General features: G+C 65.9%; 57 protein-coding genes (2 of these 57 cut by a window edge). 26 read left to right on the top strand and 31 right to left on the bottom strand.

The genetic code is table 11. The features are described from left to right. Positions 1 to 168, top strand: partial view of a cell division protein ZapA gene (locus BCY78_RS02655; RefSeq protein ID WP_068297408.1) — the 3' portion only. Its footprint begins 213 nt before the window's first position; only the last 168 of its 381 coding nucleotides appear in the window; the start codon falls outside the window, past its left edge; the stop codon is at positions 166 to 168. Between the two features lie 63 nt (positions 169 to 231). Here BCY78_RS02655 and BCY78_RS02650 read toward each other — a convergent pair whose 3' ends face one another. From BCY78_RS02650 to BCY78_RS02615, 8 genes are all read right to left on the bottom strand, one after another. After that, positions 232 to 936 (bottom strand): hypothetical protein, encoded by a 705-nt coding sequence (locus tag BCY78_RS02650; protein WP_068297406.1) that lies wholly within the window; start codon positions 934 to 936, stop codon positions 232 to 234. Positions 937 to 1,019: 83 nt separating this feature from the next. Continuing rightward, positions 1,020 to 1,175: a hypothetical protein gene (locus BCY78_RS25505; protein ID WP_158515889.1), complete on the bottom strand. Its 156-nt coding sequence runs from the start codon at positions 1,173 to 1,175 to the stop codon at positions 1,020 to 1,022. 129 nt (positions 1,176 to 1,304) lie between these two features. After that, positions 1,305 to 1,664 carry a Grx4 family monothiol glutaredoxin gene (grxD, locus tag BCY78_RS02640; RefSeq protein WP_068297400.1) on the bottom strand — a complete coding sequence of 120 codons (360 nt, stop codon included), beginning with the start codon at positions 1,662 to 1,664 and terminating at the stop codon, positions 1,305 to 1,307. A gap of 49 nt (positions 1,665 to 1,713) precedes the next feature. Continuing rightward, positions 1,714 to 2,010 carry a hypothetical protein gene (locus BCY78_RS02635; protein ID WP_068297397.1) on the bottom strand — a complete coding sequence of 99 codons (297 nt, stop codon included), beginning with the start codon at positions 2,008 to 2,010 and terminating at the stop codon, positions 1,714 to 1,716. A gap of 26 nt (positions 2,011 to 2,036) precedes the next feature. Further along, positions 2,037 to 2,279 (bottom strand): BolA/IbaG family iron-sulfur metabolism protein, encoded by a 243-nt coding sequence (locus tag BCY78_RS02630; protein ID WP_068297396.1) that lies wholly within the window; start codon positions 2,277 to 2,279, stop codon positions 2,037 to 2,039. Positions 2,280 to 2,354: 75 nt separating this feature from the next. Beyond that, a complete protein-coding gene (locus tag BCY78_RS02625; protein ID WP_068297393.1) occupies positions 2,355 to 2,861 on the bottom strand; it encodes a hypothetical protein in 507 nt (168 codons plus the stop codon). A 60-nt stretch (positions 2,862 to 2,921) separates the two neighbouring features. Further along, positions 2,922 to 5,081: a phosphoribosylformylglycinamidine synthase subunit PurL gene (gene purL / locus BCY78_RS02620; RefSeq protein ID WP_068297390.1), complete on the bottom strand. Its 2,160-nt coding sequence runs from the start codon at positions 5,079 to 5,081 to the stop codon at positions 2,922 to 2,924. Positions 5,082 to 5,472: 391 nt separating this feature from the next. Beyond that, a complete protein-coding gene (locus BCY78_RS02615) occupies positions 5,473 to 6,378 on the bottom strand; it encodes a LysR family transcriptional regulator (RefSeq protein WP_068297387.1) in 906 nt (301 codons plus the stop codon). A 178-nt stretch (positions 6,379 to 6,556) separates the two neighbouring features. Between BCY78_RS02615 and BCY78_RS02610 the strand changes: the two genes are divergently transcribed. The 11 genes from BCY78_RS02610 (at position 6,557) to clpX (ending at position 19,119) form a co-directional block, all read left to right on the top strand. Continuing rightward, complete coding sequence (locus BCY78_RS02610; RefSeq protein WP_068297384.1) at positions 6,557 to 9,970, top strand: indolepyruvate ferredoxin oxidoreductase family protein; 3,414 nt, start codon at positions 6,557 to 6,559, stop codon at positions 9,968 to 9,970. Positions 9,971 to 10,053: 83 nt separating this feature from the next. Further along, positions 10,054 to 10,980, top strand: coding sequence for a lysophospholipid acyltransferase family protein (locus BCY78_RS02605; protein ID WP_068297381.1), 927 nt, complete (start codon positions 10,054 to 10,056; stop codon positions 10,978 to 10,980). An 8-nt stretch (positions 10,981 to 10,988) separates the two neighbouring features. Then, the gene (locus BCY78_RS02600; RefSeq protein ID WP_068297378.1) at positions 10,989 to 11,801 is read left to right on the top strand and encodes a glutamate racemase; all 813 of its coding nucleotides are present in this window, start codon (positions 10,989 to 10,991) and stop codon (positions 11,799 to 11,801) included. 82 nt (positions 11,802 to 11,883) lie between these two features. Next, on the top strand, positions 11,884 to 12,375 hold the full coding sequence (ccmE, locus tag BCY78_RS02595; RefSeq protein ID WP_068297679.1) for a cytochrome c maturation protein CcmE: 492 nt from the start codon (positions 11,884 to 11,886) through the stop codon (positions 12,373 to 12,375). Positions 12,376 to 12,470: 95 nt separating this feature from the next. Further along, positions 12,471 to 13,082: a holin-associated N-acetylmuramidase gene (locus BCY78_RS02590; RefSeq protein ID WP_068297375.1), complete on the top strand. Its 612-nt coding sequence runs from the start codon at positions 12,471 to 12,473 to the stop codon at positions 13,080 to 13,082. Beyond that, positions 13,073 to 13,456, top strand: a complete 384-nt coding sequence (locus BCY78_RS02585; protein WP_068297372.1) for a 3TM-type holin — start codon at positions 13,073 to 13,075, stop codon at positions 13,454 to 13,456. Before BCY78_RS02590 ends, BCY78_RS02585 begins: the two co-directional genes overlap by 10 nt. A gap of 156 nt (positions 13,457 to 13,612) precedes the next feature. Then, positions 13,613 to 15,586, top strand: coding sequence for a heme lyase CcmF/NrfE family subunit (locus BCY78_RS02580; RefSeq protein WP_068297369.1), 1,974 nt, complete (start codon positions 13,613 to 13,615; stop codon positions 15,584 to 15,586). A 4-nt stretch (positions 15,587 to 15,590) separates the two neighbouring features. Then, complete coding sequence (locus BCY78_RS02575) at positions 15,591 to 16,034, top strand: cytochrome c-type biogenesis protein (RefSeq protein WP_068297365.1); 444 nt, start codon at positions 15,591 to 15,593, stop codon at positions 16,032 to 16,034. Between the two features lie 73 nt (positions 16,035 to 16,107). Next, positions 16,108 to 16,884 carry an enoyl-CoA hydratase-related protein gene (locus BCY78_RS02570; RefSeq protein ID WP_068297362.1) on the top strand — a complete coding sequence of 259 codons (777 nt, stop codon included), beginning with the start codon at positions 16,108 to 16,110 and terminating at the stop codon, positions 16,882 to 16,884. Between the two features lie 216 nt (positions 16,885 to 17,100). Then, positions 17,101 to 17,727, top strand: a complete 627-nt coding sequence (locus tag BCY78_RS02565; RefSeq protein WP_068297359.1) for an ATP-dependent Clp protease proteolytic subunit — start codon at positions 17,101 to 17,103, stop codon at positions 17,725 to 17,727. A 114-nt stretch (positions 17,728 to 17,841) separates the two neighbouring features. Further along, a complete protein-coding gene (gene clpX / locus BCY78_RS02560; RefSeq protein ID WP_068297356.1) occupies positions 17,842 to 19,119 on the top strand; it encodes an ATP-dependent Clp protease ATP-binding subunit ClpX in 1,278 nt (425 codons plus the stop codon). 110 nt (positions 19,120 to 19,229) lie between these two features. Here clpX and BCY78_RS02555 read toward each other — a convergent pair whose 3' ends face one another. The 4 genes from BCY78_RS02555 to BCY78_RS02540 are packed head-to-tail and all read right to left on the bottom strand — an operon-like array spanning position 19,230 to position 23,452. Continuing rightward, a complete protein-coding gene (locus BCY78_RS02555) occupies positions 19,230 to 20,783 on the bottom strand; it encodes a 5-guanidino-2-oxopentanoate decarboxylase (protein WP_068297354.1) in 1,554 nt (517 codons plus the stop codon). After that, a complete protein-coding gene (locus BCY78_RS02550; RefSeq protein WP_068297352.1) occupies positions 20,780 to 21,958 on the bottom strand; it encodes a pyridoxal phosphate-dependent aminotransferase in 1,179 nt (392 codons plus the stop codon). Before BCY78_RS02550 ends, BCY78_RS02555 begins: the two co-directional genes overlap by 4 nt. A 1-nt stretch (position 21,959) precedes the next feature. Further along, positions 21,960 to 22,586: a TetR/AcrR family transcriptional regulator gene (locus BCY78_RS02545; RefSeq protein ID WP_068297349.1), complete on the bottom strand. Its 627-nt coding sequence runs from the start codon at positions 22,584 to 22,586 to the stop codon at positions 21,960 to 21,962. After that, a complete protein-coding gene (locus BCY78_RS02540; RefSeq protein ID WP_068297347.1) occupies positions 22,583 to 23,452 on the bottom strand; it encodes a dimethylarginine dimethylaminohydrolase family protein in 870 nt (289 codons plus the stop codon). The genes BCY78_RS02545 and BCY78_RS02540 overlap by 4 nt, the downstream gene beginning before the upstream one ends. A 125-nt stretch (positions 23,453 to 23,577) precedes the next feature. Between BCY78_RS02540 and BCY78_RS02535 the strand changes: the two genes are divergently transcribed. From BCY78_RS02535 to BCY78_RS02525, 3 genes are read left to right on the top strand one after another with little or no spacing between them, the layout of a single operon-like run. Next, a complete protein-coding gene (locus BCY78_RS02535; protein ID WP_068297345.1) occupies positions 23,578 to 24,342 on the top strand; it encodes a transporter substrate-binding domain-containing protein in 765 nt (254 codons plus the stop codon). A gap of 3 nt (positions 24,343 to 24,345) precedes the next feature. Next, positions 24,346 to 25,095, top strand: coding sequence for an ABC transporter permease (locus BCY78_RS02530; protein WP_369808686.1), 750 nt, complete (start codon positions 24,346 to 24,348; stop codon positions 25,093 to 25,095). 10 nt (positions 25,096 to 25,105) lie between these two features. After that, positions 25,106 to 25,915, top strand: a complete 810-nt coding sequence (locus BCY78_RS02525; RefSeq protein ID WP_068297342.1) for an ABC transporter permease — start codon at positions 25,106 to 25,108, stop codon at positions 25,913 to 25,915. Between the two features lie 79 nt (positions 25,916 to 25,994). On the opposite strand, the gene BCY78_RS02520 is transcribed toward BCY78_RS02525, so the two are convergent. From BCY78_RS02520 to BCY78_RS02480, 9 genes are all read right to left on the bottom strand, one after another. After that, positions 25,995 to 27,101 (bottom strand): c-type cytochrome, encoded by a 1,107-nt coding sequence (locus BCY78_RS02520; RefSeq protein WP_068297339.1) that lies wholly within the window; start codon positions 27,099 to 27,101, stop codon positions 25,995 to 25,997. Next, a complete protein-coding gene (gene soxC, locus BCY78_RS02515) occupies positions 27,082 to 28,371 on the bottom strand; it encodes a sulfite dehydrogenase (RefSeq protein ID WP_068297334.1) in 1,290 nt (429 codons plus the stop codon). Before soxC ends, BCY78_RS02520 begins: the two co-directional genes overlap by 20 nt. A gap of 17 nt (positions 28,372 to 28,388) precedes the next feature. Then, positions 28,389 to 30,086: a thiosulfohydrolase SoxB gene (gene soxB / locus BCY78_RS02510; RefSeq protein WP_068297332.1), complete on the bottom strand. Its 1,698-nt coding sequence runs from the start codon at positions 30,084 to 30,086 to the stop codon at positions 28,389 to 28,391. Between the two features lie 165 nt (positions 30,087 to 30,251). Further along, positions 30,252 to 31,118 (bottom strand): sulfur oxidation c-type cytochrome SoxA, encoded by an 867-nt coding sequence (gene soxA / locus BCY78_RS02505; RefSeq protein WP_068297329.1) that lies wholly within the window; start codon positions 31,116 to 31,118, stop codon positions 30,252 to 30,254. Positions 31,119 to 31,153: 35 nt separating this feature from the next. Beyond that, positions 31,154 to 31,483 (bottom strand): thiosulfate oxidation carrier complex protein SoxZ, encoded by a 330-nt coding sequence (soxZ, locus tag BCY78_RS02500; RefSeq protein WP_068297325.1) that lies wholly within the window; start codon positions 31,481 to 31,483, stop codon positions 31,154 to 31,156. A gap of 42 nt (positions 31,484 to 31,525) precedes the next feature. After that, positions 31,526 to 31,942: a thiosulfate oxidation carrier protein SoxY gene (soxY, locus tag BCY78_RS02495; protein ID WP_068297322.1), complete on the bottom strand. Its 417-nt coding sequence runs from the start codon at positions 31,940 to 31,942 to the stop codon at positions 31,526 to 31,528. Between the two features lie 37 nt (positions 31,943 to 31,979). Then, positions 31,980 to 32,462: a sulfur oxidation c-type cytochrome SoxX gene (gene soxX / locus BCY78_RS02490; RefSeq protein ID WP_068297317.1), complete on the bottom strand. Its 483-nt coding sequence runs from the start codon at positions 32,460 to 32,462 to the stop codon at positions 31,980 to 31,982. A gap of 210 nt (positions 32,463 to 32,672) precedes the next feature. After that, positions 32,673 to 33,269, bottom strand: a complete 597-nt coding sequence (locus tag BCY78_RS02485) for a thioredoxin family protein (RefSeq protein ID WP_068297312.1) — start codon at positions 33,267 to 33,269, stop codon at positions 32,673 to 32,675. An 11-nt stretch (positions 33,270 to 33,280) separates the two neighbouring features. Then, complete coding sequence (locus BCY78_RS02480) at positions 33,281 to 34,018, bottom strand: cytochrome c biogenesis CcdA family protein (RefSeq protein ID WP_068297310.1); 738 nt, start codon at positions 34,016 to 34,018, stop codon at positions 33,281 to 33,283. 190 nt (positions 34,019 to 34,208) lie between these two features. Between BCY78_RS02480 and BCY78_RS02475 the strand changes: the two genes are divergently transcribed. From BCY78_RS02475 to BCY78_RS02465, 3 genes are all read left to right on the top strand, one after another. Next, on the top strand, positions 34,209 to 34,607 hold the full coding sequence (locus BCY78_RS02475) for a hypothetical protein (protein ID WP_068297307.1): 399 nt from the start codon (positions 34,209 to 34,211) through the stop codon (positions 34,605 to 34,607). A 102-nt stretch (positions 34,608 to 34,709) separates the two neighbouring features. Next, the gene (locus tag BCY78_RS02470) at positions 34,710 to 35,132 is read left to right on the top strand and encodes a helix-turn-helix transcriptional regulator (RefSeq protein ID WP_233499330.1); all 423 of its coding nucleotides are present in this window, start codon (positions 34,710 to 34,712) and stop codon (positions 35,130 to 35,132) included. A 94-nt stretch (positions 35,133 to 35,226) separates the two neighbouring features. After that, on the top strand, positions 35,227 to 36,294 hold the full coding sequence (locus BCY78_RS02465) for a YeeE/YedE family protein (protein WP_068297305.1): 1,068 nt from the start codon (positions 35,227 to 35,229) through the stop codon (positions 36,292 to 36,294). An 80-nt stretch (positions 36,295 to 36,374) separates the two neighbouring features. Here the strand turns inward: BCY78_RS02465 and BCY78_RS02460 are convergent, their stop codons facing one another. Further along, a complete protein-coding gene (locus BCY78_RS02460) occupies positions 36,375 to 37,277 on the bottom strand; it encodes an MBL fold metallo-hydrolase (protein ID WP_068297299.1) in 903 nt (300 codons plus the stop codon). A gap of 233 nt (positions 37,278 to 37,510) precedes the next feature. Between BCY78_RS02460 and BCY78_RS02455 the strand changes: the two genes are divergently transcribed. After that, on the top strand, positions 37,511 to 38,554 hold the full coding sequence (locus tag BCY78_RS02455) for a YeeE/YedE family protein (RefSeq protein ID WP_068297296.1): 1,044 nt from the start codon (positions 37,511 to 37,513) through the stop codon (positions 38,552 to 38,554). 55 nt (positions 38,555 to 38,609) lie between these two features. Here BCY78_RS02455 and hutH read toward each other — a convergent pair whose 3' ends face one another. The 3 genes from hutH to hemB form a co-directional block, all read right to left on the bottom strand. Next, on the bottom strand, positions 38,610 to 40,253 hold the full coding sequence (hutH, locus tag BCY78_RS02450; RefSeq protein WP_068297293.1) for a histidine ammonia-lyase: 1,644 nt from the start codon (positions 40,251 to 40,253) through the stop codon (positions 38,610 to 38,612). A 172-nt stretch (positions 40,254 to 40,425) separates the two neighbouring features. Further along, the gene (locus BCY78_RS02445) at positions 40,426 to 41,028 is read right to left on the bottom strand and encodes a YSC84-related protein (RefSeq protein ID WP_068297290.1); all 603 of its coding nucleotides are present in this window, start codon (positions 41,026 to 41,028) and stop codon (positions 40,426 to 40,428) included. 133 nt (positions 41,029 to 41,161) lie between these two features. Then, a complete protein-coding gene (gene hemB / locus BCY78_RS02440; protein WP_068297287.1) occupies positions 41,162 to 42,160 on the bottom strand; it encodes a porphobilinogen synthase in 999 nt (332 codons plus the stop codon). 127 nt (positions 42,161 to 42,287) lie between these two features. Here hemB and BCY78_RS02435 point away from each other — a divergent pair, with 127 nt between their 5' ends. The 3 genes from BCY78_RS02435 to BCY78_RS02425 are packed head-to-tail and all read left to right on the top strand — an operon-like array spanning position 42,288 to position 47,008. Further along, complete coding sequence (locus BCY78_RS02435; protein ID WP_068297284.1) at positions 42,288 to 42,815, top strand: hypothetical protein; 528 nt, start codon at positions 42,288 to 42,290, stop codon at positions 42,813 to 42,815. A 10-nt stretch (positions 42,816 to 42,825) separates the two neighbouring features. Further along, complete coding sequence (mfd, locus tag BCY78_RS02430) at positions 42,826 to 46,248, top strand: transcription-repair coupling factor (RefSeq protein ID WP_068297282.1); 3,423 nt, start codon at positions 42,826 to 42,828, stop codon at positions 46,246 to 46,248. A gap of 58 nt (positions 46,249 to 46,306) precedes the next feature. Continuing rightward, a complete protein-coding gene (locus tag BCY78_RS02425; RefSeq protein WP_068297280.1) occupies positions 46,307 to 47,008 on the top strand; it encodes an NYN domain-containing protein in 702 nt (233 codons plus the stop codon). On the opposite strand, the gene BCY78_RS02420 is transcribed toward BCY78_RS02425, so the two are convergent. Then, positions 47,005 to 47,427 carry a PaaI family thioesterase gene (locus BCY78_RS02420; RefSeq protein ID WP_068297277.1) on the bottom strand — a complete coding sequence of 141 codons (423 nt, stop codon included), beginning with the start codon at positions 47,425 to 47,427 and terminating at the stop codon, positions 47,005 to 47,007. The genes BCY78_RS02425 and BCY78_RS02420 overlap by 4 nt on opposite strands. 56 nt (positions 47,428 to 47,483) lie before the next feature. On the opposite strand from BCY78_RS02420, the gene BCY78_RS02415 reads away from it, so the two are divergent. After that, positions 47,484 to 48,272 (top strand): enoyl-CoA hydratase, encoded by a 789-nt coding sequence (locus BCY78_RS02415; RefSeq protein ID WP_068297274.1) that lies wholly within the window; start codon positions 47,484 to 47,486, stop codon positions 48,270 to 48,272. Between the two features lie 90 nt (positions 48,273 to 48,362). Here BCY78_RS02415 and purB read toward each other — a convergent pair whose 3' ends face one another. Further along, complete coding sequence (purB, locus tag BCY78_RS02410; protein ID WP_068297271.1) at positions 48,363 to 49,664, bottom strand: adenylosuccinate lyase; 1,302 nt, start codon at positions 49,662 to 49,664, stop codon at positions 48,363 to 48,365. 91 nt (positions 49,665 to 49,755) lie between these two features. On the opposite strand from purB, the gene BCY78_RS02405 reads away from it, so the two are divergent. Continuing rightward, complete coding sequence (locus tag BCY78_RS02405) at positions 49,756 to 50,772, top strand: FAD-binding oxidoreductase (protein ID WP_068297268.1); 1,017 nt, start codon at positions 49,756 to 49,758, stop codon at positions 50,770 to 50,772. On the opposite strand, the gene BCY78_RS02400 is transcribed toward BCY78_RS02405, so the two are convergent. Continuing rightward, on the bottom strand, positions 50,760 to 51,206 hold the full coding sequence (locus BCY78_RS02400) for a hypothetical protein (RefSeq protein WP_068297265.1): 447 nt from the start codon (positions 51,204 to 51,206) through the stop codon (positions 50,760 to 50,762). The genes BCY78_RS02405 and BCY78_RS02400 overlap by 13 nt on opposite strands. A 102-nt stretch (positions 51,207 to 51,308) precedes the next feature. Between BCY78_RS02400 and moaA the strand changes: the two genes are divergently transcribed. After that, positions 51,309 to 52,319, top strand: a complete 1,011-nt coding sequence (moaA, locus tag BCY78_RS02395) for a GTP 3',8-cyclase MoaA (RefSeq protein WP_068297262.1) — start codon at positions 51,309 to 51,311, stop codon at positions 52,317 to 52,319. A 248-nt stretch (positions 52,320 to 52,567) separates the two neighbouring features. On the opposite strand, the gene BCY78_RS02390 is transcribed toward moaA, so the two are convergent. Further along, entirely contained in the window at positions 52,568 to 52,828 is a 261-nt protein-coding gene (locus BCY78_RS02390) for a YjhX family toxin (RefSeq protein ID WP_068297259.1), read from the bottom strand. A gap of 305 nt (positions 52,829 to 53,133) precedes the next feature. Here BCY78_RS02390 and BCY78_RS02385 point away from each other — a divergent pair, with 305 nt between their 5' ends. Next, on the top strand, positions 53,134 to 53,910 hold the full coding sequence (locus tag BCY78_RS02385; protein ID WP_068297257.1) for a sulfite exporter TauE/SafE family protein: 777 nt from the start codon (positions 53,134 to 53,136) through the stop codon (positions 53,908 to 53,910). A gap of 9 nt (positions 53,911 to 53,919) precedes the next feature. Here the strand turns inward: BCY78_RS02385 and BCY78_RS02380 are convergent, their stop codons facing one another. Together BCY78_RS02380 and BCY78_RS02375 are read right to left on the bottom strand one after the other, a co-directional pair. After that, complete coding sequence (locus tag BCY78_RS02380; RefSeq protein ID WP_083194788.1) at positions 53,920 to 54,903, bottom strand: alpha/beta fold hydrolase; 984 nt, start codon at positions 54,901 to 54,903, stop codon at positions 53,920 to 53,922. 127 nt (positions 54,904 to 55,030) lie between these two features. Next, positions 55,031 to 55,284: the 3' portion of a hypothetical protein gene (locus tag BCY78_RS02375; protein ID WP_068297255.1), read on the bottom strand. Its footprint extends 25 nt past the window's final position; 254 of the gene's 279 nt are visible here — the last part of the coding sequence; its start codon lies beyond the right edge, outside the window; its stop codon occupies positions 55,031 to 55,033.

Genomic DNA, 55,284 nt, shown 5'->3' with positions numbered 1-55,284 from the left:
CAGCTGGAAGGCGAAATGGCCAGCCTGCAGGCCGAGGTCGAACGTCTGAAGGCCCAGCCGAAGACGGTCACCGCCGGCCCCTCGGGCCCTTCCGAAGCGGAGCTGGGGCGGCTCGCCGATCTGGCAATGCAGGCCGAGTATCTGGCCGACCAGATGGAAGCGCGCTAACCGCGACCGATTGTTCGAAGCATAGTCAAAAGGCGCGCCCGTCAGGACGCGCCTTTTGTCGTGTCAGCGTTGCAGTTCGGACCGAAGCATGAGGCCCGCATCGAGAAGTTTCTCGATCTCCTCGGCCTCCAGCAGGTCGCGGCCCATGCGGATGCGCGTTCCGGCCTCGGTCACAAGGATCATCGTCGCGCGGTCGGCGCCACCGCCCTTGGGGGCGGTCTCCAGCGCGCGATGGGCAGCGGCGGGGTCGAACATCGGATCGGGATCGACATTGCCGAGGATCGTCAGCGCGATGCCGTCCGGCGAGGGCTGCTCGGTCATCTGGCCCATGTAGGCGCCGATCTCGTCGCCGAACATCTTGCCGATCAGGAATTTGGCGACCTTGTTGTCGAAGGCGCCCATGAGCGCATTGGCAACGCCGTCGAATTTCTTCGGCATGGCCGGGGCATAGAGGATCAGCGCGCCTTGCAGACGGGGATCCCCCATCCGCAGCTCGGTCGTGCCGCCCTGGATGGACTGGCCCTTGCTGGTCTTGTGGGCCTTGCGACGGACCACGGTGATGGTGAGGTCGCTCTCCTTGTCGGCGAAATGGACCTCGGCGGGGCGGCTCATGCTGGTACGTAGTTCGTAGCTCAGGCCCCGACGCTCGGCCAGCGCGACATAGGCGGCGCGGCGGGCCTGTTCTTTGCGATAGGCGAAGACGAGGGCGGCTATCAGGCCCCCGAACACCAGAACGAAGATCAAAAGGGCGGGGATCGGGATGTCCATAAAGGCTCCTGACAGGATCGGAATAGGTTTGGGGCGAATGGAAAGATCCCAAGGGACCCGGAAAAGGCCGGGATTTCAAGCCCTCAGGGCAGGATTGCGGCGGGCGTGGCGGTGGCGAAATACTCCAAGGCTTCGGCCCGTCGGGCGCGGATCGCGCGTTGGCGCTGCACAAGCTCCAGACAGCCCGACCCGATCGGCAGGAGGAGCAGCGCGGCAGAGGCGAGGAGGAGGAGCGACATGATGAAACCCTTGGTGCAACTGACCATGGGTCGGCCCGCGCGGGCCCGTGGTTCAATCAAACCGCACCATCGGGCATGAAAAAAGCCGGCACCCATGGGGGCCGGCCCTTCTATCTGCGCGGGAACGGATCAGGCGTTCGCTTCGCGGATCTTGTCGGCAGCGTCCTTGTCATAGGCCACGCCCTTGGCTTCGAACAGCTGGTCCAGCTCGCCCGAAAGGGTCATCTCGGTGATGATGTCGCAGCCGCCGACGAATTCGCCCTTGACGTAAAGCTGCGGGATCGTCGGCCAGTCCGAGAAATCCTTGATGCCTTGCCGGATGTCGGCATCGGCCAGAACGTTCACGTCGGAATATTCGACGCCCATGAAGTTCAGCACGCCGGCGACGCGGCTGGAGAAGCCACATTGCGGCATGGTCTTGGTGCCCTTCATGAAGAGCACCACGTCATTGCCTTCGACCGTCTCGCGGATCTGGTCCTGAACGCTCATTGCTGGTCCTTTCGTCGTCACGCCGCTGTGGCGGAGCAGGTTTGCCGTGTCAGATAACACCGAAATCGCGCAGGAGAAGCCCCGTTCCCGCGATTCCGGCGATGAAAAGAAGAAGTCCCGTGGCCCGCCGCCTGTTTTCGCGCCCTTCGGTCACCCGTGACAGGCGCGTCAGGAAGAACAGCACCAAGGCCAGAAGTGCCGCGTGGAAGATCCGGGCCATGGCGGCCTCGGGCGCGGTGAGTCCGATCTCGGGCCCGGTGACGGCGGCGTGGATCGTCAATCCGATCAGGGCCAGCGCGGTGATCAGCGCAAGGCGCCAACCCGTCGGATCGCGGCTGTCACGCATGGCTCGGCCTCGGGCGGGGGAACGGCTTATTCCGGGGCCTTGGTGGTCAGGGCCAGCGCGTGCAGCTCGCCATGGGCGCCGTCCATCTTGCCCTTCAGGGCCGCGTAGACGTCGCGCTGTTGCTGGACGCGGTTCTTGCCCGCGAAGCTGGCGTCGATGATCTCGGCCGCATAATGGTTCCCGTCGCCCGCGAGGTCGGTGATGGTGATCTGGGCTGCGGGAAAGCTCTCACGCAGAAGGGTTTCGAGTTCGGTTGCCGAGATGGCCATAGAGGTCTCCTTGGGTTGAGACAGATGTAAAACCCGGCGGGTCTGCGCGCAAGGGTCGGGGCCGGTCCGATGGCGCTAAACGTGCGGGCGCAAGGCCTTGAGGAAGGCTTGCAGGCGCTTGTCGGGATCCTGTGCCGCAAAGGCGCGCAGCATGGCGAGCGTCCAGTCGGCCTGCGGATGATAGAGCGCCCGCAACTCGGCGCGTTCGCGCGACAGGGGCTCGGGCAGGGACAGGCGCTCGGCCACGCTCAGCAGCTCCAGCCCGGCATGCACGCGCCGCAAGATGGCGAAGGCCTCGCCCATCGGTGCGCGCAGGCTGGCGTCGTGCTGCCAGTCGGCATCGCCGAACACCTCCTCGACCACGCGCTGCCCGGCACCGAGGCAATCGTAGCGCGCACAGCCCGGAAAGCCGCGTTCGCGCAGGCTGTCATGGATGGTGCAGTGATGGTCTGTCAGGTTGGGGCAGGGGTGCAGGGCCGGCTTGTCGAGGGCGAAATCCTCGCCCTTGTCGAACGGCAGGGCCATGCAGCACAGGGCCACGCAACGCGAACACTCGGCCTTCAACTCGGGCAGGCTGCGCATCACCTTGTCTCAAATACTCGAAAAGGAACGGCGGGAAGGTTGCCCCTCCCGCCGGATCTTTCAGCCGATCGCCGCTTCGAAGGACGAGCGGTACAGCGCCGACAGCTCGGCCAAGGGGGCCGAGGAGGCGCCCATCGACACGGCGTCGCCGCCGAACTTGCCCACCGAGGTCACGGTGACACCCGCGGCATTCGCAGCGACCATCAGCGCCTCGGCCTGATCGAACGAGCAGGCCACGAGATAGCGTGCCTGATCCTCGCCGAACAGCTGGCCGATCTCACCGGCGTCGAGCGAGACGCCCAGACCCGCGCCTTCGGCCATCTCGAAAGCGGCCAGCGCCAGACCGCCGTCGGACAGGTCGGCCGCGGCCTTGACCAGCCCACGGTTGGCGCGCAGGAACTCGCCGTTGCGCTTCTCGTCATCGAGATTGACATGCGGCGCGTCGCCGTCTTCGCGGTTGAAGACCTCGGCGAGGATCGCCGACTGGCCCAGATGACCCTCGGTCGCGCCGATCACCAGCGCGAAATCCCCGGCGGCGGGCTGACCAGCGATCAGCTCGTCCAGCGTCTCCAGGAGACCCACGGCGCCGATGGTCGGGGTCGGCAGGATGCCCTGGCCGTCGGTCTCGTTGTAGAGCGAGACGTTGCCCGAGACGATCGGCATGTCCAGCACCGAGCAGGCCGCGCCGATGCCCTTCAGGGCAAGCACGAACTGACCCATGATCTCGGGCTTCTCTGGGTTGCCGAAGTTCAGGTTGTCGGTGGTGGCCAGCGGCTTGGCGCCACAGGCGGTCAGGTTGCGATAGGCTTCGGCCACGGCCTGCTTGCCACCCTCGAACGGGTTGGCCTTGACGTAGCGCGGGGTCACGTCCGAGGTGAAGGCAATGGCCTTCGGCGTGCCATGCACCCGCACGACGCCGGCGCCGAGGCCCGGTGCGCGCACGGTGTCGGCCATAACCATGTGGTCGTATTGCTCGTAGACCCAGGCCTTGTGGGCGTAGCTGGGGCTGGAGATCAGCGCCTTCAGACCGTCGATTGGGTCGATCTGCGCGACCGGGGCGAGGTCTTCGGCGGCCGGGGTCTCGATCCACGGGCGGTCGTATTCCGGGGCTTCCGACGACAACTTCGACAGCGGCAGGTCGGCTTTCACCTCGTTGCCGTGGACGATCAGGAAGCGGTCCTCGGGGATCGTCTCGCCGACGATGGCAAAGTCGAGATCCCATTTCTCGAAGACGGCGCGGGCTTCGGCCTCCTTCTCGGGGTGGAGGACCATCAGCATGCGCTCCTGGCTTTCCGAGAGCATCATCTCATAGGCCGTCATGCCGGTTTCGCGCTGCGGCACGGCGTCGAGCGTCAGCTTGATCCCGAGGCCGCCCTTGTCGCCCATCTCCACGGCCGAGCAGGTCAGACCCGCCGCGCCCATGTCCTGGATCGAGATCACCGCACCGGTCGCCATCAGCTCCAGCGTGGCTTCCATCAGCCGCTTTTCGGTGAAGGGGTCGCCGACCTGAACGGTGGGACGCTTCTCCTCGATGGTGTCGTCGAATTCCGCGGACGCCATGGTCGCGCCGCCGACGCCATCCCGGCCGGTCTTGGCGCCGAGATAGACGACGGGCATGCCGACGCCCGAGGCGGCCGAGTAGAAGATCTTGTCGGCATCCGCGAGGCCCGCCGCGAAGGCGTTCACAAGGCAGTTGCCGTTATAGCTGGCATGGAAGCGAACCTCGCCGCCCACGTTCGGCACGCCGAAGCAATTGCCGTAGCTGCCGATGCCCTCGACCACGCCCTTGACGATATGAGCGGTCTTGGGATGGGACGGCAGGCCGAACGACAGCGCGTTCATCGCGGCGATCGGGCGCGCGCCCATGGTGAAGACGTCGCGCAGGATGCCGCCCACGCCCGTCGCCGCACCCTGATGGGGCTCGATGTAGGACGGGTGGTTGTGGCTCTCCATCTTGAAGATCAGCGCCTGACCGTCGCCGATATCGACCACGCCCGCGTTTTCACCCGGGCCGCAGATCACTTGCGGGCCTTTGGTCGGCAGGGTGCGCAGCCATTTCTTCGACGACTTGTACGAGCAATGCTCGTTCCACATGGCCGAGAAGATGCCGAGTTCGGTGAAGGTCGGTTCGCGCCCGATGATCTCGAGGATACGCGCGTATTCGTCCGGCTTGAGGCCATGCGCGGCGATGAGGTCGGTGGTGATCTCGGGTTCTTGCATTCCATCCCCCATAGCGGCCCCAAAGGCGGCCCGGTGCTTCGCAGATGCGGCGCTTTTAGGCGCAAGGACGCTGCGAGGAAAGGCCGCGAAGCGCCGGAAACACGAAAATTTCGCGATTGCCGGTCGTCAGGACGATCCGGGGCGCTAAGTCGGGGCAGGCAGGGGGAAGATGCCGGATTTTCCGACGCAGGGTCCGGAAAAAAAGGAGGCCGAGCAATCGCTCGGCCCAAGTCCAACAGGGAGGTAAAGATACACGGCTCAGCCATGTATCTCATGTCCCGACATAATCGACACGCTGCATGCGTTCAACAATAAGGTCGCTGCGCATGCAACATAGCCGCGATGCGTTGCACGCATGCCTCACCTAAGGTAAGCGCAACTTGGGGGAGAGTTACTCGGTGCTGGGGCCGGTTCTGTTCCGCCTATAGGCGATCACCCCCTCGAGGACGAAATCGCGGAAAGCCGATACACGCTTGGAATGACGCAATTCTTCCGGATAGGCGAGGAACACGGGAACCTCGGCGCTTTCCACATCGGGCAGAACGCGGACCAGTTGCGGGAAGTCCTCGGTCAGGTAATCAGGCAGCACACCCACGCCGAGATGGTTCACCACCGCCTGCAGCACGCCAAAGTAGTTGTTGACGGTGAAGGTCGTGCGGATCTGCTGAGTCATCAGCTCCCGCACCAGCGCGGCGCCGGCTGACACCTGATGGGCATTGGCGTTCTGGCAGACCAGCCGGTGCTGGGCGATTTCGGCGATGGAATGCGGCGTGCCGTTCTGGCGGAGGTATTCCTGCGACGCATAGAGGCGCATGCGAACGCCCATCAGCCGCTTGCGGATCAGGTCGGCCTGGCTGGGCTCCTTCATGCGGATGGCGACATCGGCCTCCCGCATCGGCAGGTCGAGCACGCGCTCTTCCAGCATCAGGTCGATCTTCAACTCCGGATACTTGGCGTAGAGCGTCGGCAGGCGCGGGGCCAGCCATAGCGTCCCGAAAGCGGTGGTCGAGGTCACGCGCAGCTCGCCATAGACCTCTTCCTCGCTGTCGCGGATCCGGGCCGAGGCGGTTTCCAGCCTTTTGCTCATCGCGCGCGTGGCGTCGAACAGAAGCTCGCCCTGTTCGGTCAGGATCAGCCCGCGGGCGTGGCGGTGGAACAGGGTCGTGCCCAGAGATTCTTCAAGGCCGCGAATCTGACGACTCACGGCAGACTGGCTCAACCCCAGCGTGTCGCCGGCGTGGGTCAGGCTGCCGGCATCGGCAACCGCGTGGAAGATTCTCAGTTTGTCCCAATCCATCGCGGAATTATCTGTTTCCTGCTGCCATCCGTTGCGAAGCCGCTTCTAGGGGATCAGTCTTGAAGCGAAAAGACAAGAAATCGTTGAGGAGGCTTTTAAGGTCAGCATTTGTGACCTATACTGCCTCTGTTGCTGCGGCAATGGCCAGCTAATCGGCAAGCACTGGGGAGGGTGCACGATGGGTAAGCAGACAGTGTCTCTGAACGACCGTTTCGACCTTGAGAAGTCGCCGGTCCTTCTGAACGGAACCCAGGCCCTCGTGCGCCTGATGATCGCCCAGCACGAGCGCGACCGCGCCGCCGGGCTGAACACCGCAGGCTATGTGACCGGCTACCGGGGCTCGCCCCTGGGCGCGGTCGATCTGCAGATGACGAAGGCCAAGCCCTTCCTCGACGCGGCGCAGGTGCGGTTTCAGGAGGGGCTGAACGAAGACCTCGCCGCCACCGCCGTCTGGGGCAGCCAGCAGGCCGAGCTGCGGGGCGAGGGCAAGTACGACGGCGTCTTCGCTTTGTGGTACGGCAAGGGGCCGGGCGTTGACCGCTCGGGCGACCCGATGAAGCATGCCAACATGGCCGGCACGTCGAAGAACGGCGGGGTCATCATGGCGATGGGCGATGATCATACGGGCGAAAGCTCGACCGTGCTGCACCAGTCGGACTGGGCCATGGTCGACGCCTATATGCCGATCGTGTCGCCCGCCGGCGTGCAGGAGATCCTCGATTACGGCCATTATGCCTATGAACTCAGCCGGTTTTCCGGGCTCTGGGTCGGGCTGAAGACGATGAAGGACACCATCGAGGCCACCGCCGTCGTCGATGGCAATCCGCACCGGATGCAATTCGTGCGCCCCGAGTTCCAGATGCCCGAGGGTGGGCTCAACATCCGCCTGCAAGACACGCCCGTCGCGCAGGAAGCGCGGATGATCGACTACAAGCGTTTCGCCGCCGAGGCCTTCAGCCGCGCGAACCGCATGGACAAGCCGGTCTGGCACAAGCCTGGCGCGAAGATCGGTCTGGTGGCGGCCGGCAAGAACTGGCTCGACCTCGTGCATGCGCTGGGGCTGCTGGGCCTCGATGAGGCGGAATGCGAGCGGCTGGGGATCACCACCTACAAGGTCGGCCAGACCTGGCCGCTGGACATGACCTCGTTCCACGATTGGGCCGATGACCTCGACCTGATCATCTGCGTCGAGGAGAAGCGCAAGCTGATCGAGGTGCAGATCAAGGAAGCGATCTTCGACGACCGTCGCGGCCGCCGGGTCTATGGCTGGTACAAGGGTGGCGCCGGCGGGATGCACTCGGAAGAGCTGTTCCCGACCCGCTATGCCCTTGATCCGGTGATGATCGCCGAGAAGCTGGGCGCGATCTTCACCGAGGAGGGCTGTGCCTCTGATAGCGTGGTGAAGGGGCTGGAGCGTCTGGTCGAGACCCGCCGCGCCGACAATGCCCGCGACATCGCGCAGCGCACGCCGTGGTTCTGCTCGGGCTGCCCGCATAACTCCTCGACCAAGGTGCCCGAGGGCAGCCGTGCCTATGCCGGGATCGGCTGTCACTACATGGTGCAGTGGATGGACCGCGAGACGCTGGGCTTCACCCATATGGGCGGCGAGGGGGCGAACTGGATCGGCGAGAGCCTGTTCTCGCATCGCGGCCATGTGTTCCAGAACTTGGGCGACGGGACCTATAACCACTCGGGTGTGCAGGCGATCCGCGCGGCCTTGGCGGCGAAAACGACGATCACCTACAAGATCCTGTTCAACGACGCGGTCGCCATGACCGGCGGCCAGCGCAATGAGGGCGGGCTGACCGCCTATCAGATTGCGCGCGAAATCAAGGCGATGGGCGTCGATCCTGTGGTCGTGGTCTATGACGAGAAGGAAGAACTCGACCTGTCGCAATTCCCCTCGGGCATCGAGAAGGTCGAGCGCGCCGAGCTGATGAAGGTGCAGGACAAGCTGGCGGAAACCAAGGGCGTCTCGGCCCTGATCTACGTCCAGACCTGCGCCGCCGAGAAGCGCCGTCGCCGCAAGCGCGGCCAGTTCCCCGATCCCGACCGCCGCGTCTTCATCAACACCGATGTCTGCGAAGGTTGCGGCGATTGCGGCGTGCAGTCGAACTGCGTGTCCATCGTTCCGGTCGAGACCGAACTTGGCCGTAAGCGCGCCATCGACCAGTCGTCCTGCAACAAGGATTTCAGCTGTCTCAAAGGCTTCTGCCCCTCCTTCGTCACGCTGGAAGGCGCGACGGTGAAGAAGGGCGCGACCCGTGCACTGGAGCTGCCTGACCTGCCGGAACCCGCTCTGCCCATAATCAACGGCACGCATAACGTGGTGATCACCGGCGTCGGTGGCACGGGCGTGGTGACCGTGGGCGCAGTGATGGCGCAGGCCGCGCAGATCGACGGCAAGGGCGCGGGCATGATGGAGATGGCTGGCCTCGCGCAGAAGGGCGGCGCGGTGCATATCCACCTGCGTCTCGCCAACAAGCCCGAGGACATCAGCGCCGTGCGCGTCGCGGTGGGCGAGGCGGATGCGGTGATCGGTGGCGATCTGGTGGTGACGGCCGGGGCGAAGACCATCGGCCTGATGACGACGGGTCGGACCGGCGCCGTTGTCAACAGCCATGAGATCATCACCGGCGCCTTTACCCGCGACACGGAATTCCGCCTTCCGGTCAATGATCTGGAGGTCGCGCTTGAAGCCCGCCTCCGCGAAGGTCTGACATTCTTCGATGCCTCGGAACTCTCGCGCTTGCTGTTGGGCGACTCCATCTATTCCAACATGATGGTGCTGGGTGGCGCCTGGCAGAAGGGTCTCGTGCCCCTGTCCGGCGAGGCGATCCGTGAGGCGATCCGCCTTAACAAGGCCGCTGTCGAGGGCAATTTGCGCGCCTTCGAGATCGGTCGCTGGGCCGCCGCGCATCCCGCCGAGGCGCTGGCCTTCATCCAGCCCGCCGAGGTCAGCGCGGTGCCGGTCGATCCGGTCGCCTATCGCGAGGCGCGGCTCGTCGAGTACCAGAACCAGCGCCTCGCCAAGCGCTTCCGCAAGCTCGTTGATCCCATCGAGGACAAGGCTCTGCGCGAGGCCGTGGCGAAGGGCTATTTCAAGCTGCTGGCCTACAAGGACGAGTACGAGGTCGCGCGGATGCATCTGGCGACCGAGGCCAAGGCGCGCGAAACCTTCGACGGTGATTTCGTCATGAAGTTCCACCTCGCGCCGCCGATCCTCGGGGGCAAGGATGCCTCGGGCCGTCCGAAAAAGCGCGAATTCGGGCCTTGGATGATGTCCGGCTTCAAGATGCTGGCGAAGCTGAAGGGGCTGCGCGGCACGCCGCTCGATCCCTTCGGCTACTCGGCCGAGCGGAAGATGGAACGCAGCCTGATCAAACAGTTCGAAAGCGACATGAAGGCGGTCCTGCCGCAGCTGAAGCCGGCAACCCGCGATTTGGTGATGGAGCTGGCGATGCTGCCGATGTCCATCCGCGGCTACGGCCCGGTCAAGGAAGCCAACGAGCGCGCAGCGGCCAAACGGCGCGAGGAAATCATTGCGGCCATCGCCTCGGGCGGCACGCCCACGCGGATGGCGGCCGAGTAACACTCCTCAAAACGGCGGCGCCAAGGCGTCGCCGTTTTGTCATTTGCCGGCGCTAGAACGGGACAACCACCAGAGGTCCCGCCATGTCGCTCGCCATCATCGATACGCCTGTCACCCCGCGTCGTCGTCCGCGCCCCTCGCGCGATGTCACCCGTGACGTCACCTATGCCCATTCCGCCAAATCGCCGCTGGGTCGCCTGCTGATCCGCACGGCTGAGAATGCCACCGGCCGCCTGTCCCTGATGCGTCGGGCCGAGGGCTATGAGGAAGACGTAGCGGCGGGCCTCGATTTCTGGCGGGTGATGATGGAGCGTTTCGGCCTCCGTCTGGACGTAATCCGCGGCTCGCTGGGCGCGATCCCCTCGACCGGGCCGCTGGTCGTCGTGTCGAACCATCCCTTCGGCATCCTCGACGGGCTGGTGCTGGGGCATCTTCTCTCGGCCGTCCGGGGTGGAGATTTCCGCATCGTCGCGCATCAGGTCTTCCAGAAGGCCGAGGACGTGAACCGCGCGATCCTGCCCATTGATTTCTCGGGCACGCGCGAAGCGCAAGCGCAGAACATCGCCACCCGCGCCGAGGCGATCCGCTATCTGAAGGCCGGCGGCGCGGTCGGCATCTTCCCGGGCGGCACCGTCGCCACCGGCGCCACGCCCATGGCCGAGGCCCGCGATCCCGTCTGGCGCAATTTCACCGCGAAAATGGTCACGCAATCGCAGGCCACCGTCGTGCCCCTGTGGTTCGAGGGCGAGAATTCGCGGCTGTTTCAGGTCTCGAGCCACCTCCATTACCTGTTGCGCATGTCGCTTCTGGTCCGCGAATTCGCGACTCGTGCCGATCAGCCGGTGCGGCTGGCCGTGGGCCGCCCGATCCCGCATCACGAGATCGCAAGTGCGGCGCAAAGCCCGAAAGAGGTGATGGATTTCCTGCGCCGCAAGACGTATGACTTGTCGCCAAATCCCTCGGACTGGTCTGTTCTGGGCCATGAATTCGAGGACAACTACCGGCGATAGAGGCTCAGATGGCAGTAGGCGTGTTCGATTCGGGGCTTGGTGGGCTCACGGTACTGGACGCACTGGCCAAGCGGCTGCCGGACGTGCCCTTCGTCTATTTCGGCGACAACGCGAACACGCCCTATGGCACGCGCGATGCCGAGGACATCTACAACCTTACCACGCGCGGCGTGCAGCGGCTCTTTGACGAGGGCTGCGATCTGGTGATCCTCGCCTGCAACACGGCCTCGGCCGCGGCGCTGAAGCGCATGCAGGAGAACTGGATCCCCGAGGGCAAGCGCGTCCTTGGCGTCTTCGTCCCGCTGATCGAGGCCCTGACCGAGCGCCAATGGGGCGACAACTCGCCGCCCCGCGAGGTCGCCGTGAAGCATGTGGCGCTGTTTGCTACCCCCGCGACCGTCGCCAGCCGTGCTTTCCAGCGTGAACTTGCGTTCCGGGCCATCGGCGTGGATGTCGAAGCCCAGCCCTGCGGCGGCGTGGTTGACGCAATCGAACAGGGCGACATGATCCTCGCCGAGGCGCTGGTGCATTCCCATGTCGAGGCCCTGCATCGCCGGATGCCAAAGCCCGAGGCCGCCGTCCTCGGCTGCACCCATTACCCGCTGATGGAAGAGGCCTTCCGCGCGGCGCTCGGCCCCGAGGTGTCGGTCTATTCGCAGCCCGAACTGGTAGCGGCGAGCCTTGAGCATTATCTCGAACGCCACCCCGAGATGGTCGGCCCGGGCACCGAGAGCGTTTTCCTGACCACTGGCGAGCCCACCGCCGTCGGCCACAAGGCCACGCAATTCCTGCGCCGCCGGATCCCGTTCCGCGCGGCCTGATGCGGCATTCGGCCCGATTGCAGGGCTGCCCGCGACCGCCTATCTGCCGCACGAGAGTTCGGAGGAAGATCCCATGGCCGGCATGAAGAGCCTCAAGAAGACCCGCCGCGTGCAGATCATCGCCGTGGCCGCCGTGGCGTTGGCGCTGTCCACGGGGCTGATCGGTTACGCCATGCGCGACGGCATCAACTTCTTCCGCTCACCCAGTCAGGTGATGGCCGAACCGCCGACTGCGTCCGAGGTCTTTCGCCTCGGTGGCATGGTCGAGGTCGGCTCGCTGAACCGGGGGCAGGGCGAGGCGATCACCTTCCGCGTCACCGATTTCTGCAACGCCGTGCCGGTCAGCTACACGGGCATCCTGCCCGACCTGTTCGGCGAGAACGAGGGCACGGTGGCGACTGGCCGTCTGATCGACGGGGTCTTCGTGGCCTCGGAAATCCTCGCCAAGCACGACGAGACCTATATGCCGCGCGAAGTGGCGGATGCCGTGGGCGCCGAGGGCAGCCCCAACGCCGCCGCGAACCGCCCGGAATGCGCCTACAACCCGGAAATGCATCAGGAGCGCGAGTCCTGATCGAGCACTTGGTGCTGCGCAACGCGCGCGCCCCTCAGGTCATCTGAACCACCCCCGCCGATCCTGCCGCCGTCTGAACAGGCGGAGGGCAGGGGATGCGCGATGTACTGCAATTGGCCGAGGAGATCGTGGCGCGCGAAGGCGGCTATGTGAACGACCCCAACGATCCAGGTGGGGCCACGAATTTCGGCGTGACGATCCATACGATGCGCAGGCTGGGGCTGGATCTCAACGGCGACGGCGCGGTGACCCCGGCGGATGTGCGCGCCCTGAGCCGGACACAGGCGGTCGAGATCTTCCTCGACCACTATTACACGCGCCCCGGCCTCGCCGGCCTACCGGTGCTGCTGCAACCCTCGGTCTTCGACATGTATGTCAACGCCGGCGGCAACGCCGTGCGCATTCTGCAGCGGCTGTTGAACCAGATGGGGGCCGATCTGACGGTGGATGGCGCGCTGGGGCCGCAGACCCTGGCCGCCGCGCATCGCGCCGCCGCCGAAGCGCCGGATCACCTCGCCGATGCTTATGGCATCGCGCGGCGTGACTATTACTACGCGCTGGCCGACCGCCGCCCGGCCTCGCGCCGCTATGCCCGCCGGCGGGACGGGGGCAAGGGCGGCTGGATCCTGCGCGCCGAGGAATTCATCGCCCCGCGCTATCACCTGACCGAAGCCCAGCACCGCGCCCGGACCGCCGGATGGGCCTAAGATCGACCCTCCTGCGCCTTGGCCTCAGCCATGTCGCCGCGCGCCTTTCGCCCGAGCCCGAGGGACAGCCGCCCAGAACCGGCCGTTTCAACCAGCTGATCGACGCCCTCAACCGCCTGCCACGGCTGTTCCTCGCGATGGGCACGCCCGGCCTGTTGATCTACGCCATGGCCGACCCCGAGGGCTTTTCGATCCGCATGCGCGCGCTGGCCCTCGTGCCGGAGCCGCTCTGGTGGCTTATCGGCGGCGTAGTGACCTTCTACTTCGGCGCCCGCGAGGCCCATTACCGCCGCGAGCGCGCACCCATGGCCCCCCAGCCGCCAGAAAACCCCGCGCTCGACGATTGGCACCGCAGTCAGGACCCGCTCCCCTGACATCTTCGTTCTGAAAATATCCCGGGGGAGTCGCATAGCGACGGGGGCAGAGCCCCCTCGACGCCTCCCCCAAAGCCCCAAGCGCGGGCCAATGTCGCAGCCCCCCGCACGCCTTCGTGCTTTGCCGACCCGTCCGGGCGCGGTATAGCGAAAGGCATGATCGTCGAACTCGGACACTACGCCCTCATCCTCGCCTTCGCCCTCTCGCTGCTCCAGACGGTGGTCCCGCTGGTCGGCGCGCAAAAGGGTTGGGCCGACTGGATGGCCGCCGCGCAGCCCATGGCCAGCGCCCAATTCGTCCTGATCGCGCTGAGCTTCGGCGCGCTCACCTATGCCTTCGTCACCTCGGACTTCTCGGTCCTTCTGGTGATCGAGAATTCCCATTCGCTGAAGCCGCTTCTCTACAAGATCAGCGGCGTCTGGGGGAATCACGAGGGTTCGCTGCTGCTCTGGGTGCTGATCCTGTCGCTGTTCGGCGCCTGTGCCGCTTGGTTCGGGGACAATCTTCCCGCCAGCCTGCAGGCCCGCGTGCTGGCCGTGCAGGGTTCGATCGGCGCGGCCTTCATGGCCTTCATGCTGCTGACCTCGAACCCGTTCCTGCGCGTGGCGATGCCGCCGTTCGACGGCAACGACCTCAACCCGCTGCTGCAGGATCCGGGCCTCGCCTTCCATCCGCCCTTCCTCTACCTCGGCTATGTCGGCCTCTCGATGGCCTTCTCCTTCGCCGTCGCGGCGCTGATCGAGGGCAAGGTCGACGCCGCCTGGGGCCGCTGGGTGCGCCCCTGGACGCTGGCCGCCTGGATCTGCCTGACCATCGGCATCGCGCTGGGGTCGTGGTGGGCCTATTACGAGCTTGGCTGGGGCGGCTTTTGGTTCTGGGACCCGGTCGAGAACGCCTCCTTCATGCCCTGGCTTTTCGCCACGGCGCTGCTGCACTCGGCCATCGTCGTCGAGAAACGCGAGACGCTGAAGGCCTGGACCATCCTCCTGGCGATCCTCGGCTTCGGATTCTCGCTGATGGGCACCTTCATCGTGCGTTCCGGCGTGATCACTTCGGTCCATGCCTTCGCCTCGGACCCTGAGCGGGGGGTGGTGATCCTCGGCATCTTCGCCTTCTTCGTGGGCGGCGCGCTGACCCTGTTCGCGCTGCGCAGCGCCGCGCTGGAGGCGAAGGGCGTCTTCGCCCTCGTCAGCCGCGAGAGCGCGCTGGTCCTCAACAACGTGCTGCTCGCCGTGGCGTCCTTCGTGGTCTTCGTCGGCACGATGTGGCCGCTGGTGTCCGAGCTGGCCTTCGGGCGGGTGCTGTCCGTGGGCGCGCCCTTCTTCGATGCGGCCTTCACCCCCTTCATGATCGCACTGGCCATCGCTTTGCCGATCGGCGCGGTGCTGCCGTGGAAACGCGGCCAGCTCGGCCGCGCGGCGCGCAGCATGACCGGGGCGGCGGTGCTGGCCGTGGCCTTGGGCGCCCTGGTCTTCGCGCTGCAGACCGGGCGAAGCGCGCTGGGGCCGGTGGGCGTGGCGCTGGGGGCCTGGCTTGTTGTCGGCGCCTTCATCGACCTCTGGACCCGCAGTGGCCGCAATGGCGTGGCCGACCGTCTGCGCCGGATGACGCGCCTGCCGCGCGCCGAATGGGGCAAGGCCCTGGCCCATGCCGGGCTGGGCGTCACCATCTTCGCTGTGGCCGCGGTGCTGGGCTGGGCCTCCGAGGACATCCGCGTCGCCCAAGTGGGCGAGAGCTTCGAGCATGAGGGCTACACCTTCACGCTGGCCGAGGTGCACCGCGAGCAGGGGCCGAACTACGTCACCACCATGGGCACGGTCGAAGTTCATGACGGCGAGCGTCTGGTCGCAACCCTGCACCCTGAAAAGCGCGTCTACCCGGCGGCGGGCATGCCCACGACCGAGGCCGCCATCGACTATTCGCTGACCCGCGACCTCTATGTGGCACTCGGCGATCCGCAGGATGGTGGTGGCTGGGCGCTGCGGACCTATGTGAAGCCCTTCGCCACTTGGCTCTGGCTCGGCGGCATCCTGATGGCGCTCGGCGGGTTGGTGTCGCTCACCGACCGGCGCTACCGCGTCGCCGCGGGTGCGCGCAAGGCGCCCACAGCGGCCACCCCTGCGGAGTGAGATCATGCGCCATCTGATCCTCGCCCTGACGATGCTGCTGGCGCTGCCGGCGCTGGCGGTGCAACCGGACGAGATCCTCGCGGATCCGGCGCTTGAAGCCCGGGCCCGCGAGATCACCGCCGAGCTGCGCTGCGTGGTCTGCCGCAACGAATCCGTCGATGATTCCAATGCCGATATCGCCCGCGACATCCGCCTGATGGTGCGCGAGCGTCTGGTGGCGGGCGACAGCAACGAGGAAACGATTCAGTACATGGTCGACCGCTTCGGCGAGTATGTGCTGCTCAATCCGCGCGCCTCGGGGTCGAACCTGATCCTGTGGATTGCCGGGCCGGCCATGCTGATCATCGGGCTGGGAATCGCGCTGGGGGCCAGCCGCCGGCGCAAGGCGGGGGCGGCCAACCTCAGCGCTGACGAGGAAGCCCGCCTGCAGGAACTGCTGAAAGAGTGACGCTAGGTCGCGGCTTTGCCTATCCCGGGCGGCGCGGCTAACGTGACGCCAAATGCCGCCTGGGAGGCCTGCCATGATCTACAAGACCCTCACCGTGACCGAGGATGCCGGCATCGGCACCATCACGATGAACCGCCCGACCCTGATGAACGCGCTCAACACGCAGATGCGCGCCGAGATCACCGCCGCCGTGCGCGATCTGGGCGCGCGGATGCGCGTGCTGGTGCTGACCGGCGAGGGGCGGGCCTTCTGCTCGGGTCAGGATCTGGGCGACGGAGCCTCGGTCGACGAGCTCGACCTCGGGCGTATCCTGCGCGAGGAATACGAGCCGATGCTGCGCGCGATCAGTGAGTGCCCGGTGCCGGTAATCGCCGCCGTTAACGGCGCGGCGGCCGGGGCAGGGGCCAACCTCGCGCTGGCGGCCGATGTGGTGATCGCCACGCAATCGGCGGTGTTCCTGCAGGCCTTTACTCGCATCGGTCTGATCCCGGACGCCGGTGGCACCTATTGGCTGCCGCGCCTCGTGGGCTTTGCCCGCGCCATGGGGCAGGCCCTGTTCGCCGAGAAGGTCACCGCCGATGATGCGGCGCAGATGGGGCTGATCTGGGCCTCGATCCCGGATGACAAGTTCGATGCCGAATGGAAGGCGCGCGCGGCCCAGATCGCCAATGGCCCGACGCTGGCTTACGGCGCGGTCAAGCAGGCGATGCGCCAGAGCCTGACCAATGACCTCGACGCCCAGCTGGAGGTCGAAGCCCGCCTTCAGGGCGAGATGGGCGCGACCCGCGATTTCCGCGAGGGGGTCATGGCCTTCCTTGAAAAGCGCCCGGCGAAGTTTCAGGGACGCTAACCCGCGGCACCGGCCGTAACGAAGTCTTAGGCGTGTTGCCCCAGAAAGGCGGGGCGTCATGCTGCGTACCGGGCAAGGGCCCCGTGACAGCCCCCGTGACAATGCCGTGAAAACTGCCGGGGCGCGCCCCTTGCGGGGGGGGGATCGGAAGGCTAAGTCTTGGGCAAGGATTGACCCCTAACGTGAACTACACACGTCATTTGCGAGGCCCGAGCGATGCGCGACCCGATTGAAACCTACATGAACCTCGTTCCCATGGTCGTGGAACAGACCAGCCGCGGCGAGCGGGCCTACGACATCTTCTCGCGCCTGCTGAAAGAGCGCGTGATCTTCGTGAACGGCCCGGTGCATGACGGCATGGCGACGCTGATCGTGGCCCAGCTGCTCCACCTCGAGGCCGAGAACCCCTCGAAAGAGATCTCGATGTACATCAACTCGCCGGGCGGCGTGGTGACCTCGGGTCTGTCGATCTACGACACGATGCAGTACATCAAGCCGAAGGTCTCGACGCTGGTGATCGGTCAGGCGGCCTCGATGGGCTCGCTGCTGCTGACCGCCGGTGAGAAGGGCATGCGCTTCTCGCTGCCGAACTCCTCGGTGATGGTGCACCAGCCCTCGGGCGGCTATCAGGGGCAGGCGACGGACATCATGATCCACGCCCGTCACACCGAGCGCCTGAAAAAGCGCCTGAACGAAATCTACGTCAAGCACACCGGCAACACCTACAAGAAGGTGGAAGACGCGCTGGAGCGGGACAACTTCATGACCCCGGAAGAAGCGAAAGCCTGGGGTCTGATCGACGAGATCCTCGAGTCGCGCGAAAAGCCGGTCGAGGCTTCCTGATAACCGGCCGCGGGCGGGCATGCGATTAGGCATTGTCCCTGCTCGCCCGCTGGCCTAGTTTTGACACAAGGGCCCGTCAGAAGGCCAGAACCGACGACGAGCACGAGGTGTCGAATGGCTCATTCCTCCGGTAGCGACAGCAAGAACACCCTGTATTGTTCTTTCTGCGGCAAATCTCAGCATGAGGTGCGCAAGCTCATCGCTGGCCCGACCGTGTTCATCTGCGATGAATGCGTCGAACTCTGCATGGACATCATCCGTGAAGAGACCAAGGGCAGCGGCTTCAAAGCGACCGACGGCGTTCCGACCCCGGGCGATATCGCCAAGGTGCTGGACGATTACGTCATCGGGCAGGAGCGGGCGAAGCGCGTCCTCGCCGTGGCCGTGCACAACCACTACAAGCGCCTCGGCTATTCCGGCAAGGCCGGCAAGCAGGGCGAGATCGAACTCTCGAAGTCGAACATCCTGCTGATCGGCCCGACCGGCTGCGGCAAGACGCTGCTGGCTCAGACGCTGGCCCGCATTCTGGACGTTCCCTTCACCATGGCGGATGCGACCACGCTGACCGAAGCCGGTTACGTGGGCGAGGATGTGGAAAACATCATCCTCAAGCTGCTGCAGGCCTCGGAATACAACGTCGAGCGCGCGCAGCGCGGCATCGTCTATATCGACGAGGTCGACAAGATCACCCGCAAGTCGGACAACCCCTCGATCACCCGAGACGTCTCGGGCGAGGGTGTGCAGCAGGCCCTGCTGAAGCTGATGGAAGGCACCGTCGCCTCCGTCCCGCCGCAGGGTGGCCGCAAGCATCCGCAGCAGGAATTCCTGCAGGTCGACACAACGAACATCCTGTTCATCTGTGGCGGCGCCTTCGCGGGCCTGGAGCGCATTATCGCGATGCGCAACAAGGGCACGGCGATCGGTTTCGGCGCGGACGTGAAGGATGAGAGCAAGCGCACCGTTGGTGAGGCGCTGACCCAGCTCGAGCCCGAGGATCTGCTGAAGTTCGGTCTGATCCCGGAATTCGTCGGCCGTCTGCCGGTGATCGCCACGCTGACCGACCTCGATGAAGACGCGCTGGTCACCATCCTGACCGAGCCTAAGAACGCTCTGGTCAAGCAGTACCAGCGCCTGTTCGAGATCGAGGATGCCGAGTTGACCTTCACCGAGGACGCGCTGCGCGCCATCTCGCGCCGGGCCATTGCCCGCAAGACCGGCGCGCGCGGCCTGCGCTCGATCATGGAGGACATCCTGCTCGACACGATGTTCGATCTGCCCGGCATGGAGAATGTCGAAGAGGTCGTTGTCAACGAGGAGGCCGTCACCTCGGGTGCGCGCCCGCTGCTGATCTATACCGAGAACAAGCAGCCGCAGAACGCGACCTCTGCCTGATTGGAGGGCGGCCTGACCTCAGGCCGCCTTACGCCCAAAAGAAAACGCCCCGCGATCACTCGCGGGGCGTTTTGTCATTCCCGAGGAGCGCTGGCCGGGGGAGCGCTGGCTCAGAACTCGGAGACGTTCTTCCGCTTGACCTCGACCAGACGCGGGCCCTTGCCGCTGGCCACGATCATCGGCAGGTCGCTTTCCGTCGCGCGGGTGTAGGGCAGGCCCATCGCCTGTGCCAGCGCGCGCATGTCCGGGGCGGAGGGGGTGCAGCCGATCACCTCGGCGCCCGCTTCCTTCATCGCCATGGCGATCTCGCCGTATCCCTCGTTGTTGAAGACCACGAAGGTCACATCGAGGTCCTCGTCGAAGGCCGTGCGCAATTCGCCGGGATGGAACATCAGACCGCCGTCACCGGTCAGGCAGACCACGCGGGCCGAGGGTTCGGCCAGCGCCGCCCCGACCGCCGCGCCGATGCCATAGCCCAAGGCGCCGAAGCCGGTGGCCGCATTGAACCAGCCGCCCGCGCGGTCATGGCTGTAATACAGGTTGCCGGCATAGGCGATCTGGGTGGAGTCACCGACGAACAAGGCGTTCGGCAGCGCGTCGCGCAGGGCGTTCAGCAGCCGCACTTCGTCCTGATACTCGGCCGGAAGCTCGGCAAAGGCGGCTTGGCGCGTCTCGGCGGCGCGCTCGGCCCCGTCGGCGGCAGGCGCATAGGGATGCAGCTTGGGCAGGATCTCGCGCGCATCGCCCTGCAGGGTCAGGGCCGCGAAATGGCGGGCCAGCTGCGCCCCGTCGATATCGATGCGGATCATGCCTGACAGGTCCGGCAGTTGCCCGGTCGCATACATGTCGATATCGGTCGGACCCAGTTCCGACCCCACAACCAGCAGCTGGTCGCTGTCCCGGATCAACGCGCGTACCGCGTCGAGGCTGGGCGAGGCCGGCACGGCCAGCGGGTGGTTGTGCATCAGCCCGCGTGCATTGGTGGTCAGGATCACCGGCGCGCCCATGGCCTCGGCCAAGGCTTGCAGCTCGGGTCCGGCATCGCGGCAACCGCCACCGGCGAGGATCACCGGCTTCTTCGACAGGCGCAGGCGGGCCTTGGCCTTGGCGGGATCGGGCTGCGGCGCGGCGGGACGGGCCAGCGCCGAGGCGGGCGGCGCCTTCGCGGCCATCAGATCCAGCGGGATCTCCAGATGCACCGGACCGGGCCGGCCTGAGGTCAGCGCCCGACCGGCATGCGCCAGAAGGCCGGGCAGGGCCTGCGGATCTTCCAGATGCAGGGCGGGCCCGAGGACCTTGGTCACCGCGCGCTGGTCGGGGAGTTCGTGCAGATAGCCTAGCCCCTTGCCCAGCGTATCGCGGCGATTGACGCCCGAGATCACCAGAATCGGGATGGAATCCGCGCGCGCCTGCGCCATCGGGGTCAGGGCATTGGTCACGCCGGGGCCGGTGATCACCAGCGCCACGCCGAAATGGCGCGAGACGCGGGCATAGCCATCGGCCATGAACCCGGCCGAGGCCTCGTGACGCGGGGTGACGTGGCGGATGCCGGCTCCGGGCAGGGCACGATACAGCTCGATCGTATGGACGCCGGGGATCCCGAAGATCACCTCGACACCCTCGATTTTCAGCCAATCGACAAGGGTTTGGGCTACGGTCTTCATGCTGCCTTCTGCATCGCATACTGGGCGATGCGCGCGCAAGCCTCCTCGGTGTCTGCATCCGACGCATTCAGCGCCACACGCAGCCATCCCTCTAGGGCGACGCCGAAAGAGGCACCCGGCATCATCGCCACATCGGTCGCCTCCAGCAGCTCCAAAGCGAAGGCCAGCGAGTCGCCTGACAGCGCGCGGATGTCGATCAGCGCGAACATCCCGGCTTCGGGGCGGTGCACCCGCAGACCGGCGACGCCGTCCAGCCGATCGAACAGGATCTGGGCACGACGGGCCATGCGCGCGGCCATGCCCTGCGCCAGTTCGGTGCCCGAGGCAACGGCCTCAGCCGTCATGTCGGCGATGAAGGGCTGCGAGCCGAACAGCATCGTCTCGGACAGCGGCAGGGCGCGGGCGGTGAATTCGGCCGGACCGACAGCCCAGCCGGAGCGGAACCCCGGCGCCGCGTGGCTTTTCGAGATCGACGCCGTGACCACGGTACGCTCTTCGAACTCCGGATCCGCGAGGGCTGAGGTGAAGGGCCGCCCGCCATGGGTCAGGTCGCCGTAGACCTCGTCCGAGACGATCCACAGGTCGTGTTCGCGCGCAAGGATGCCGATCTGGCGCAGGTCCTCGGGCGTCAGGATCGCGCCGGTCGGGTTGTGCGGCGTGTTGAGGAAGATCGCGCGCGTGGCACCGGTGATCTTCTCGGCCACGTCCTTGGCCTGCAGGCGGAAGCCATTCTCGGGCGACAGCTGCACCGGGACGGGCGTGGCGCCGGCGGCGCGGACGATGCCTTCGTAGGTCGCGTACATCGGATCGCCGAGGATCACCTCGCAGCCCGGCTCGCAGATCGTGCGGAACACCATGTAGAGCGAGGTCTGGGTGCCCGGCAGGCACAGGAACCTATCATGGCCGAAGGGGCGGTTCAGCCGGGTCGTATAGCGGGTCGACAGGGCGTCCAGCAGCGAATCCTCGCCGCGGCCGTTGGAATAGCCGGTGCGGCCGGCCTGCATCGCGGCGCAGGCGGTCTCGATCAGCGCGTCCGGCGTCGGCACGTCGGGTTCGCCGATGGTCAGGTTTATGACCCGGTGGCCGGCCTTGGCGCGGCGATGCGCGGCGGCGTTCAGGGTCCATTTGTCCGAGCCGAGGCCGGCGAGGTGGTCGGTGACGGCGGCGTATTTCATCTCAACCCTCAGGCAAATCCAGTGAAAGAAGACGCGAGAAGGCCTTGATCGCAATGGATTTCAGCTCTCCCTCGCGGAAGTGGTCAGGCAGTGCGCCGGCTTCGATCCACAGACCGTCCAGCAGCGCGTTGCCGGCGATGGCCAAGGCGCGCGTGTCCTCGTCCCGGCGGCCGGTGGTGGCCAGCGCCTCGGCGATCATCGCCTCCAGCCGGTCGCGGAACCCGAGGTAGGTCGCCTCGTGAACCCGGCGCATGGCCTCGTCGCGCGGCACCAGCTGCATCGACGCGGCCCACAGCGCCACGCTGCGTGGATCGGCCACCGGCGGCGACACGGCATTGGCCAGAAACTCAGACAGCCGTGACAGCGGGTCGTCCGGCAGCTCGCCCAGACGGGCGGCGCTGGCTTCGGTCAGGCCGGTCATCAGCACCTCATGCGCGGCGGCGACGAGGTCTTCCTTGGTGGCGAAGTAATGCCGGATCAGGCCCGGCGTGACGCCCGCCCGCAACGCGATGGCGCGGACGGTCGCGGCCTGCGGCCCGCCCTCGGCAATGAGGTCGAGCGTCGCCTCGATCAAGGCGGCGCGGCGGGCCTCTTCACCCACGCGCTGGAAGGGCCGGCGCGGCGTCATGCCCGCAGGATCGGCCGGGTGAGGCAGGTCGGGCCGCCCTCGCAGGAGATACACAGCGCGTCGCCCTCGAAGGCCTGCACGCGGCAACCGGCCTCTTCCATCAGCGCGCGGGTCTTGGGGAAGCCATCGACCATCACCACGTCGCGCTCCTTGAGCATCAACACGTTGAGGTTCAGCCCGCCCGAGGCGAGGAATTCGTCCTCCGGCGCGTGCAGCAATTCCCAACCGCTGCCTTTCAGGTCCGACCACAGCGCATAGGGCAGCAGCGGCGCATGGATCAGCGCCAGTTTCGGCCCCAGCGGCGAGATCAGCGACATCAGGTGCAGGCAGGCCTCGGGACCGGTCCAATAGGGCAGGTCATAGGCCACGACCGACATGCCGTGCGGCTTCAGGATTTCGGCCACGGCGTCGATGCCGGCCTGATTGGTGCGCGCACCGCGGCCGATGGCCAGCGTGTCGGGGTCGATCCAGACGCAATCGCCCGATTCGACCGTGGCCTCGCCCTTGAGCTGGCCGATCACCGGGATCTGCAACGATTCGTAGAGCGCGCGATGACGTTCCGGCTCATTTTTGCGCAACGGCTTGCCCATGTTGAGCACAACCGCCCCGGCACGGGTCACGAACGAAGGGTCCTGCACGAAGACCGCATCCGACAGCCCGTCGGCATCCGAGGGAAACCAGTGGATTTCCGCGCCCGATGCCGCGACGATACGGGCGAGCTCGGCGTGCTGGGCCTCGGCGCGTTCGGGATTGAAGCCGGGGCCATAGTGCCAGACCTCGGGATCCGCAGCCGCCATGGCCGGGCCGGGTTTGCGCATCAGGACGCGGGCGAGGGGTTTCGTGCGGTCTTCGGCACCAAAAGGCATGTCTGTCACCGGGAAAGGCTAATTATACGCTTGCATAATTACTGAGGCTTTGGCCTTCTACAAGAACAAACCTTCAAGATGACACCAGGCGCGACCAACAGCGCCAGAACAACAGGAGTGTTTCCATGAAAAAGATTCTGCTGACCGCCTCGGCCGTGGCGCTGTTTGCTGGCGCCGCTGCCGCCGATCCGGTCCGTGTCGGCATCGCCGCCGAACCCTATCCGCCGTTCTCGGCCCCTGATGCTGCCGGCAACTGGGTCGGCTGGGAAATCGACATCATCAACGCCGTCTGCGAAGCCGCCGAACTGGAGTGCGAGATCACCCCGACGGCATGGGACGGCATCATCCCGGCGCTGGTCTCGGGCCGGATCGACGCGATCATGGCCTCCATGTCGATCACCGAGGACCGCCTGCAGACGATCGCCTTCTCGGACCCCTACTACAACACGCCGACCGTGATCGTTGGTCAGCGCGGCATGGAGATGGACGCGACGCCCGAGGGTCTGGCCGGCATGGTGCTGGGCGTTCAGGTCTCGACCATCCACCAGACCTATGCCCAGACCTATTTCGAGGGCGAGACCGAGATCCGCACCTACCAGACGCAGGACGAGGCCAACCAGGACCTCGCCTCGGGCCGGATCGACGCCACGCAGGCCGACAGCCTCGCGATGGAGGATTTCCTCAACTCGGACGCCGGTGCCTGCTGCGAGCTGAAGGGCGCCGTCGCGCATGACGAGGCGATCCTCGGCGCCGGTGTGGGCGTGGGTCTGCGTCAGGGTGACGACGAACTGCGCGACCAGTTCAACGCCGGGATCGCCGCGATCCTTGAGAACGGCACCTATGACGAGATCACCTCGCGCTACTTCGCGACCTCGATCTACGGCCAGTAAGCGTTGCTGGACTGGCTCTATTCGGTGTGGCCGGGGCTTGAGGCCTCGGTCACGCTTCTGTCGCTCGAGCCTCCGGGCTGGGGCGGCAATCTCGTGCGGGGGGCGGTCAACTCGCTGATAATCGCGCTGGGGGCCTTCGGGCTGGGCGGCGTGATCGGCATCTTCGGCGCCGTTGGCAAGCTGGGCGGCGGGGCCGTGACCCGCGATCTGCTGGCGGTCTATACGACCGTGGTGCGCGCCGTGCCCGAGCTGATCCTGATCCTGCTTCTCTATTACGCCGGCACCGATCTGCTGAACCAGTTCCTGCGGCTTCTGGGCCAGCGACCGGTCGAGATTTCGGGCCTTGTGGCCGGGATCGGCGTGCTGGGCATCGTCCAAGGGGCCTATGCGACCGAGGTGCTGCGCGGCGCCATTCAGGCCGTGCCGAAAGGCCAGCTCGAGGCTGCCCGAGCCTTTGGCATGGGCCGGGTGCAGACCTTCCGGCGCGTGACCTTCCCGGCGATGTTGCCCTTGGCGCTGCCGGGTCTGTCGAACCTGTGGTTGATCGCGACCAAGGACACCGCGCTTCTGGCCATCGTCGGGTTCAGCGAATTGACGCTGGAGACGCGGCAGGCGGCGGGCTCGACCCGGGCCTATTTCACCTTCTTCCTCGCGGCGGGCGCGATCTATCTGGTGATGACCCTGTTGTCGGGACGGATCTTCGGCTGGATCGAAGCCCGTTTCCGCCGGGGACAGGCGGGGGCGCGCGCATGAGGAGGCCGGCATGAACGAGGAGATGATCCTGGGCCGTCCGGCCCCGTTGAAGGACTGGTTCAAGCCGCATCGTCTGGTGCTGATGGTACTGGCTCTGGGGCTGATGCTGTGGGCGGCGCTGTCGATGCGCTGGGACTGGATTCCGCGCTATGCGGAACTGGGCGCGCAAGGCCTGTGGCGGACGATGTGGCTTCTGGGCCTGTCGATCCTGATCGGCTCGGCCATGGCGGTGCCCTTGGGGCTGGCACAGGCGGCGGGGCCGTTCTGGCTGGCCGCCCCGGCGCGCTGGTTCTGCACGCTGATCCGGGGCACGCCGCTGCTGTTGCAGATCTGGCTGATCTATTACGGTCTCGGCAGCCTGTTCCCGCAATATCCGTGGATCCGCCAATCCGAGCTGTGGCCCTATCTGCGCCAAGCCTGGCCCTATGCGCTGATGGCCCTGTCCTTCAGCTTTGCCGGCTACGAAGGCGAGGTGATGCGCGGCGCGTTCAAATCCGTGCCGCATGGGCAGCTGGAGGCCGCGCGGGCCTATGGCTTCTCGCGTTTCGCGGTGTTCCGCCGGATCTGGTTGCCGCAAGCCTTGGCCCGTGCGCTGCCGACGCTGGGCGGCGAGACGATCCTGCAGCTGAAGGCGACGCCGCTGGTCGCGACCATCACGGTGATCGACATCTACGCCGTGGCCAGCCGGGTGCGCCAAGACACCTTCATCATCTACGAGCCGCTGATCCTGCTGGCGCTGATCTATATGATCATCGCAGGCCTGATCGCCTTTGGCTTCCGTGCGGCCGAGAAGCGCTTCACCCGCGGGCTGGGCGCCTGAGACGCCTTGTCGTGACGCGCAAATGACCAAGGGGGGCCAACGTGGCCCCCCTTTTTTCTGTCCCAACCCTGTGAGGCGGTTACTCCGCCGGATGCGATTGCAGATAGGCGATGATCGCCGCCCGGTCGCCCGCATCGCGCAGTCCGCGATAGCTCATCCGCGTTCCGCGCATGTAGCTGCGCGGATCGGTGAGGAAGGCGTCCAGCTCCTCGGGCGTCCAGATCAAGCCGCCGGCACCGGCTTCCTGCATCGGACCCGAATAGCGGAAGCCCTCGACCGCGCCGGCATGACGCCCGACAACGCCGTTCAGCACCGGCCCGGTGCCATTGCGGGCACCATCACCGACCTGATGGCAGCTGCGGCACTGGCGCCACAGGCCCTCACCCTCGGCCACCAGCGCGGGGTCGAGAGCGGCGGTCTCCTGCACCGGCTCCTCGGCCGGGGCGGCCTCGGGCTCGGCAGAGGCTTCCTGCACGACCGCGCCTTCACCGCCTTCCGGGGCCGAGGGGTTCTCGACCGTGCCGTTCGGGCGATCGGGGGCAAAGACCGTCACCGCGCCTTCCGGCGTCGATTGCAGGTCGGTCGCGCGGCGGGTGATATGTACCGCCGGGCCGCAATCGCTCATGCAGGCTTCCGCCGTGAACTGCGGGAATTCCACTTCCTCGCGGTCGTCGACATAGAAGCCCTCGGCGTTGGGCATCACCACCTCGGTGAAATTCCCGTTCGACAGGACGAAGTCATCCTCCACGATCCCGTTGGAATAAAGGATGTAGGCGGTGATCGCATAGGTCTCGTCGGCCGAAAGGATCTGCGCATTGCCGAAGGGCATCGAGCGGTGGACATAATCCCAGACGGTCGAGAGATAGGGCCAGTAGCTGCCCACGGTCTTGACCGGGCGGCGGTTGGTCAGCGTGCCTTCACCGCCGGCGATCACCGGATAGGCGCCGGCACCCTCGCCGAAATCGCCGTGGCACATGGCGCAATTCTCGACCCAGAGGTCCTCGCCATCGAAGACATCGCCCTGACCGACCGGCAGGCCGGTGCCATCGGGCTCGATCGCCACGTCCCAAGCGGCGATTTCCTCAGGGAGGGCGGCGCGGCCAAGGTTGAGGGTCTGGGCGGTGGCGGGCAGGGCGGCGAACAGCATGGCTGTCGTCGCCAGAAGCTTAAGAACCGACTTCGACATTTTCCACCGCTCCGTTTTCATAGACGGCCCAGGTCTGGATGCCGTTGTTGTGGTAGACCGAGTTCAACCCGCGGATCTCGCGCAGGGCGTCCTTGGTGGGCTGCACATAGCCGGTGTCATCTGTCGCGCGGGATTGCAGCAGCATCGGCGCGCCGTCCCAGTCGATCTCCAGATAGAAGCGCGAGAGGGCATATTTGCCGCCCTGCGTGCCGATCCGGGCCTCCTGCCAGTTCACGCCGCCATCGAGCGAGACATCGACCCGCGTGACAGCACCGCGACCCGACCAGGCGAGGCCGGTGATGACCAAGGGGCCCGAGCCATGGGTGATGGGCTTTTGCGGCGAGGGCGAGGTGATGACCGACTTCGCGTCCATCGCCCAGGTCCATTTCCGCGCCCGGCCATCCGGCATGAGGTCGGTGTATTTCGATGTCTCTTCGCGGGCCTCGACGGCCGAATGGGTGACACCGATCCGGCGCAGCCATTTGACCCACATATTGCCTTCCCAGCCCGGGACGACCAGACGCACGGGATAGCCATGCTCCTTGCGCAGCGCTTCGCCATTGGCGGTGAAGGCGACCAGAACGTCGTCCATCGCCTTTTCCAGCGGCATCGAGCGGCCGTTCGACGAGGCATCGGCGCCCTCGACATAGATCCACTGGCCTTCCGGCTGGACCCCTGCTTCTTCCAAGAGCAGCCGCAGCGGGATGCCGGAATATTCCATGTTGTGGATCATGCCATGGGTGAATTGCGCGCCGTTGAGCTGCGCGCCGCCCCATTCCATGCCCGAATTCGCCGCGCATTCGCAGAAATAGACGTGGTTCTCACGCGGGAAGCGTTGCAGATCCTCCCAGGTGAAGACCAGCGGCCGGTCGACGAGGCCGGTGATCATCAGCCGGTAATCGTCCTTCGACAGCTCGATCGCGCCCGAATGGTGACGCTCGAAAGCGCAGCCGGCCGGGGTGATCGTGCCATCGAGGGCGTGGATCGGCGTGAAGTTGATCGAGCTGATAGGGTCGGCGGTCAGCCACGACACGGTGCGGCGCACCACATCGCCCTCAAAGCGGATCGGCATCCCGTAGGGCGTGGCATCGACGCCTTCGCCGGTCATCGAGGCCCAGTCCTGCACCTCGGTGATCAAGGGATCGGCTTCTTGCGCGGCAGCGGCACCGCCCAGAGCGGCCCCTCCGGCGGCGAGGCCGGCGCGTGTCAGGAAGCCACGGCGGCTCAGGCCTCCACCGGTGGCCGGGGATTCGTCGGACAACTCGGTCATGACGCTTGCTCCTTGGTTCAGATTCCGGTCACGGTGACCGAGCCATTGGGCTCGGCCGACACGCGGCCCATTTTGCGGATGTGCTCTTCGACCACGTCCCAGATCATCGGCCCCTCGGTTCCCTCGTTGACCGAGGCCCAGCCGCCGACGGTGTAGCTGCGGGCGGGGTCCAGTGCCTCGCCGGTCCTGAGCAGCGTCAGGCCCGAGATGCGCTCGCCGATGGGCTTGGAGATATCGATCGCATAGGCGAGGCCACCCAGACGCACCATGTCGCCGCCCTGTTGGTAATAGGGGTCGGTGTTGAACAGGTTGTCGGCCACGTCCTCGAGGATCGTGTGGATGAATTCGCCCGTCATTTCCGTGCGATAGACCTGACCATAGGTCATCGAGGTGACGTTGTGGATGTCCTCGCGGGTGATGTTCTCACCCGGCATCACGCTGGAGCCCCAGCGCACGCCCGGCGACATGGCGATCTCGGTGTCGCGCTCGCTCATCACCGCGTCGCAGATCAGGTTATCCCAGGTGCCGGCGAAATTGCCGCGACGGTAGAGCAGGCTGTCGGTCTGCCCGATCACCTCTTCCAGCTGGGCCTGATAGGGCGCGCGCTCGGCATCGACCATGGCGGCCATCTCGGCATCGGGTTCGATCACGTCCGAGAAGATCGGGATCAGCTTGTGGCGGAAGCCCATCATCCGACCATCACGCACATCGAGGTCCAGACGAGTGACGAATTTTCCGTGGCTGCCCGAGGCGATCAGCAGCGTCTCGCCGACCAGCACGGGTTCGGGCAGCGCGTCATGGGTGTGGCCGGTCAGGATCACGTCGACGCCCGACACGCGGCTCGCCATCTTGCGGTCCACGTCGAAGCCGTTGTGCGAGAGCACGACCACGACATCGGCACCGTCCGCGCGGACCTCGTCGACCATCTCCTGCATGCGCTCGTCGCGGATACCGAAACTGAATTCCGGGAACATCCAGCGCGGGTTGGCGATCGGCGTATAGGGGAAGGCCTGACCGATCACCGCGACCTTCACGCCGCCACGGTCGAAATAGGTGTAGGAGGGGATGTCCTCATAGGGCTCATCCCATTCCACGTCATAGATATTCTGCCCGAGGAAGGGAAAGTTCAGCTGGCCCATCAGGTCCAGAACCCGGTCGGTGCCGAAGGTCCATTCCCAATGCGAGGTCATCGCCTCGACCCCGAGGGCGTTCATGATGTTGACCATGTCCTGACCCTGGGTCAGGTACGAGGTCATCGAGCCATGCCACGTGTCGCCGCCATCGAGCAGGATCGCATCCGGACGGTCGGCGCGGATGGCCTTCACCACCGTCGCGATCCGGTCCATGCCGCCCATCTTGCCATAGGCCTGACCCAGCGCCGCGAAGTCCTGATAGGTCAGCGCATAAGCGTCGCGTGAGCCGGGCGTCAGGTTGTAGAGGTTCAGGAAATCCTGCCCGGTGACATGCGGGGGGAGGCCGCGCACGTCACCGACGCCGAAGTTGAACTCAGGCTCGCGGAACCAGATCGGCTTCAGCTGGGCATGGATGTCGGTGACATGGATCAGGGAGACATTGCCGAAGGTGTCGAAGCGCAGCAGGTCGTCTTGGGTCAGCGCCTGCTGCGCCGCCAGCTTCGACCAGTTGCCAAGGCCGGAGACGCCATAAAGGGCAGAGGCTGCCACCGAGGCTTGCAGGAACTCGCGCCGGGAAATCATGGGGTTCTCCTTGGATCCGGTCTTGACGCTGACGATCGGCCTGTCAGTCATGCCAATCTTCATAGAAGTGAATATAGATCCGACACGAAGACCCGCGCGTAGGGCGGGCAGGGAGATCGGGGCGGATCGGGGAGGGGGCGCGATCGCTCGCACCCCCGGATCATGTTACGGGCGCACCGAGACGCCTTCGATGGCCAGACCCATGCCGCGCGAGGCGACATAGAGCTCCAGCGCGCGGAACTCGTCCGAGCCTTCGGCGAAGGTTTCGGCGCGGGTGTCGCGGATACAGCCGCGGAAGCGGTTGTGCATCGAGACGATGCCCGCGTTCTTCAGGCGGTAGGTCGGGAAGCCCGAGATCTGGCCCTGCGACAGGTGGTCGGCGCGGATGTTCAGACCCCAGCTTTCCTCGTGGCACGAGGCGCAGGACAGCTCGAGCTGACCATAGCGGGTGTAGTACATGTCGCGGCCCTGCTCCCAATAGGGCTCGGCCGGGCCGTCGATCTGCACCGCGACCGGCATGCCGCGCGACTGCATCGAGATGAACGACGTCATCGAGGTCATCTCGTCGCCCGACCAACGCCAGGCTTCGGCGCCCATGCGCTCGGTCCGGCAGTTGTTGACGTAGTCTTCCATCGACCACAGCACGCCGGCGTCGTTGACATGCGGCATGCGGGCGCGGACGCCGGCCATGCTTTCCGCAGCGTCGCCATGGCAATCCATGCAGGACTGGCCATTGGAGCCGTCGGCGGTCTCCCACAGGTCGGCACCGTCTTCGACCGCCAGCATCGCCGGGTTCTCGAAGTCGTCAGCCTGCAGGTCGCGCGTCTCGGCGCTGCGGAACAGCCAGCCCGAATAGCGCTCGGGCAGGTTGGGGGTGATGTCATCGGACGGCGCACGCGTGGTGATGTGCAATTCGCCGTCGATCACCAGCTCGGCCGAGAGATCGGGGTCGGCGAAGGCCGCCCCCGTCCACAGCGCGGCCACGCAGGCCGAGGCCAGCGCCAACGTTCTTGCAGGCTTCAGGTGCTGCATAATGTCTCCTCCCAGACTTCTGTTGCGCCTATGGCTCAGCTGACTTCGAAAGCTTCGGTCGCGGTGTAGACCTCGCCGTTGTCGTCGTACCAGGTGAACAGGAATTCACCCGATTCCGGCACGAGGGCTTCGAATTCCATGTAGGGGTTGGCCGAGATCGCGGGCTCGAGCGCCACGTCGATCACCATCGTGCCGTTAAACTCGCAGGTGAAGCGGTTGATGATCTGGCGCGGAATGGTCTCACCGGCCGAGTTGCGGCGCTGGCCCGATTCCATGTCGTGGTTGACGAGCGTCTTCACGACGATCGAGTCGCCGGCCGAGGCCGAGCGGGGAAGGCGGATGCGGGGTCTGACGTCGGTCATGATCTGAACTCCTGAATGTCGGGGAAGGGCGGATCCTGAACCGGATCAGCCGCCGCAGCCGCCGATGGTCACTTTCACTTCGACCGCGGTCGAGGCGAAGCTGCCATCTGCCATCTTGGCGATCGCCATCACGTCCTGGGTACGGCCCAGACGGATGCGGGTGGCGATCATCGGCGCGCCCGAGCCGGGGCCGAAGGTGAAGCGACCGACATTCGGGGTCGGGTTGCCGGTGGCGATCAGGACGATCTCAGTGGCACCCGGCGCTTCGACCGAAATCGGCACGGTATTGCCATTCTCGGCGATTTCCGGGGCGGTGATGGTCACGCCACCCTCGGCCATCTCGGCGCCGCCAGTGTAGGCCGCGATCGCTTCCTCGGTGGTGGTTGCATAGGCTCCGACGGGCAGCAGGGCCACGGCCGAGGCGCCCAGACCGATCGCGATGGTGTCGCGTCTCGTCAGCATGGGGGAACTCCTTTCAAGAGGGTCGGGGCTGGGCCGATCACTCGGTCAGCGTCATCAGGTAGGCAATGGTGTCCTCGATCTGCTGCGCGCTCAGCAGCGGACCGAAGGTTTCAGGATTCGCGGCGCGGCCGGTATAGGCGTCACCCGGACGGGTGTAGCCATCGACGCGGTAGAAGGACGGCATGCGGGTCTCGGGGAACATGTGCTTGGCATCCACGAGGATCCCGCGCAGCTCGGCCTCGGTCCAGCGGCTGCCGACACCGTCCAGCGACGGGCCGACATTGCCCTGGAACTGGACGTCGGGCAGGGCGGTGAATTCGTGGCAGGCCACGCAATTGCCCTGGCTGCGGTTCGAGACGACATCCACACCCGCGGTCGCGGTGCCGGGCATGCCGGTCAGCGAGTCGGGGATGGTGACCTCATCGACCCAGACCACGTCGCCCGGGGCGACTTCGGCGAAGGCGGCGCCTCCCAGAGCGATCCCGGCGGCGATCAGTCCGGTCACTGCTTTCAGCTTCATGGATGTCCTCCCTGACATTCGACATGTGGCGCTGCGCTCTCCCAAACGCAGGATGAGTGCATGGTAGACGATGGTCTACCGTAAGGGCAACAGGAAATTCAAACATTTGCATATAGATGAAGCAAATGCAGAAAGGCTTCCTGCTACGCTTGAAGAAAGATCCGTAAGCCGCTGAATTGTCAACGCCTTGCGATGCTGCGATGCGGCGATTCAGCCACGGTCCAAGTTGCGGGCGACATAGTGCTGGAAATGCTCGTCGCCCTCATAGCCGCGCTCCAGCACCCATTGCAGCATCAGCCGGGTGGTGCCCCTCTCGAAGGCGCCCGGCATCATCATCACGGCGTTTTGGGCGGCGGTTCCCGATTCGGGCAACGTCTCGGGCATGAACAGCATGGTGGGGGTGAAGACCACGCCCCAGCGCACCATCATGTCGCGCTCGTCCTTCTCCTCGCCATCGAAATCGGTGACGGGGATGTTGCCGAACAGGTTCATCTGCACGACGAAGAAATCGTCCCGCAGCATCTGGGCAATGCGCTCGTCGGTGTAGACATGTTCGTGCATGCGCGTGCAGTAGATGCAGCCGCGCTGCTCGACGAGGATCAGCATGCGCTTGCCGGCGGCATTCGCTTCCTCAAGGTCGTCGCGCATGTCGCGGAAGGTCTCGACCAGCCAGTCGGGCTTGTGCAGCCCGTCCTCGCCCAAGGGCGGGGCGGGCAGATCCTCGGCCCGGGCGGGGCGGATCAGGGACGGTGCGGCCAGGCTCAGGGCCAGGCCCGTGGTCAACAGGGTGCGGCGTGACGTGTTCATTCTGTCCTCCCTCATCCGATGGTGGCGAGCCACGGCATCGTGTCAATCATGAATTGCGCAATCACGTTCAGCGTATTGGTGGCGATCAGCACCGCGAAGACGATGAGCATCACGCCCATGACCTTCTCCACATGGCCCAGCTTGTCGCGGTGGCGGGCGACCCACGCCAGAAACGGCCGGGCAAACAGCGCGGCAATCACGAAGGGCAGGGTCATCGCCAGACCGTAGACCGCCAACAGCAACGTTCCGCGCACCAGATCCCCCATGCCCGAGGCAATCATCAGGATCGCTGCCAGCGCCGGGCCGACGCAGGGCGTCCAGCCGAAGCCGAAGGCAAGCCCCATGACATAGGAGCCGAGGATCGATTGCGGCGAGCCGGCATTCTCGATCCGGGCCTGCCGGTAAAGGAAGCCGATCTTCACCACGCCGAGGAAATGCAGGCCGAACACCAAAAGCACGGCGGCCGCGATCCAGCGCAGCGTTTCCTTCCACTGGATGAAGGCCTGTCCCAGCGCCGTAGCGCCAAGGCCCAGCAGCATGAAGATCGAGGTCACGCCCAAGGCAAAGGCAATGGCCGAGAACACGAGGCGCCGTTGCGCCCCCGGTGCCAACCCTTGATCCGAGCGCAATTCGGCCATCGACAATCCGGCCATGTAGCACAGGTAGAACGGCACCATCGGCAGGATGCAGGGGGACAGAAACGACAGGATGCCGGCCAAAGCCGCCCCGCCAAACGAGATATCGAACATGGGGACCGCCCCTCCCAAAGACGGGAAACAGCCGAAAGCCGTGCCAATCGGGGGCTGGGCCTTGTCGAAGCCGTTTCAAAACATTACAATCTTCATATGTATAATAATCGCCGTCAACCGGATTCGCGTGTCTTCAGGAAACGGATGCGGTAGGGGCTTCGTATGGGTCAGGCGCAGGAGATCTGAGATCATGTCACGTCACGGAACGCGCATTCGGCATTTCGGCACCCGGCTTGCGATGGCAAGCGTGCTTGCGCTGACGGCCCTGCCGGCGATGGCGCAAGAACTTCGCCTGCTGATGATCGAACAGACCGGCTGCTACATCTGCGCGGCTTTCAACCGCGATGTCGCCCCAGCTTACGAGGCCTCGCCCGAAGGCGCCCGCGCGCCTTTGGTTCATGCCGACCTCCGTGGCCCGCTGCCTGAGGGGGTGACGCTGGCCTCGCAGCCCTTCGTCACGCCGACCTTCATCCTGATCGGCGCCGATGGCACTGAGCAGGGCCGCTTGATCGGCTATCCAGGCGACGATTTCTTCTGGCCCTACATCAACGAGATGATTGACGCGGCAACGGAATCTCCCACGGGTTGAGGGGTTTGGCCGCCGCTTTCACTGCGGCCTGAGGCCTTTGGATGTCTCGCTTCCTGCCGTTGCGCGTGCTAGGGTCTGGCCTTCAACGGGAAAGGATCTCGGGTGTCCGGCCACGATGGCCGGGCGCAGGACGGAGACGGCATGGCGCCTGACGGGCAAGACAAGGACGGGGCCTCGGCCTCGGGGGCGCTGAAGGTTTCGGCGTCCGATCCGCGTTGCGGCCCGATGTCCGCGCCCGAGGATCTGGCGCTGGAAGCCCGCGAAGCCGCCGATTTCCTCAAGGTCATGGGGCACGAGGGACGGCTGATGATGCTGTTCTACCTCTGCGAGCGTGACCATACCGTGACGGAGCTGGAGCAGCTGATCATGTCCCGGCAAGCCGCCGTCAGTCAGCAATTGGCCCGTCTGCGCTATGAGAAGCTGGTCACCACGCGGCGCGACGGCAACCAGATCATCTATTCGCTCGCCGATGACCGCGTGCGAGAGATGGTCGCCACCGTGCAGCGCGTGTTCAAGCGGTCCTGACGCCGCGCGGCCAGCGCGAGCCGGCTGATCCAGATCAAGGTTCGCATTCCGGAATTCGCATATCTCACCCCTGTCTGGCAGGAGGAGAGGCGGCATGGATGCGATCATGGCCTTCGTGGAATGGATCGGCGAGGACCGGGCGGGCGCGCTGTTCGGGCTGCTGACCGGCATGGTCTTCGGCATTGCCGCGCAACGCTCGTCCTTCTGCCTGCGCGCGGCAACGGTGGAGTTCGCCCGGGGGATGCTCGGGGGCAGGGTGGCGGTCTGGCTGCTGACCTTCTCGACCGCGATGGTCTGGGTGCAGGGCGCGCAATGGCTGGGCCTGTTCGATGCCCAGGATTCGCGGATGATGGGCGTCGCGGGCAGCTGGTCGGGCGCGGTGATCGGCGGCCTGATGTTCGGCGTCGGCATGGTGCTGGCGCGCGGCTGCTCCGGCCGGCTGTTGGTCTTGGCGGCGACGGGGAACCTGCGCTCGGTCGTCTCGGGGCTGATCTTCGCCGTGGTCGCGCAGATGAGCCTGCACGGATGGCTGGCGCCGATCCGGACCTGGCTGGCAGCCCTGTGGGTCACACCGAACGGGCAGAACCTGAACCTGCTGACCTTGCTGCATTTGCCGGATGAGGCGGGGCTTGTGCTGGGGCTGGTTTTGGCGGTGATCGCGCTTGTCGTGGCGCGGCGCAACCGGATGGGATTCGGGGCGCTGGTCTTCGCTTCGGGCGTGGGATTCGCCGTGGCGATGGGCTGGGTGCTGACCTGGACGCTGGCGCAGGTCGCGTGGGAGCCGGTCAACGTGACCTCGGCCACCTTCACCGGACCGTCGGCCAACACCTTGATGTTCTTCCTCGAATCCTCGCCCGCGTTGAACTTCGACATCGGGCTGGTGCCGGGGGTGTTTCTGGGCGCTTTCCTGTCCTCGCTGGTGAAGCGGGAGTTCCGGTTTCAGGGCTTCGAAGGCGAGGCCAACATGCGCCGGTCGATGTTCGGTGCGGTGCTGATGGGGTTTGGCGGGATGCTGGCGGGCGGCTGTGCGATCGGTGCAGGCGTGACCGGCGGGTCGATCTTTGCGGCGACGGCGTGGCTGGCGCTATTTTGCTTCTGGATCGGGGCGATGGGGGCGGATTTCCTTGTCGATCAACGCGGCGCGCGGCTGGCTGCGGTCTGATCCTGCCAGAAGGCAGCGGGGCGCGGGGGCATCGAGCCCCCGCGCCCCGCGCGCGTCTGCGACGCGCTGGTGCCCTTTTCTCAGGCCGGGACGAAGCGGTAACCGTCGCCCGAGCGTTCCGCACGGCCCAATCCGCCCGGCAGATGGAAGCCTGCGAGCATCATCTGGCTGCTGGCGAGCTGATCGAGCAGCGCCGCGCGCGTGGTCGCGCCAAGCGTCGGGTCCTGATCCGAACTGGTCTCCCATTCCGGGCGCTCGAAGCCGACGTGGTGGTTGCCGATTGCATCGCCGACGACCATCAGGCTCTCGGAGCCATCACGCAGCTCGAAGCTCATGTGACCGGGGGTGTGGCCTGGGGTCATGCGGGCCAAGATGCCCGGCAGGATCTCTTCGCCGTCCTCGAAGAAGGTGACGAGATCGGCCACCGCCGAGAGGCGACGCTCGGCGCCGACAGCAAAGCTCTGGCGGGCGGGGTCGATGGTGGACACGGTGTTCGGGTCGCGCCAATAGTCGAATTCGGACCGGCCCATGAAAATCTGCGCCTCTGGAAGGAAGGGTTCGTCGAAATCATCCAGCAGGCCCCAGATATGATCCGGATGACCATGGGTGATGACCAGATGGGTGATCTCCTCCGGCGCGACGCCGAGGGTATCGAGCGTCTCGGGCAAGAGGCCGGCCGAGGGCTGGAAATCCGACCCTGATCCCACGTCGAACAAGATGACGCGGTCCTCGTGGCGCAGAAGGGTGATGTTGCAGGGCGGCGTCAGGGCTTCACCCTCGATGCCGTAGCGCGCGAGGATCTCGGATGCGCCCTCCGGCATCCGGCCAAGGCTGAAGTCCAGCGGCAGCACGAGGTTGCCGTCCGAGACCATCTCGACCTGCATGCCGCCGAGGCTGACCGACGCGCGCGCGCGGCGGCTGACGAGCCCGGTGCCCAGAAGCGCCGAAGCGCCGAGGGTGAAGCCGCGTCTGGTGATCTGCATGATACTCTCCCATTGGAAAACGGCCCGCGCGAGGGCGGGCAACAGAGGGCGCAGTTTGGGAGAGGAAGCGCTGAAATCACCCTACAGCACCCTGAGATTGCCGCAAGATCCATTCGAACATGCGTATCCGTGCGAAGCCTAGGGCCGAACCCCTTGCTTTCCGCTCGGCAAGTGGGGATTTTGGAGCCTTGGGTCTGGGCTGAGGGTTGCAGGCACCGGCCGGGGAGGGATGTATGGAAAACTTGTCATACGGGGCTTTGGCAGCGCTGTTGGGCCTCGCTTCGGGCGGGATCTTGGGGCTTTCGGCGCGGTTGGGGAACTTCTGCACCTTGGGTGCGCTGGAGATGGCGGCCTATGGCGGCGATCAGCGCCGGCTGCGGCTGTGGGGCATCGTGCTGGCGGTGGCGATCACCGGGACCTTCCTCGGGGTCTCGCTGGGACAGATCACCTTGGGCGAGACCTTCTATCACCAGCTGGCGTGGAACCCGCTGGCCTCGATCGCGGGCGGGTTGATCTTTGGCTATGGGATGGCGCTGGCCGGAAACTGCGGGTTTGGGGCCTTGGTGCGTTTCGGCGGCGGGGATCTTCGGTCGCTGGTCGTCGTCGTGGTGATGGGTGTCTTCGGGTTCATCACCCTTTCGGGGCCCTTGGCGCCGTTGCGAATCGCATTGTTCCCGCAGGAGGCCGCAGCGGGCGAGCAGGGACTATCCGCCTTCGTGGAGGGTCTGATTGGCCTGCCGCCCTTGGTGACGGCTTTGGCCGTCTCGGCCGCGTTCCTTGCCTGGGCTTTGGGCTACGGTCCGTTGCGTCGGCAGCCCGGCGAGATGGCTTGGGGTGTCGTCGCAGGCGCGGCGGTGGGGCTGGCGCTTTGGGGCACGTCTTGGCTGAACCGGGAGAGTTTTGGTGAGGTGGGCGTCGAGGGGCTGTCCTTTACCGCGCCGGTGGGCCGGACGTTGATGTATCTGATGACCTCGACCGCGGGCGGGCTGAACTTTTCGGTCGGGGCGGTGATGGGCGTGATGGGCGGCGCGCTGGCGGGATCGCTCTGGCGCGGGATGTTCCGCTGGGAAGCCTGCGAAGACCCGCGCGAGTTGGGGCGGCAGGTCGGTGGTGCGGCGTTGATGGGCGTCGGTGGCGTGCTGGCTCTGGGATGTTCGGTCGGGCAGGGCGTCAGCGCCTTCGCGACGCTGGCCTGGTCGGCGCCGGTGACACTGGCGGCGATTGCGGCGGGGGCCTTGGTGGGGCTGCGGCGATTGATTGGCGTGGCGGCGGAGTGAAGACCCGGGGGCTTTGCCCCCGGACCCCCAGGATATTTTCAGAGCAAAGATGAGGTCAGGCGGCGAGGAAGGCGTCGATCTCGGCTTGGGTGTCGGCCATGGCCGCGGCGATCACTTTGCCCTCGCGCAGGTCGGTGAGGATGCCCTCGACCTTGTCCTGAATGAAGCCTTCGGTGTCGTTCCACAGGAGCGGCTTCTCGGCGTCCGGGGCGCCGAGGGCCACCGTCCTTGCGGCGCGGTAGAGGGCGGCGTTGCGGGTGGACAGCAGGTCCGAGGCGTCGAAGCCGGGGCGGACGGTGTTGGCCCGAAGCTCCACCGCTTGCACGGCGAAGACCAGCGCGGCGGCGAGGAAATGCTCGCTGGCATCGACCGCCTCGCGCGCGAGGTTGGCCGCGTTCATCGCCTGGCTGTTGATGTTCTGGTTGAATTGCTCGGCATGGCTTGGGTAGAGGTCGACCATCGAGCGGCCGTAGAACTGCACCAAGGGCGCCACCGAGTTGCAGGTCAGCTGCAGCGATTTCAGCCCCATGTTCAGCCCGTGATCGGGGTTGCCGACCAGAGACGGCGGCAGGCCGTTGTTGAACTCGGGCGTGACCAGCATGGCGATCTGCACGTCGAGATGTTTGAGCAGCATCGCCAGCTGCGCGCGCAGCGTGTCGCAGGCGACGCCGGTGTATTGCGCGAGGAAATTGCCGGTGTGGTAGACCTCGCCGGTATCGGGATCGACCAGCGGGTTGTCATTGGCGGAATTCGCCTCGGTGGCGATTTGCTTCGCCGCGACGGCCATCATGTCGACGATGGGGCCGGTGTATTGCGGCAAGCAGCGCAGCGAGTAGCGGTCTTGGATGAGCTTGCCCTTGCGGTGGCCACGCTCGCCGGCGGCCTCGCCGCGGATCAATATCGAGCCCTCGAGCAGGTTACGAAACAGGCTGCCCACGAAGACCTGACCCGGATGCGGCTTGATCGCCTGAATGGTGGCGTGGAAGCTCTGGTTGGTGGCCAGAAGCGCTTCGGCCAGCAGGGCCTGTGTCGCAAGACCCAGTGCCAGCACGCGCGCGCCGCGGCCCATGGCATTGGCGGCGACACCCGTCGAGGCGGTGGTGCCGTTGTTCATCGCCAGCCCCTCCTTGGGGCGCAACGTCAGGGGCTCCAGCCCGAGCTTATTCAGCGCGCTGTGACAATCCATCGTCTCGCCATTCCAATCGACGAGGAACGCGGGATCGAGCCCGATCACCGAGGCGCCGATATAGCTGAGCGGCACAAGGTCGCCCGAGGCCCCGATCGAGCCGCGCTGGAATGCATGGGGTGTCACGCCCGCGTTGAGGAAAGTCACATAGCGCTCGATCAACTCCAGCCGGACGCCGGAATAGCCCTTCATCAGGCTGTTGATCCGCAGCAGCATCGCGGCGCGCACATCCTCGGCCGGCAGGCGCGGGCCGGTGGCGGTCTTGTGGTGCCAGAGCGCGATATGCTGCAGCTCGATCATCCGCTCCACGGGTACGCGCTGGTCGGCCATGCCGCCGTAAAGCGTGGTGACGCCGTAAACATCCTCGCCATTGTTGACGGCAGCCTCGATCCGGCCTTGGCTGGCCTCGATCCGGCCCAGCACCTGCGGGTCCTGCGACAGCGCGATCTTGGCGCCTTTCGAGACGGCATTGATTTGCGAGAGCGTCAGGCCCTCGCCGCTGATGGTGATCATCCGTTCCTCCCTGAATGAGCAAGGGGGAGGCTAACAGCGGCACCGCATCGGTAAATGTTTATTTTCCACGGAAACGAATGAAAGCCTGCGCGGATCGGCAATTCGTGTTGCGCAAAGGAAAAGGGCGCGGACAAAGCCGCGCCCATCGGAAACTCTGCCCGCTATGCGCGCGTCAGGGGATGATGCGCTGGTAGCGCACGCCGGCCAGCGAGGCCCCGGCGATGAGACCGGCCTGACCGAAGACCACGGCGATCACCGGCGAGAAGACGGTGGTCGTGGTCACGCCCGCCGAGCCGCCCTGTTCGGGCAGCGCGTAGCGGATGTCGGCCGAAGCAGCCCAGCCTTCGGAGCTGCGGAAATCCTGCAGCGCCTGCGGGGTCATGAAGAACAGCACATGCGCGAATTGCTGCGCGCCGATCTGCAGACCGGCCGAGACGCGGGTGGCCGAATAGTAATCGACCGTCGCGTCGTTGATCCGCAAAGCGCCTTGCCCGAACGAGCCGCCGACGAAGAAGCCGGCCTCGGTCACCAGCGGCATGTAGAGGATGCCTTGGGCGTTGGCGAACAACGGCGCCAGTTCGTTATGGTTCTGGCGCAGGTAATCGCGCGTGGCGTCGACGCGGGCATCCAGACGCTCGGCGTTGAAATTGCCGACCGGGTTGCCGCAGGCGGCCAGAAGCGAGGTCGCCGCGCCGCCGACCAGCAAGCCACGACGCGAGATCTGGGGGGAAACGGCAGGCGAAACGGGGCGCGTTGCGCGCAGGTCCTGGGTCATGCTCATCCTCGTTCACAAATGGCCCGGGATCTGGCGCCCCGGTGGCCGGAAATTCCTGTGGCGCAAAGTCTACCCAAGGGGGCGTGCCTTGTCATGCAAAACACGCCCCATCGGCAAGAAACCGCGCGTTATCTCAGGCTTTGAGGGCCTTGGCTGCCGCAGGGGCGAAATAGGTCAGAACACCGTCGCAACCCGCGCGTTTGAAGGCCAGAAGGCTCTCCAGCATCACGGCCTCGCCGAGCCAGCCGCGCTCCATCGCGCCGGCCAGCATCGCGTATTCGCCCGACACCTGATAGGCGAAGGTCGGCACGCTGAACTCGTCCTTCACGGCGCGGCAGATATCGAGATAGGGCATGCCCGGCTTCACCATGACCATGTCCGCCCCTTCGTCGAGGTCACGCGCCACGCAGCGCAGGGCCTCCATCCGGTTGCCGGGGTTGATCTGGTAGGTCTTCTTGTCACCGACCAAACGCCCCGAGGCGCCGACCGCATCCCGGAACGGGCCGTAGAAGGCGGAGGCGAATTTGGCGGCATAGGACAGGATCGCCACATGCTGGTAGCCGGCTTTCTCGGTCGCGGTCCGGATGGCGCCGATCCGGCCGTCCATCATGTCCGACGGCCCGAGGATATCGGCCCCGGCCTCGCATTGCGCGAGCGCCATCTTCACCAGCGCTTCGACGGTCGGGTCGTTGACGATCTCCTCGCCGACAACGAAGCCGTCATGGCCATTGGCATTGTAGGGGTCGAGCGCGATATCGGTCATCACCGCCATCGAGGGAAGCTCGGCCTTGAGCATCCGGATCGCGCGGTTGGTCAGGTTCTCAGGGTTCCATGCCTCGGCGCAATCTTCGGTGCGCAGGGCCTGATCGGTGTAGGGAAAGAGGCAGATCGCGCCCACACCGGCCTCATGCGCCTCGGCCGCCTTCTTTAGCATCACGTCGAGCGACAGACGGCTAACGCCCGGCATCGAAGGGATCGCCTCCTCGACGCCCTGACCCTCGCGGATGAAGACCGGCCAGATCAGGTCGGCCGCGGTGAGTTGGGTCTCGGACACCAGATCGCGCAGGGCGGCGTTGCGGCGCAGGCGACGAAGACGGGCGGCGGGATAGGCGGCGGGGGTATGGACGGGCATCGGGCTCTCCCTTTCTGCGTCGTCTGAGTGCCACGCAGCGGGGGCAAGCTCAAGCCCGGACGCATTCCCGGCTTGGCCCCGCCGGTTTTCCGCATTAGTCAGAAGGGCGCAATCCTGGGACGCTTACGTGAATCTGACGGACTCGCTCTTTTCCACCATCGACTTCAGGTCCTTCTCGAACCTGTGGTTCTGGCTGGTGCTGGCCGTGGCCTGGTCGAACCTGACCCATTTCGTCATGGGCGTGCCGTTCGACCTTGTGCAGCGGGCCCGGCGCAAGGGCGGCTGGATCATGGACGACCTGAACACGCTGGCCCAGATCCAGGCGCGGCGCCGGCTGGAGATCATGCGCAGCTCCGGCGCGGGGATCCTCGGTTTCTGGATGACCGTGCTGACCATGTTGGCGGTGCTGGGCTTCTGGTACGGCTACGAATTGTCACAGGCCCTGTTCCTGCTGCTGGCCCCGATGACGCTGGCCGGCTGGCTGGGTCTGCGCCTTGCCGCGCGGGTGGCCGAAGGGGGCCTTGCCGACCGCGAGCTGGTGCGCGCCCTGTTCTGGACGCGCGTGTTGATCCAGTCGATCGGCTTGCTGGCGATCCTGGTAACCACGATGTGGGGCATGTGGCACAATCTCACCGCGCGGGCCCTGGGCCTCTGAGAGGAAGAGTATGACGGCAGACAAGATCCTGCTGGGCGGGGCCCCTGAGGGCTTCGACGCGGAACTCCTGCGGCGCGAGCTGACCAAGCGCAACGCGCCGGTGATCCATGTCGCGCGCGACGACAAGCGGCTGGAGGCGATGCGTGCGGCGCTGGCCTTCTTCGCGCCCGATCTGGTTGTGCTGACGCTGCCCGCCTGGGATTGCCTGCCCTATGACCGCGTCTCGCCGAACCCTGAGATCCTCGCCCGCCGCATGGCGACGCTGGCGGCGCTGGTGCAGGGCGTGCCGGGCAACTTCGTCCTGCTGACCACGCTCAACGCGGCGATGCAGAAGCTGCCCGCGCGCGAGACGGTCCAGTCGTCCAGCTTCATCGCCGAGGTCAACCGCCGCGTCGATGAGGAGGGGTTGCGCAACTACCTCGCCCGCATGGGCTATTCGCCCAGCCCCACGGTGACCGAGCCCGGCGATTTCGCCGTGCGTGGCGGCATCATCGACATCTTCCCGCCGGGCGATGCCGAGCCGGTGCGCTTGGACCTCTTCGGTGACACGCTGGATGGGTTGCGCCGCTTCGACCCGGTGACCCAACGGACCACCGGCAAGCTCGACCGGCTGGAGCTTGCGCCTGCCTCCGAGGTAATCCTCGACGAGGCCTCGATCACGCGTTTCCGTCAGAACTATCGCGTCGAGTTCGGCGCGGTCGGCACCGACGATCCGCTGTATGAGGCCGTCAGCGCCGGTCGCAAGCAGCAGGGGATGGAGCATTGGTTGGGCTTCTTCCACGCCAAGCTGGAGACGATCTTCGACTATATGCCCGGCGCCTCGGTGATGCTGGACGACCAGATGGCGACCGCCCATGGCGCGCGCTGGGAGACCATCGCCGACCAATACGACAACCGGGTCGAGGCGATGCGGGTCAAGGGCCGGGTGGACACGGTCTACAAGCCTGCCTCGCCGGAGTTGCTGTATCTCGACGAAGCCGCGTGGGAGGCCGCCTTGGCCCCGCAGCGCGTGGTCCGCTTCTCGCCTTTGCCGCAGCCGCCGGGACCGGGTGTGCTGGACGCGCAAGGCCGCCCCGGTCGCAGCTTCTCGCTGGAGCGTCAGCAAGATGATGTGAATATTTTCAAGGCGCTGCGGGATCATGTTCAGAAAGAACGCGACGCGCGCGGCGTGGTCATCGCCTCGTGGTCCGAGGGCGCGCGAGAGCGTCTGCAGGGGCTTCTGGCCGAGCATGGGCTCAAGGACGCGAAGCCCATCAAGGACGCGCGGGACCTGAAGGGCAAGGGCACGGTCGGTCTGGTGGTCTGGCCGCTGGAAGCGGGCTTCGTCACCCCTGATCTGACCGTCGTGTCGGAACAGGACGTGCTGGGCGAACGCCTTGTCCGGTCGTCGCGCAAGCGTCGGCCCGAGAATTTCCTGACCGAAGCACAAAGCCTCTCGCCGGGCGATCTGGTCGTGCATGTGGAACATGGCGTCGGGCGCTATACGGGCCTCGAGACCATCACCGCGATGGGCGCGCCGCATGAATGTCTGGCCTTGGAATATGCGGGCGGCGACAGGCTCTATCTACCGGTGGAAAACATCGAACTTCTCAGCCGTTACGGGCATGAGGAGGGGTTGCTCGACAAGCTCGGCGGCGGGGCGTGGCAGGCCAAGAAGGCCAAGCTCAAGGCCCGTATCCGCGAGATGGCCGACAAGCTCATTCGCATCGCCGCCGAGCGCGAGCTGCGCAAAGCGCCCGTGCTGAACCCGCCCGAGGGCCTCTGGGAGGCCTTCGCCGCCCGTTTCCCCTATGCCGAGACGGAGGATCAGCTGAAGGCTATCGAGGGCGTCATCGACGATTTCGACCGCGGCCGCCCGATGGACCGTCTGGTCGTGGGCGACGTGGGTTTCGGCAAGACCGAGGTCGCCATGCGCGCGGCCTTCATCGCTGCGATGTCCGGCCTGCAGGTCGCCGTGGTCTGCCCGACGACCCTGCTGGCGCGGCAGCATTTCCACAGCTTTACCGAGCGTTTCCGGGGCTTTCCGCTTGTTGTCAGACAATTGTCGCGCTTCGTCGGCGCGAAGGAGAGCAGCGCCACGCGCGCCGGTCTCGCTGACGGGACGGTCGATATCGTCGTCGGCACCCATGCGGTGCTGGCGAAGACGGTCAAGTTCCGCAATCTCGGCCTGATGATCATCGACGAGGAGCAGCATTTCGGCGTGCAGCACAAGGAACGGCTGAAGGAAATGCGCTCGGACATCCACGTCCTGACGCTGACCGCGACACCGATCCCGCGCACGCTGCAGCTGTCGCTCACCGGCGTGCGCGACCTGTCGCTGATCTCGACCCCGCCGATCGACCGTCTGGCAATCCGCACCTATGTGTCTGAATTCGATACGGTCACGATCCGCGAGGCGCTGCTGCGTGAGCGCTTCCGGGGCGGGCAGTCCTTCTACGTCGTGCCGCGCATCAAGGACCTGCCGGAGATCGAGGATTTCCTCAAGCAGCACGTGCCTGAGGTCTCCGTGCTGGTCGCCCATGGCCAGATGGCGGCGGGTGATCTCGACGAGCGGATGAACGCCTTCTACGACGGCAAATACGATGTGCTGCTGGCGACGACGATCGTCGAATCCGGCCTCGACATCCCGCGCGCCAATACGATGATCGTCCACCGCGCCGACATGTTCGGCCTGTCGCAGCTCTACCAGATCCGGGGTCGCGTCGGGCGCTCGAAGACCCGCGCCTATTGCTACCTGACGACGAAGCCGCGGATGCCGCTTACCCCGCAGGCCCAGCGGCGGCTCAAGCTGTTGGGAAGTATCGACAATCTCGGTGCAGGTTTCACTATCGCCAGCCAGGACATGGACCTGCGTGGCGCCGGCAACATCTTGGGCGAGGAACAATCCGGCCATATCAATGAGGTCGGCTACGAACTCTACCAGAACATGCTGGAAGAGACGATTGCCAAGCTTCGGTCCGGCGAGATGGCCGATCTGTCTGAGGGTCAATGGGCGCCGACGATCAACCTCGGCGTGCCGGTGCTGATCCCCGAGGATTACGTCACCGACCTCGACGTGCGCCTCGGCCTTTATCGTCGCCTGTCGACCTTGGAGAAGAAGGTCGAGTTCGAAGGCTTTGCCGCCGAGCTGATTGACCGATTTGGGGAATTGCCCAAGGAAGTGAATACCTTGCTGGTCGTTGTTCGGATCAAGGCGATGTGCAAGAAGGCCCAGATCGCGCGGCTTGATGCCGGGCCCAAGGGCGCGACGGTGCAGTTCCACATGGACAAATTCCCCAATCCCAAGGGCCTCGTGGAGTTCCTGCACGACCAACCGGCTGCGAAGATCCGCGACAACAAGCTGGTCCTCTTGGCCGATTGGTCGAGCGAGAAGGACAAGCTGCGCGGCGCCTTCGCCATCGCCAAGGGCCTCGCCGAGAAAGCCGCGGGCTGAGCTTTACGCGCCGACCCGCCCGACCTACGCTGAACGCGCATGACCAAGGAGGCCTGACATGGCCCGCAACGGAATCCCGATCCTCGCCGTCCTCATCGACGCCGACAATTCCTCGCCCCGCTGGTCCGAGGCGATCTTCGAGGAGATCGCCAGCCTAGGCGAGGCCTCGGTGCGCCGGATCTACGGCGATTTCTCGCGCCAGCAGATGTCCGGCTGGCAGGAGAAACTGCCCGCACTGGCGCTGGTGCCGCACCATCAACCCGCGAATACCGTTGGGAAAAATTCGTCTGACATTGCTCTGGTGATCGATGCGATGGACCTTCTGCATTCGGGCCGCTTCGACGGCTTCGTGCTGGTCTCTTCGGACAGCGATTTCACGCGCCTCGCCAGCCGAATCCGAGAACAGGGGCTGGATGTCTATGGCATCGGCCAGCAGAAAACGCCCGAGGCCTTCCGCAAGGCCTGCAAGCGGTTCATCTTCGTCGAGAACCTGATCCGCGAGGCCGAGCCGCGCGAGGCGCCGCGCTCGAAGACCTCGCCAATGGATGCCGTGCCGCTCATCAATGCGGCGATGCAAGCGCTTGATCCGGAAGGGGAATGGTTCCCGCTGGGGACGATCGGCCAAACCATCCAGTCGACCCATCCGGATTTCGACAGCCGCTCTTTCGGCTGCTCGAAACTTTCGGAGCTGGTCGAGAAAGCCGGGCGGTACGAGACCCGCCGCAACGGCGCGCAGTTGGAATTGCGGCGCAGGGATTAACGCTTGGGTGGAATGGCATAGGTCATCGAGGACCGCGCCAGCACCGCCTCCGATCCCTCGTTGCGGATCAGCACATCGCCCACGGCCAGCGTCTTGCCCAGCTTGTGCAGGCGCGCGTAGCCGATCAGGTCGCGGCCCGATTCCGGTTTGCGCATGAAGTCGATGGAGGCGTTTGTGGTGACCGCCAGCGCTACCGGGCCGATCATGCCTAGAAGCACCGCGTACATGGCCAGATCGGCCAATGCGAACATCGAGGGGCCGCTGACGGTGCCGCCGGGGCGCAGATGCTGCTCGCCGATCAGCATGCGGATGTCTGCCTCCATCGGCGCCACGCGCTCGACGCGAAAATCGGCCGCGACCTGCGGAAATTCCGCCTGCATGAAGCGGTTGAGCGACGCTGCGTCCATCGCGTTGGTCATGCTTTCCTCCCTCTCTCCCGGACCTTAAGCTCAGGCAAAGCCGGAGGGAGGGCAAGATGAGCGACGAATTGGTCCTGTGTGACGTTGCGGAACGGGTCGCGGTGCTGACGCTGAACCGCCCGGGCGCGGCGAATGCCCTGTCGGACGCGATGCTGGCGGCGTTGAAGGCGCGGCTGGAGGGGATCGCGGCGGACGACGGCATCAAGGTGGTGGTGATCCGGGGCGCGGGGAAGGTTTTCTGCGGCGGACATGACCTGAAGGAGATGCAGGCGGGCAGGGCGGCCGAGGATGGGGGCGCAGCCTATTTCGCCGACCTCTTCACCCGCTGCGGCGCGCTGATGCAGCTGATCCCGCAGATGCCGCAGCCCGTGATCGGGCAGGTGCACGGCATCGCCACCGCCGCCGGGTGCCAGTTGGTCGCCGCTTGCGACATGGCGGTGGCGGCCGAGGACGCGCGCTTTGGGGTGAATGGGGTCAATATCGGCCTCTTCTGCTCGACGCCGATGGTCGCGCTCAGCCGCAATGTGCACCGCAAGCAGGCCTTCGAGATGCTCACCACGGGCGAGTTCATCCCCGCCGCCCGCGCCCGCGAGATCGGCCTCGTCAACCGCGTCGCGCCGCCCGATCAGCTGGAGGCCGAGACCATGGCGCTGGCCAAGACCGTCGCCGGCAAGCTCGGCGCGGCGGTCCGGATCGGCAAGCGCGCCTTCTACGAACAGGCCGGCATGCCGCTCGATCAGGCCTATGACTACACGCGCGACGTGATGGTCGAGAACATGCTCTACCGCGACACGGACGAGGGCATCACAGCCTTCATCGAAAAGCGCAAACCCGACTGGGCCTAAGCGAAAGGCGCCCGGCCCAGAACCGCGCGCCCCTCATCTTTACTCTGCAAATATCCTGGGGGTCCGGGGGCAAAGCCCCCGGTCCTGAGCTCAGCCAAACACGCGTCGGAAGATCGTATCCACGTGCTTCGTGTGATATTCCATGTCGAACTTCGCCTTGATGCCATCGACACCCAGCGCCGCCACGACATCCTTGTCGGCCAGCAGCTGCTCCTGGAAATCGACGCGATCTTCCCAGACCTTCAGCGCGTTGCGCTGGACCATGACATAGGCGTCCTCGCGCGAGACGCCGGCCTGTGTCAGCGCCAGCAGAACGCGCTGCGACATCACCAGACCCGGGAATTTGTTCATGTTGTCCAGCATGTTCTGCGGGAACACGAGCATCTTCTCGACGACACCGGCCAGACGGTTCAGCGCGAAATCCAGCGTCACGGTCGCATCCGGGCCGATGCCGCGCTCGACCGAGGAATGCGAGATGTCACGCTCGTGCCACAGCGCCACGTTCTCCATCGCCGGGATCACCGTCATGCGCACCAGACGCGCAAGGCCGGTGAGGTTCTCGGTCAGCACCGGGTTCTTCTTGTGCGGCATGGCCGACGAACCCTTCTGACCCATCGAGAAGAATTCCGCGCCTTCCAGCACTTCGGTGCGCTGCATGTGGCGGATCTCGATGGCGACGTTCTCGATCGAAGAAGCGATCACGCCCAGCACGGCAAAGAACATCGCGTGACGGTCGCGCGGGATCACCTGCGTCGAGATCGGCTCCGGCTTCAGGCCCATCATCTTGCAGACGTGTTCTTCGACCTCCGGATCGATGTTGGCGAAGGTGCCGACCGCGCCCGAGATCGCGCCGGTGGCGATTTCCTCGCGGGCCGCGCGCAGGCGGGCGAGGTTGCGGTCGAACTCGGCATAGAAGCGGGCGAAGGTCAGGCCCATCGTCGTCGGCTCGGCGTGGATGCCGTGCGAACGGCCGACTCGGACCGAATACTTATGCTCTTCGGCACGGGTCTTCAGCGCGGCCAGCACCCGCTGGATCCCGGCCTCGAGGATATCGGCCGCACGCACCAGCTGCACGTTGAGGCAGGTGTCGAGAACGTCCGACGAGGTCATGCCCTGATGGACGAAGCGCGCCTCTTCCGAACCGACATGTTCGGCCAGATGGGTCAGGAAGGCGATGACGTCATGCTTGGTGACGGCCTCGATCTCGTCGATGCGGGCCACGTCGAATTCCACGTCCTTGGCCTTCCAGACGGCCTCGGCGTTCTCCTTCGGGATCACCCCCAGCTCGGCCTGCGCGTCGCAGGCATGCGCCTCGATTTCGTACCAGATCTTGAACTTGGTCTCGGGCGACCAGATGGCGACCATCTCGGGGCGGGTGTAGCGGGGGATCATGGGGAATCCTTCAATTCTGGCGGGGTTGCGGGCCTGATAGACCCCGACGTCAAGGCGTGCAAGTCTTGCGCGCGGGAATGGAGGGCAAGCGATGCGGGTTGCGGTGATCGGAGCGGGGATTCTGGGGGCCTCGGTGGCGTGGCATCTGCGTCGGGGCGGCGCGTCGGTCACGGTCTTCGACGCCGGCGGGACGCAGGCGACGCCCGGCTCTTTCGCCTGGATCAACGCCAGCTGGGGCAACGACCCGATCTATCGTGCGCTACGGTTGGCCTCGATGGAGCTGTGGCCGACCTTGGCGGCGGCAGTGCCGGGCACGGGGTATCGCCGCTGCGGTGGGTTGATGTGGGATCTGCCGGAGGCTGACCTGCGCGCCTTTGCCGCCGAGGCCGAAGACTATGGTCGGCTGGTAACAGGCGCCGAGGCTTCCACCTTGGAGCCGGGCCTCGTCGCGCCGCCCGAATTGGCTTTCCACGCGCCCGGCGAGGCGCAGCTGGAGCCCCAGCCGGCGGCCAAGGCGATGGCGGGGCCGGTCACAGAGGGGCGCGTGGCGCTGGACGAGACGCGGGGCCGGCCTGAGGTCCTGATCGACGGGGGCCGTGAGGCCTTCGATGCCGTGGTGCTGGCGGCGGGCGAGGGGGTGAATGCGCTCCTCGCGCCGCTTGGGCTGCAGGTCGAAATGTCAGCGCCACCGGGCCTGCTGGCATGGTCGCAGCCGGTCGCTCCGCTGCTGAACGGGCTGGTGATGGCGCCCGAGTTGCATCTGCGCCAGACAGCGGAGGGCCGGATTGTGGTCGGCGAGGATTTTGGCGGCTGCGATCCGGGGGCGGAGGCCGAGGCCTCGGCGCAGTTGCTCTTCCGGCAGGCCTCGACCCTGCTGGGGCGTGAACTGACGCTGGAGCGCTACACCGTGGCGAAGCGGCCGACGCCGGGGGACGGGCGCCCGGCGGTGGGGGCCTTGCCGCTGCCAGGTTTCTATCTCGCCCTCAGCCATTCCGGCGTCACGCTGGCGCCGGCGATCGGGGCGATGCTGGCGGACGAGGTCCTGAATGGCTGGCGCGACCTGTTGATCGCGCCTTATGCACCGGAGCGGCTGATTTACTCGGTATAGACGCGCAGCGTCGCCAATTGGCCCAGCGGCAGGCCGAGCGCCTGCATCGCCTGAACGGAGATCGTGCTGCCCGCCGTGGGCGCAGCGCCCGAGGGCCGCAGCTCGACATCGAGCGACCCGCCCGAGGCGGTCTCGACCCGGCCCTGTTGCGTTTCGCTGACGAGGCCGGTCATCACCCAATTGCCCGGCGCGGTGCCTCCGAGGCCGGCGAGCGTCTCGCCCAGCAGACCGTCCGAGGCGGCTTCGGGCGGCGGCGGCACGTTGCCGTCGGCATCGGCGCCCGGCGCGGTGCCGGCCATCTCGGTCGCGTCGGCGGGCGCGGCGGCCACGGGGGCATCGGGCCGGTCGTCGCCGCTGAAGAACGGCAGCGAGCAGGCGGTGAACAGGGGGGCCAAGGCCAGAAGGAGGACGGGGGTTGGGATAAGACTGCGCATGGCCGAAAGTCTAGCGCTGACCCCCGGTTGCGGCAAGGTCGCTCCCTTGCCGCTTGCGTGAACGGGTATTAGGTTTCAACCCTTGAGGAGACACTGCCCGCCATGACCCAGCAAGCCCCGCTCATCGATCCCTTTGCCCGTGCGATCCAGTACCTGCGGGTCTCGGTCACCGACCGCTGCGATTTCCGCTGCACCTATTGCATGGCCGAGCACATGACCTTCCTGCCGAAGAAGGAATTGCTGACGTTGGAGGAGCTGGACCGCCTGTGCACGGCCTTCGTCGGCATGGGGGTGGAGAAGCTGCGGATCACCGGGGGCGAGCCGCTGGTGCGCAAGGGGATCATGACCTTCTTCGAAGCGATGAGCCGGCATCTGGCCACCGGCGCGCTGAAGGAGCTGACCCTGACCACCAATGGCTCGCAGCTGGCGAAGTTCGCGCAGCCCTTGGCAGATGTGGGGGTGAAGCGGATCAACGTGTCGCTCGATACGCTCGATGACGCGAAATTTGCGCAGATCACCCGTTGGGGCCGGCTGCCGCAGGTGTTGAAGGGCATCGAGGCGGCAAAGGCGGCCGGGCTGCGGGTAAAGCTGAACGTGGTGGCGTTGAAGGGCTTCAACGAGGATGAGCTGTTCCCGATCGCCGAATGGTGTGCGGCCGAGGGGCATGATCTGACCTTCATCGAGGTCATGCCGATGGGCGACATGTCCGAAGAAGCGCGGCTGGATCAATATTGGCCGCTGAAGGACCTGCGCGCGCGTCTGGCAGAGCGCTACACGCTGACCGATCTCGCCGAGCGCACCGGCGGCCCCGCTCGCTATGTGCGGCTGGAGGAGACGGGTCAGAAGATCGGTTTCATCACGCCGCTGACGCATAACTTCTGTGAAAGCTGCAACCGCGTGCGCCTGACTTGCACCGGGGAGTTGTTCATGTGTCTGGGCCAAGAAGACGTGGCGGATCTGCGCGCGCCCCTGCGGGCGTCGGAGGACGATGCGCTGCTGGAGGATGCGATCCGTGCTGCCATCGCGCGCAAGCCCAAGGGGCATGATTTCGACTATTCCCGTCAGAAAGTCGCGGGGCAGGTCAGCCGGCACATGAGCCATACCGGCGGGTGAGGGGTTTCTCCCTCAGACACGACGCCTGCGGCGCCGCGTCTTCGGGCGACCAACAAGGCAAGGGGGCCTCGCTTCGCTCGGCATCAGGGGGGCTTTGCCCCCCTCGGCCTGCGGCCTCACCCCCCAGGATATTTTCAGAACGAAGATAGTGGGGGCGAGCGCCATCGGGTGCCGCGCTGCACTTTCACTTTGTCCCAAATACTCGCTGGGAGGTCCGGAGGGGCGGCAAGCCCCTCCGGGGTTCGGTGTCAGGCGCGGTTGTCGAGTTGGGCGCGCACCGAGCGGCGGCCGAGGTCCGAGATCCGGTAGGGGCTCGAATGGCGGCTTTCGATCAGGCGTTTGCGCTTCAGTCGGCCGACGACGTCGAGCGTGCAATCGGTCAGAAACGCCCCGTCATGGGTGATGCAATCGACACTCAACAGGCGGCCGTTGGGGCCGCGCTGGTAGCGGATGCAACCGCCTTGGGCCAGCACGTGCAGCACGCGCTGTTCCTGTCTGGAAATATTCATTGTCAGTCCTGTGTGAAATCCATGTCTCGAGGGAGCACTCGCGGCGGTCGCGGTTCCCTCGGTGGATCACTCCGCCTCGGCGGCAGTGATCAGGCGTTCAGCACAAGCTCCAACATGCACAAGTCCTTATCGGTCATGCGTTCCGGATCGATATCTGCGCATTCGGGGCGACAGGTCAAGGGGCGGGGTTTTCTTTACCTGTGCAGGAGTTTACCGTCCGGCCATTCCACCCCCCGCCTGCGAGCCGCAATGCCCCTCTGCCAACCGACTGACGTCGCCGCGATCTCTGCCCTGAGGGCGCGCGCATGACTTTCCTTGACACCTGGACCGTTTTCCACAGCCCGGCGATGCTGTGGGTGACCCTGCTTGCCGTGGGGTTGGTCGGGCTGTCCAAGGGCGGGCTCGGCGGGGCCTTCGCCTTGATGGGCGTGCCGGTGATGTCGTTGGTGATGCCGCCGGTTCTGGCCGCTGCCGTCTTGCTGCCCGTCCTGTTGTCGATGGACGCGGCCAGTCTTTGGATCTGGCGGCATTGGCGCGACACCGAGGTGCTGAAGGTGATGTTGCCCGCCGCGATGATCGGCATCGTCATCGGCTGGGCCACGGCGGCGGTGACCTCGGATGCGATGGTGCGGTTGCTGGTCGGGTTGGTGGCGCTGGGGTTCGCCTTGCGGGCGTTACTGGGCCGGTTCATCGGCATGGCGCCGCGCTATGTCTCGCGCATGGGCTGGCTGTGGGGAACGATTGCCGGCTTCACCTCGTTCGTGGCGCATGCCGGGGGGCCGCTGTTCCAGATCCAGGTGTTGCCCAAGCGGCTGGATCCGAAGCTGTACACCGGCACCTCGGTGCTGTTCTTCGCCATCCTCAACAGCGTGAAGGTTGTGCCCTATGCGGCGCTGGGGATGTTCGAACAGGAGGTGCTGATCTCGGCCGCGCTGCTGCTGCCGCTCTCGGTGATCTCGGTGCGGATCGGGGCGGCGATCATCAAGCGCATGGGCCCCGAGGTCTTCTATCCCTTCACCTATTCCATGGTGTTGATCGTCGGCGTGAAGCTGATCTGGGACGGGATCAGCGCGTTGCTCTGAGAGCGCCTGTCACAACCCGGCGCGGCGACGGGCGCGGGCGAGGGCGGCGATGACCGCATCCAGATGGGTGTGTTGCAGCATATGGCCCGCGCCCTCGAGCACCTCCAGCCGGGCGGAGGGGACTTCCCCCACGAAGCGGCGCGAATGGATGTCGAGGCCGACCGTTACATCCGCGTCGCCGTGCAGGATCTCGATCGGCAGCGTCAGTTCGGGATAATGCGGCTGCATCTCGGTCACGTAACCCAGCAGCGCATTGACCTGCCGGTTGTTGTTGGCCTGCGAGTCGCGGCGCAGCGACAGGCCGACGCCCAGATGCTCGCCGTAACCCTCGGGCACGGGGGCGGGGTCGAAGACATTGACCAACGCGGCATCGACGGCGGATTCCGGCGCGAAGGCCGAGACCACGGCCCGGGCAGGCGCGCCGAGGGCGGTGGTGTTAAGGTTGTACCAGAAGCTCAGATCGCCTTCCCAGGGCTCGATCGCCGGGGCCAGAAGCACCAGCGCCGCGGTGTCTTGCTGGTCTTGCAGGGCCCAGGCGGTGGCGACGGCGCCGCCATAGGAATGGCCCAGCACGATGGGGCGGCTCAGCCCGACCTGTTCCGCCGCTTCACGCAGGACGCGCGCCTGCAGGCGGGGATCGCTGTCAGCCTCGCCCCAGCTGTCGGAATAGCCAAGGCCGGGACGATCCAGCGCGATGATGCGGTAGCGGCTTTCCAGACGCGGTACGAGGTCGAAGGTGAAGTCGCGCAGATTGCCGTTGGCGCCGTGGATCAGCACCAGATCGGGCGCGGTGCCGCGGGCCCGTCCGGTCACCATGAGGTGGATGCGATGGCCCTCGACCTCGACGAACTGGCCGCTGGGTGGGGTCTCGGTTTCCCACTCCGTCTCACGGGTGTCGGCGCGGTTCTCGACGAGGGCAGCACAGCCGGCAAGGCCGATCAGCGCGGCGAGGGCAATAAAACCAGTGGTAGCGGAGGGATAGGGAAAGGGCATGGAAAACAAGGCGCCAATCAGCAAAGGGATGGCGATAAGGGTAATACTCCCAAGCGCGCCGTCCAGTCATTGCGGCGCGTTGGTACAGAAACTCTCCGACATTTGGCCGGAGTGATACAACTCAGCCTCAGGCCGCGCCCCGCTCCACGCGGGAAGCACGGCCACCGCGGCGGCGTCCGGTGCCCGCCACCGACGCGCCGGCCGCGTCCAGCAGCAGGGTCATCGGATGGTCAGCCGGGCGGTCGGCCTGCGCGAGGCGGGCGGCACTGGCCGTGTAGTCGCTTCCGTCCGGCAGGCTCAACGCCCAGTCGATCAGGATCGAGCGGCACTCAGCTTCACTGATCCCCTCGATCTTGTACGCTTCGCGAATGAGCCCCTTGG

The sequence above is a fragment of the Pararhodobacter sp. CCB-MM2 genome, assembly GCF_001691415.1.
Taxonomy (GTDB): Bacteria; Pseudomonadota; Alphaproteobacteria; order Rhodobacterales; family Rhodobacteraceae; genus Pararhodobacter.
Note: the sequence above shows the minus strand (reverse complement) of the source record. Positions and strands in the feature narration are given on the sequence as shown.

Coding starts and splice junctions, on each gene's coding strand:
- BCY78_RS02650 (WP_068297406.1), bottom strand. CDS start 936: ATGGACATCCCGATCCCCGCCCTTTTGATCTTCGTTCTGGTGTTCGGG.
- BCY78_RS25505 (WP_158515889.1), bottom strand. CDS start 1,175: ATGTCGCTCCTCCTCCTCGCCTCTGCCGCGCTGCTCCTCCTGCCGATC.
- grxD (WP_068297400.1), bottom strand. CDS start 1,664: ATGAGCGTTCAGGACCAGATCCGCGAGACGGTCGAAGGCAATGACGTG.
- BCY78_RS02635 (WP_068297397.1), bottom strand. CDS start 2,010: ATGCGTGACAGCCGCGATCCGACGGGTTGGCGCCTTGCGCTGATCACC.
- BCY78_RS02630 (WP_068297396.1), bottom strand. CDS start 2,279: ATGGCCATCTCGGCAACCGAACTCGAAACCCTTCTGCGTGAGAGCTTT.
- BCY78_RS02625 (WP_068297393.1), bottom strand. CDS start 2,861: ATGCGCAGCCTGCCCGAGTTGAAGGCCGAGTGTTCGCGTTGCGTGGCC.
- purL (WP_068297390.1), bottom strand. CDS start 5,081: ATGCAAGAACCCGAGATCACCACCGACCTCATCGCCGCGCATGGCCTC.
- BCY78_RS02615 (WP_068297387.1), bottom strand. CDS start 6,378: ATGGATTGGGACAAACTGAGAATCTTCCACGCGGTTGCCGATGCCGGC.
- BCY78_RS02610 (WP_068297384.1), top strand. CDS start 6,557: ATGGGTAAGCAGACAGTGTCTCTGAACGACCGTTTCGACCTTGAGAAG.
- BCY78_RS02605 (WP_068297381.1), top strand. CDS start 10,054: ATGTCGCTCGCCATCATCGATACGCCTGTCACCCCGCGTCGTCGTCCG.
- BCY78_RS02600 (WP_068297378.1), top strand. CDS start 10,989: ATGGCAGTAGGCGTGTTCGATTCGGGGCTTGGTGGGCTCACGGTACTG.
- ccmE (WP_068297679.1), top strand. CDS start 11,884: ATGAAGAGCCTCAAGAAGACCCGCCGCGTGCAGATCATCGCCGTGGCC.
- BCY78_RS02590 (WP_068297375.1), top strand. CDS start 12,471: ATGCGCGATGTACTGCAATTGGCCGAGGAGATCGTGGCGCGCGAAGGC.
- BCY78_RS02585 (WP_068297372.1), top strand. CDS start 13,073: ATGGGCCTAAGATCGACCCTCCTGCGCCTTGGCCTCAGCCATGTCGCC.
- BCY78_RS02580 (WP_068297369.1), top strand. CDS start 13,613: ATGATCGTCGAACTCGGACACTACGCCCTCATCCTCGCCTTCGCCCTC.
- BCY78_RS02575 (WP_068297365.1), top strand. CDS start 15,591: ATGCGCCATCTGATCCTCGCCCTGACGATGCTGCTGGCGCTGCCGGCG.
- BCY78_RS02570 (WP_068297362.1), top strand. CDS start 16,108: ATGATCTACAAGACCCTCACCGTGACCGAGGATGCCGGCATCGGCACC.
- BCY78_RS02565 (WP_068297359.1), top strand. CDS start 17,101: ATGCGCGACCCGATTGAAACCTACATGAACCTCGTTCCCATGGTCGTG.
- clpX (WP_068297356.1), top strand. CDS start 17,842: ATGGCTCATTCCTCCGGTAGCGACAGCAAGAACACCCTGTATTGTTCT.
- BCY78_RS02555 (WP_068297354.1), bottom strand. CDS start 20,783: ATGAAGACCGTAGCCCAAACCCTTGTCGATTGGCTGAAAATCGAGGGT.
- BCY78_RS02550 (WP_068297352.1), bottom strand. CDS start 21,958: ATGAAATACGCCGCCGTCACCGACCACCTCGCCGGCCTCGGCTCGGAC.
- BCY78_RS02545 (WP_068297349.1), bottom strand. CDS start 22,586: ATGACGCCGCGCCGGCCCTTCCAGCGCGTGGGTGAAGAGGCCCGCCGC.
- BCY78_RS02540 (WP_068297347.1), bottom strand. CDS start 23,452: ATGCCTTTTGGTGCCGAAGACCGCACGAAACCCCTCGCCCGCGTCCTG.
- BCY78_RS02535 (WP_068297345.1), top strand. CDS start 23,578: ATGAAAAAGATTCTGCTGACCGCCTCGGCCGTGGCGCTGTTTGCTGGC.
- BCY78_RS02525 (WP_068297342.1), top strand. CDS start 25,106: ATGAACGAGGAGATGATCCTGGGCCGTCCGGCCCCGTTGAAGGACTGG.
- BCY78_RS02520 (WP_068297339.1), bottom strand. CDS start 27,101: ATGTCGAAGTCGGTTCTTAAGCTTCTGGCGACGACAGCCATGCTGTTC.
- soxC (WP_068297334.1), bottom strand. CDS start 28,371: ATGACCGAGTTGTCCGACGAATCCCCGGCCACCGGTGGAGGCCTGAGC.
- soxB (WP_068297332.1), bottom strand. CDS start 30,086: ATGATTTCCCGGCGCGAGTTCCTGCAAGCCTCGGTGGCAGCCTCTGCC.
- soxA (WP_068297329.1), bottom strand. CDS start 31,118: ATGCAGCACCTGAAGCCTGCAAGAACGTTGGCGCTGGCCTCGGCCTGC.
- soxY (WP_068297322.1), bottom strand. CDS start 31,942: ATGCTGACGAGACGCGACACCATCGCGATCGGTCTGGGCGCCTCGGCC.
- soxX (WP_068297317.1), bottom strand. CDS start 32,462: ATGAAGCTGAAAGCAGTGACCGGACTGATCGCCGCCGGGATCGCTCTG.
- BCY78_RS02485 (WP_068297312.1), bottom strand. CDS start 33,269: ATGAACACGTCACGCCGCACCCTGTTGACCACGGGCCTGGCCCTGAGC.
- BCY78_RS02480 (WP_068297310.1), bottom strand. CDS start 34,018: ATGTTCGATATCTCGTTTGGCGGGGCGGCTTTGGCCGGCATCCTGTCG.
- BCY78_RS02475 (WP_068297307.1), top strand. CDS start 34,209: ATGTCACGTCACGGAACGCGCATTCGGCATTTCGGCACCCGGCTTGCG.
- BCY78_RS02465 (WP_068297305.1), top strand. CDS start 35,227: ATGGATGCGATCATGGCCTTCGTGGAATGGATCGGCGAGGACCGGGCG.
- BCY78_RS02460 (WP_068297299.1), bottom strand. CDS start 37,277: ATGCAGATCACCAGACGCGGCTTCACCCTCGGCGCTTCGGCGCTTCTG.
- BCY78_RS02455 (WP_068297296.1), top strand. CDS start 37,511: ATGGAAAACTTGTCATACGGGGCTTTGGCAGCGCTGTTGGGCCTCGCT.
- hutH (WP_068297293.1), bottom strand. CDS start 40,253: ATGATCACCATCAGCGGCGAGGGCCTGACGCTCTCGCAAATCAATGCC.
- BCY78_RS02445 (WP_068297290.1), bottom strand. CDS start 41,028: ATGACCCAGGACCTGCGCGCAACGCGCCCCGTTTCGCCTGCCGTTTCC.
- hemB (WP_068297287.1), bottom strand. CDS start 42,160: ATGCCCGTCCATACCCCCGCCGCCTATCCCGCCGCCCGTCTTCGTCGC.
- mfd (WP_068297282.1), top strand. CDS start 42,826: ATGACGGCAGACAAGATCCTGCTGGGCGGGGCCCCTGAGGGCTTCGAC.
- BCY78_RS02425 (WP_068297280.1), top strand. CDS start 46,307: ATGGCCCGCAACGGAATCCCGATCCTCGCCGTCCTCATCGACGCCGAC.
- BCY78_RS02420 (WP_068297277.1), bottom strand. CDS start 47,427: ATGACCAACGCGATGGACGCAGCGTCGCTCAACCGCTTCATGCAGGCG.
- BCY78_RS02415 (WP_068297274.1), top strand. CDS start 47,484: ATGAGCGACGAATTGGTCCTGTGTGACGTTGCGGAACGGGTCGCGGTG.
- purB (WP_068297271.1), bottom strand. CDS start 49,664: ATGATCCCCCGCTACACCCGCCCCGAGATGGTCGCCATCTGGTCGCCC.
- BCY78_RS02405 (WP_068297268.1), top strand. CDS start 49,756: ATGCGGGTTGCGGTGATCGGAGCGGGGATTCTGGGGGCCTCGGTGGCG.
- BCY78_RS02400 (WP_068297265.1), bottom strand. CDS start 51,206: ATGCGCAGTCTTATCCCAACCCCCGTCCTCCTTCTGGCCTTGGCCCCC.
- moaA (WP_068297262.1), top strand. CDS start 51,309: ATGACCCAGCAAGCCCCGCTCATCGATCCCTTTGCCCGTGCGATCCAG.
- BCY78_RS02390 (WP_068297259.1), bottom strand. CDS start 52,828: ATGAATATTTCCAGACAGGAACAGCGCGTGCTGCACGTGCTGGCCCAA.
- BCY78_RS02385 (WP_068297257.1), top strand. CDS start 53,134: ATGACTTTCCTTGACACCTGGACCGTTTTCCACAGCCCGGCGATGCTG.
- BCY78_RS02380 (WP_083194788.1), bottom strand. CDS start 54,903: ATGCCCTTTCCCTATCCCTCCGCTACCACTGGTTTTATTGCCCTCGCC.